This is a genomic window from Microbacterium sp. NPDC012755 (assembly GCF_042901325.1).
Classification (GTDB): domain Bacteria; phylum Actinomycetota; class Actinomycetes; order Actinomycetales; family Microbacteriaceae; genus Microbacterium; species Microbacterium natoriense.
The window spans coordinates 617,825-672,867 of record NZ_JBIBCT010000001.1; the positions used below are offsets into that span (position 1 = coordinate 617,825).

53 protein-coding genes and 1 riboswitch are annotated in these 55,043 nt (G+C 70.8%); of the genes, 24 read left to right on the plus strand and 29 right to left on the minus strand.

Annotated features, from left to right (window positions below; translation table 11 throughout):
- Nucleotides 1–202: 202 nt before the first annotated feature.
- Both ACFY5A_RS02930 and ACFY5A_RS02935 read left to right on the plus strand, forming a co-directional pair.
- Entirely contained in the window at nt 203–1,534 is a 1,332-nt protein-coding gene (locus tag ACFY5A_RS02930) for a DUF3892 domain-containing protein (RefSeq protein WP_387231684.1), read from the plus strand.
- A gap of 34 nt (nt 1,535–1,568) precedes the next feature.
- Nucleotides 1,569–2,504, plus strand: a complete 936-nt coding sequence (locus ACFY5A_RS02935; protein WP_341941164.1) for a phosphotransferase — start codon at nt 1,569–1,571, stop codon at nt 2,502–2,504.
- 10 nt (nt 2,505–2,514) lie between these two features.
- Here ACFY5A_RS02935 and ACFY5A_RS02940 read toward each other — a convergent pair whose 3' ends face one another.
- The gene (locus tag ACFY5A_RS02940) at nt 2,515–3,792 is read right to left on the minus strand and encodes an FAD-binding protein (protein WP_387231686.1); all 1,278 of its coding nucleotides are present in this window, start codon (nt 3,790–3,792) and stop codon (nt 2,515–2,517) included.
- Between the two features lie 78 nt (nt 3,793–3,870).
- Between ACFY5A_RS02940 and ACFY5A_RS02945 the strand changes: the two genes are divergently transcribed.
- Both ACFY5A_RS02945 and ACFY5A_RS02950 read left to right on the plus strand, forming a co-directional pair.
- The gene (locus tag ACFY5A_RS02945; protein WP_341941162.1) at nt 3,871–4,917 is read left to right on the plus strand and encodes a LacI family DNA-binding transcriptional regulator; all 1,047 of its coding nucleotides are present in this window, start codon (nt 3,871–3,873) and stop codon (nt 4,915–4,917) included.
- A gap of 108 nt (nt 4,918–5,025) precedes the next feature.
- Nucleotides 5,026–6,561, plus strand: a complete 1,536-nt coding sequence (locus ACFY5A_RS02950; RefSeq protein ID WP_387231688.1) for an alpha-N-arabinofuranosidase — start codon at nt 5,026–5,028, stop codon at nt 6,559–6,561.
- 168 nt (nt 6,562–6,729) lie between these two features.
- Here the strand turns inward: ACFY5A_RS02950 and ACFY5A_RS02955 are convergent, their stop codons facing one another.
- The 5 genes from ACFY5A_RS02955 to ACFY5A_RS02975 all read right to left on the minus strand — a co-directional run bounded on the left by ACFY5A_RS02955 (nt 6,730) and on the right by ACFY5A_RS02975 (nt 12,206).
- Nucleotides 6,730–7,920 carry a bifunctional 2-methylcitrate synthase/citrate synthase gene (locus tag ACFY5A_RS02955; protein WP_387231690.1) on the minus strand — a complete coding sequence of 397 codons (1,191 nt, stop codon included), beginning with the start codon at nt 7,918–7,920 and terminating at the stop codon, nt 6,730–6,732.
- A gap of 17 nt (nt 7,921–7,937) precedes the next feature.
- Nucleotides 7,938–8,837 carry a methylisocitrate lyase gene (gene prpB / locus ACFY5A_RS02960; RefSeq protein ID WP_223585781.1) on the minus strand — a complete coding sequence of 300 codons (900 nt, stop codon included), beginning with the start codon at nt 8,835–8,837 and terminating at the stop codon, nt 7,938–7,940.
- Entirely contained in the window at nt 8,837–10,363 is a 1,527-nt protein-coding gene (locus tag ACFY5A_RS02965; protein WP_341941158.1) for an MmgE/PrpD family protein, read from the minus strand. The genes prpB and ACFY5A_RS02965 overlap by 1 nt, the downstream gene beginning before the upstream one ends.
- Nucleotides 10,360–11,028 carry a GntR family transcriptional regulator gene (locus tag ACFY5A_RS02970; protein WP_223585779.1) on the minus strand — a complete coding sequence of 223 codons (669 nt, stop codon included), beginning with the start codon at nt 11,026–11,028 and terminating at the stop codon, nt 10,360–10,362. Before ACFY5A_RS02970 ends, ACFY5A_RS02965 begins: the two co-directional genes overlap by 4 nt.
- A 116-nt stretch (nt 11,029–11,144) precedes the next feature.
- Entirely contained in the window at nt 11,145–12,206 is a 1,062-nt protein-coding gene (locus tag ACFY5A_RS02975) for a DMT family transporter (protein ID WP_387231692.1), read from the minus strand.
- Nucleotides 12,207–12,245: 39 nt separating this feature from the next.
- Between ACFY5A_RS02975 and ACFY5A_RS02980 the strand changes: the two genes are divergently transcribed.
- The 4 genes from ACFY5A_RS02980 (at nt 12,246) to ACFY5A_RS02995 (ending at nt 16,112) form a co-directional block, all read left to right on the plus strand.
- Nucleotides 12,246–12,782: a CGNR zinc finger domain-containing protein gene (locus ACFY5A_RS02980; RefSeq protein WP_105677100.1), complete on the plus strand. Its 537-nt coding sequence runs from the start codon at nt 12,246–12,248 to the stop codon at nt 12,780–12,782.
- A gap of 283 nt (nt 12,783–13,065) precedes the next feature.
- Nucleotides 13,066–14,028 (plus strand): ATP-binding cassette domain-containing protein, encoded by a 963-nt coding sequence (locus ACFY5A_RS02985; protein ID WP_387231695.1) that lies wholly within the window; start codon nt 13,066–13,068, stop codon nt 14,026–14,028.
- Nucleotides 14,025–15,635 (plus strand): ABC transporter permease, encoded by a 1,611-nt coding sequence (locus ACFY5A_RS02990; RefSeq protein ID WP_387231697.1) that lies wholly within the window; start codon nt 14,025–14,027, stop codon nt 15,633–15,635. Before ACFY5A_RS02985 ends, ACFY5A_RS02990 begins: the two co-directional genes overlap by 4 nt.
- Nucleotides 15,636–15,647: 12 nt before the next feature.
- Nucleotides 15,648–16,112, plus strand: a complete 465-nt coding sequence (locus tag ACFY5A_RS02995) for a GbsR/MarR family transcriptional regulator (protein ID WP_105677102.1) — start codon at nt 15,648–15,650, stop codon at nt 16,110–16,112.
- A 19-nt stretch (nt 16,113–16,131) separates the two neighbouring features.
- On the opposite strand, the gene ACFY5A_RS03000 is transcribed toward ACFY5A_RS02995, so the two are convergent.
- The 4 genes from ACFY5A_RS03000 to ACFY5A_RS03015 all read right to left on the minus strand — a co-directional run bounded on the left by ACFY5A_RS03000 (nt 16,132) and on the right by ACFY5A_RS03015 (nt 19,269).
- Nucleotides 16,132–16,494: a VOC family protein gene (locus tag ACFY5A_RS03000; protein WP_341941154.1), complete on the minus strand. Its 363-nt coding sequence runs from the start codon at nt 16,492–16,494 to the stop codon at nt 16,132–16,134.
- Nucleotides 16,495–16,565: 71 nt separating this feature from the next.
- Nucleotides 16,566–16,985 (minus strand): RbsD/FucU family protein, encoded by a 420-nt coding sequence (locus tag ACFY5A_RS03005; RefSeq protein WP_105677105.1) that lies wholly within the window; start codon nt 16,983–16,985, stop codon nt 16,566–16,568.
- Nucleotides 16,986–17,018: 33 nt separating this feature from the next.
- On the minus strand, nt 17,019–17,987 hold the full coding sequence (locus ACFY5A_RS03010; protein ID WP_387231699.1) for an aldo/keto reductase: 969 nt from the start codon (nt 17,985–17,987) through the stop codon (nt 17,019–17,021).
- A complete protein-coding gene (locus ACFY5A_RS03015; protein WP_387231701.1) occupies nt 17,971–19,269 on the minus strand; it encodes an L-fuconate dehydratase in 1,299 nt (432 codons plus the stop codon). The genes ACFY5A_RS03010 and ACFY5A_RS03015 overlap by 17 nt, the downstream gene beginning before the upstream one ends.
- 131 nt (nt 19,270–19,400) lie before the next feature.
- On the opposite strand from ACFY5A_RS03015, the gene ACFY5A_RS03020 reads away from it, so the two are divergent.
- The gene (locus ACFY5A_RS03020) at nt 19,401–20,261 is read left to right on the plus strand and encodes a fumarylacetoacetate hydrolase family protein (protein ID WP_387231703.1); all 861 of its coding nucleotides are present in this window, start codon (nt 19,401–19,403) and stop codon (nt 20,259–20,261) included.
- 53 nt (nt 20,262–20,314) lie between these two features.
- Entirely contained in the window at nt 20,315–21,061 is a 747-nt protein-coding gene (locus tag ACFY5A_RS03025) for an SDR family NAD(P)-dependent oxidoreductase (RefSeq protein WP_223585772.1), read from the plus strand.
- A 95-nt stretch (nt 21,062–21,156) separates the two neighbouring features.
- Here the strand turns inward: ACFY5A_RS03025 and ACFY5A_RS03030 are convergent, their stop codons facing one another.
- The 5 genes from ACFY5A_RS03030 to ACFY5A_RS03050 are packed head-to-tail and all read right to left on the minus strand — an operon-like array spanning nt 21,157 to nt 26,871.
- On the minus strand, nt 21,157–22,017 hold the full coding sequence (locus ACFY5A_RS03030; RefSeq protein ID WP_387231705.1) for a carbohydrate ABC transporter permease: 861 nt from the start codon (nt 22,015–22,017) through the stop codon (nt 21,157–21,159).
- Nucleotides 22,007–22,954: a carbohydrate ABC transporter permease gene (locus tag ACFY5A_RS03035; protein ID WP_105674189.1), complete on the minus strand. Its 948-nt coding sequence runs from the start codon at nt 22,952–22,954 to the stop codon at nt 22,007–22,009. Before ACFY5A_RS03035 ends, ACFY5A_RS03030 begins: the two co-directional genes overlap by 11 nt.
- Complete coding sequence (locus ACFY5A_RS03040; protein ID WP_387231707.1) at nt 22,951–24,225, minus strand: ABC transporter substrate-binding protein; 1,275 nt, start codon at nt 24,223–24,225, stop codon at nt 22,951–22,953. Before ACFY5A_RS03040 ends, ACFY5A_RS03035 begins: the two co-directional genes overlap by 4 nt.
- A 13-nt stretch (nt 24,226–24,238) precedes the next feature.
- On the minus strand, nt 24,239–25,837 hold the full coding sequence (locus ACFY5A_RS03045) for an FAD-dependent oxidoreductase (RefSeq protein WP_341941151.1): 1,599 nt from the start codon (nt 25,835–25,837) through the stop codon (nt 24,239–24,241).
- Complete coding sequence (locus tag ACFY5A_RS03050; protein ID WP_105674193.1) at nt 25,834–26,871, minus strand: LacI family DNA-binding transcriptional regulator; 1,038 nt, start codon at nt 26,869–26,871, stop codon at nt 25,834–25,836. Before ACFY5A_RS03050 ends, ACFY5A_RS03045 begins: the two co-directional genes overlap by 4 nt.
- A 141-nt stretch (nt 26,872–27,012) precedes the next feature.
- Here ACFY5A_RS03050 and ACFY5A_RS03055 point away from each other — a divergent pair, with 141 nt between their 5' ends.
- Nucleotides 27,013–29,625, plus strand: coding sequence for a hypothetical protein (locus tag ACFY5A_RS03055; RefSeq protein WP_387231710.1), 2,613 nt, complete (start codon nt 27,013–27,015; stop codon nt 29,623–29,625).
- A 98-nt stretch (nt 29,626–29,723) separates the two neighbouring features.
- Here the strand turns inward: ACFY5A_RS03055 and ACFY5A_RS03060 are convergent, their stop codons facing one another.
- Nucleotides 29,724–30,584, minus strand: a complete 861-nt coding sequence (locus ACFY5A_RS03060) for an amidohydrolase family protein (RefSeq protein WP_387231712.1) — start codon at nt 30,582–30,584, stop codon at nt 29,724–29,726.
- A gap of 47 nt (nt 30,585–30,631) precedes the next feature.
- Here ACFY5A_RS03060 and ACFY5A_RS03065 point away from each other — a divergent pair, with 47 nt between their 5' ends.
- From ACFY5A_RS03065 to ACFY5A_RS03075, 3 genes are all read left to right on the plus strand, one after another.
- Complete coding sequence (locus ACFY5A_RS03065; protein WP_387231714.1) at nt 30,632–31,309, plus strand: FadR/GntR family transcriptional regulator; 678 nt, start codon at nt 30,632–30,634, stop codon at nt 31,307–31,309.
- Between the two features lie 31 nt (nt 31,310–31,340).
- The gene (locus ACFY5A_RS03070; RefSeq protein ID WP_387231716.1) at nt 31,341–32,399 is read left to right on the plus strand and encodes a PLP-dependent cysteine synthase family protein; all 1,059 of its coding nucleotides are present in this window, start codon (nt 31,341–31,343) and stop codon (nt 32,397–32,399) included.
- Between the two features lie 250 nt (nt 32,400–32,649).
- Nucleotides 32,650–33,156, plus strand: coding sequence for an ACT domain-containing protein (locus tag ACFY5A_RS03075; protein WP_341941148.1), 507 nt, complete (start codon nt 32,650–32,652; stop codon nt 33,154–33,156).
- 199 nt (nt 33,157–33,355) lie between these two features.
- Here ACFY5A_RS03075 and ACFY5A_RS03080 read toward each other — a convergent pair whose 3' ends face one another.
- Nucleotides 33,356–34,369, minus strand: coding sequence for an aldo/keto reductase family protein (locus tag ACFY5A_RS03080; protein ID WP_105674207.1), 1,014 nt, complete (start codon nt 34,367–34,369; stop codon nt 33,356–33,358).
- A gap of 67 nt (nt 34,370–34,436) precedes the next feature.
- Entirely contained in the window at nt 34,437–35,915 is a 1,479-nt protein-coding gene (locus tag ACFY5A_RS03085; protein ID WP_387231718.1) for a PLP-dependent aminotransferase family protein, read from the minus strand.
- Nucleotides 35,916–35,934: 19 nt separating this feature from the next.
- Between ACFY5A_RS03085 and ACFY5A_RS03090 the strand changes: the two genes are divergently transcribed.
- Nucleotides 35,935–36,222, plus strand: a complete 288-nt coding sequence (locus ACFY5A_RS03090; RefSeq protein WP_387231720.1) for a hypothetical protein — start codon at nt 35,935–35,937, stop codon at nt 36,220–36,222.
- Between the two features lie 45 nt (nt 36,223–36,267).
- Here ACFY5A_RS03090 and ACFY5A_RS03095 read toward each other — a convergent pair whose 3' ends face one another.
- A complete protein-coding gene (locus ACFY5A_RS03095) occupies nt 36,268–38,001 on the minus strand; it encodes a DUF4407 domain-containing protein (protein ID WP_341941146.1) in 1,734 nt (577 codons plus the stop codon).
- Between the two features lie 104 nt (nt 38,002–38,105).
- Between ACFY5A_RS03095 and ACFY5A_RS03100 the strand changes: the two genes are divergently transcribed.
- Complete coding sequence (locus ACFY5A_RS03100; RefSeq protein WP_387231722.1) at nt 38,106–38,588, plus strand: SixA phosphatase family protein; 483 nt, start codon at nt 38,106–38,108, stop codon at nt 38,586–38,588.
- Nucleotides 38,589–38,724: 136 nt separating this feature from the next.
- On the opposite strand, the gene ACFY5A_RS03105 is transcribed toward ACFY5A_RS03100, so the two are convergent.
- Genes ACFY5A_RS03105 through ACFY5A_RS03115 form a run of 3 tightly spaced genes read right to left on the minus strand, consistent with a single transcriptional unit; the run spans nt 38,725 to nt 41,409 of the window.
- Nucleotides 38,725–39,774 (minus strand): alpha/beta fold hydrolase, encoded by a 1,050-nt coding sequence (locus ACFY5A_RS03105; RefSeq protein ID WP_387231724.1) that lies wholly within the window; start codon nt 39,772–39,774, stop codon nt 38,725–38,727.
- Between the two features lie 28 nt (nt 39,775–39,802).
- Nucleotides 39,803–40,639 carry an alpha/beta hydrolase gene (locus ACFY5A_RS03110; protein WP_341941143.1) on the minus strand — a complete coding sequence of 279 codons (837 nt, stop codon included), beginning with the start codon at nt 40,637–40,639 and terminating at the stop codon, nt 39,803–39,805.
- Nucleotides 40,636–41,409 carry a 3-hydroxybutyrate dehydrogenase gene (locus ACFY5A_RS03115; protein WP_387231727.1) on the minus strand — a complete coding sequence of 258 codons (774 nt, stop codon included), beginning with the start codon at nt 41,407–41,409 and terminating at the stop codon, nt 40,636–40,638. The genes ACFY5A_RS03110 and ACFY5A_RS03115 overlap by 4 nt, the downstream gene beginning before the upstream one ends.
- Before the next feature lie 52 nt (nt 41,410–41,461).
- Here ACFY5A_RS03115 and ACFY5A_RS03120 point away from each other — a divergent pair, with 52 nt between their 5' ends.
- Nucleotides 41,462–42,373 (plus strand): LysR family transcriptional regulator, encoded by a 912-nt coding sequence (locus ACFY5A_RS03120; protein ID WP_223585757.1) that lies wholly within the window; start codon nt 41,462–41,464, stop codon nt 42,371–42,373.
- A 33-nt stretch (nt 42,374–42,406) separates the two neighbouring features.
- Here the strand turns inward: ACFY5A_RS03120 and ACFY5A_RS03125 are convergent, their stop codons facing one another.
- Complete coding sequence (locus ACFY5A_RS03125) at nt 42,407–42,985, minus strand: TetR/AcrR family transcriptional regulator (RefSeq protein WP_387231729.1); 579 nt, start codon at nt 42,983–42,985, stop codon at nt 42,407–42,409.
- 55 nt (nt 42,986–43,040) lie between these two features.
- Here ACFY5A_RS03125 and ACFY5A_RS03130 point away from each other — a divergent pair, with 55 nt between their 5' ends.
- Nucleotides 43,041–43,676, plus strand: coding sequence for an NAD(P)H-dependent oxidoreductase (locus ACFY5A_RS03130; protein WP_387231731.1), 636 nt, complete (start codon nt 43,041–43,043; stop codon nt 43,674–43,676).
- Nucleotides 43,677–43,917: 241 nt separating this feature from the next.
- Here the strand turns inward: ACFY5A_RS03130 and rlmN are convergent, their stop codons facing one another.
- Entirely contained in the window at nt 43,918–45,198 is a 1,281-nt protein-coding gene (rlmN, locus tag ACFY5A_RS03135) for a 23S rRNA (adenine(2503)-C(2))-methyltransferase RlmN (RefSeq protein WP_105674225.1), read from the minus strand.
- Between the two features lie 71 nt (nt 45,199–45,269).
- Between rlmN and ACFY5A_RS03140 the strand changes: the two genes are divergently transcribed.
- Genes ACFY5A_RS03140 through ACFY5A_RS03150 form a run of 3 tightly spaced genes read left to right on the plus strand, consistent with a single transcriptional unit; the run spans nt 45,270 to nt 47,288 of the window.
- Nucleotides 45,270–45,809 (plus strand): ribosomal protein L7/L12, encoded by a 540-nt coding sequence (locus ACFY5A_RS03140; protein WP_387231733.1) that lies wholly within the window; start codon nt 45,270–45,272, stop codon nt 45,807–45,809.
- 31 nt (nt 45,810–45,840) lie between these two features.
- Nucleotides 45,841–46,542, plus strand: a complete 702-nt coding sequence (locus ACFY5A_RS03145; protein ID WP_223585753.1) for an ankyrin repeat domain-containing protein — start codon at nt 45,841–45,843, stop codon at nt 46,540–46,542.
- Nucleotides 46,539–47,288 (plus strand): sulfite exporter TauE/SafE family protein, encoded by a 750-nt coding sequence (locus tag ACFY5A_RS03150; protein ID WP_387231735.1) that lies wholly within the window; start codon nt 46,539–46,541, stop codon nt 47,286–47,288. The genes ACFY5A_RS03145 and ACFY5A_RS03150 overlap by 4 nt, the downstream gene beginning before the upstream one ends.
- Nucleotides 47,289–47,475: 187 nt before the next feature.
- Here ACFY5A_RS03150 and ACFY5A_RS03155 read toward each other — a convergent pair whose 3' ends face one another.
- On the minus strand, nt 47,476–48,306 hold the full coding sequence (locus tag ACFY5A_RS03155; RefSeq protein WP_341941138.1) for an NAD(P)-dependent oxidoreductase: 831 nt from the start codon (nt 48,304–48,306) through the stop codon (nt 47,476–47,478).
- 96 nt (nt 48,307–48,402) lie between these two features.
- Nucleotides 48,403–49,164: an SDR family NAD(P)-dependent oxidoreductase gene (locus ACFY5A_RS03160; protein ID WP_386950397.1), complete on the minus strand. Its 762-nt coding sequence runs from the start codon at nt 49,162–49,164 to the stop codon at nt 48,403–48,405.
- Nucleotides 49,165–49,294: 130 nt separating this feature from the next.
- Here ACFY5A_RS03160 and ACFY5A_RS03165 point away from each other — a divergent pair, with 130 nt between their 5' ends.
- Complete coding sequence (locus ACFY5A_RS03165) at nt 49,295–49,666, plus strand: DUF488 domain-containing protein (protein ID WP_387231737.1); 372 nt, start codon at nt 49,295–49,297, stop codon at nt 49,664–49,666.
- Nucleotides 49,663–50,388, plus strand: coding sequence for a phosphotransferase (locus tag ACFY5A_RS03170; protein ID WP_387231739.1), 726 nt, complete (start codon nt 49,663–49,665; stop codon nt 50,386–50,388). Before ACFY5A_RS03165 ends, ACFY5A_RS03170 begins: the two co-directional genes overlap by 4 nt.
- Before the next feature lies 1 nt (nt 50,389).
- Here ACFY5A_RS03170 and ACFY5A_RS03175 read toward each other — a convergent pair whose 3' ends face one another.
- The 3 genes from ACFY5A_RS03175 to ACFY5A_RS03185 all read right to left on the minus strand — a co-directional run bounded on the left by ACFY5A_RS03175 (nt 50,390) and on the right by ACFY5A_RS03185 (nt 53,294).
- Nucleotides 50,390–51,193: an energy-coupling factor transporter transmembrane protein EcfT gene (locus ACFY5A_RS03175; RefSeq protein WP_105674237.1), complete on the minus strand. Its 804-nt coding sequence runs from the start codon at nt 51,191–51,193 to the stop codon at nt 50,390–50,392.
- The gene (locus ACFY5A_RS03180; RefSeq protein ID WP_387231741.1) at nt 51,190–52,650 is read right to left on the minus strand and encodes an ABC transporter ATP-binding protein; all 1,461 of its coding nucleotides are present in this window, start codon (nt 52,648–52,650) and stop codon (nt 51,190–51,192) included. The genes ACFY5A_RS03175 and ACFY5A_RS03180 overlap by 4 nt, the downstream gene beginning before the upstream one ends.
- The gene (locus tag ACFY5A_RS03185) at nt 52,647–53,294 is read right to left on the minus strand and encodes an ECF transporter S component (RefSeq protein ID WP_387231743.1); all 648 of its coding nucleotides are present in this window, start codon (nt 53,292–53,294) and stop codon (nt 52,647–52,649) included. Before ACFY5A_RS03185 ends, ACFY5A_RS03180 begins: the two co-directional genes overlap by 4 nt.
- Nucleotides 53,285–53,396: riboswitch (TPP riboswitch) on the minus strand. (Overlaps the previous gene by 10 nt.)
- A gap of 82 nt (nt 53,397–53,478) precedes the next feature.
- Here ACFY5A_RS03185 and ACFY5A_RS03190 point away from each other — a divergent pair.
- Complete coding sequence (locus ACFY5A_RS03190; protein ID WP_341941133.1) at nt 53,479–55,029, plus strand: D-alanyl-D-alanine carboxypeptidase; 1,551 nt, start codon at nt 53,479–53,481, stop codon at nt 55,027–55,029.
- Nucleotides 55,030–55,043 lie beyond the last annotated feature (14 nt).

Sequence of the window (55,043 nt, forward strand, 5' to 3'; positions counted from 1 at the left end):
CGGGGGGGGGGGGGGGGCGGGGGGGGGGGGGGGGGGCCCCCCGCGCCCCCGGGGGGGGGGGGGGGGCCCGGGGGGGGCGCGGGGGGCGGGGGGGGGGGGGGGCGGGGGGGGGGGGGGGGGGCGCGCCCCCCCCCCCCCCCGACGTGTATCAGATCAGCGCGTCGCGGCTCCTCCTCTACACAGTCTCTCGGAGGAGGTCATCATGTGCGTTCCCGTGCTCTGGGTCGGAAAGGACCGCGACGGTCACATCACCCACATCGGCGGTGCGACCGCGACGGGGATGCCGTGGGGGCTGACGGTCGGGGAGGCGGTGGCCGCGATCGACTCCCGCCTCTGGGACTTCTTCACCCACGTCGGAGACCGGTACGCGATGGTCGTCGTGCGCGGGAGCGGCGGTCAGCGGCACCTGACGACGATCCCCGACAGCTGGACGCCGAACAACCTCGACTCGCTGCCCGTGAACCCCGCCCCTCTGGCGGGTCTGATGCCCGGGTTCCCGTTGAGCCTGCCTGGCCCGTCTGCCATGTCGCAGACCCGCATCCGCTCGATCCAGGTGCTGCGCAACCGACGGTGGGAGACGCTGTTCACGGGCGATCACGCCGTGGGCTCCTCGCTCATGATCCCGGTGCCGCAGGGGTTCCACGACGGGAATCCGCCGACGTTCCGTCTGGACATGCTGGTGCCTTTCCCCGCCCAGATCGGCGCGGCGGATCCCGTGGTGCTCCCCGTGGTGACGACGGATGCGCCGGAGCCCCGGCGTTCGATCGAGGAGGCGGGCCGGGGGTGGTGCTCGATCGACTACGTGCTGACGCATCCGGACGGGACACCGGATCCGACCAAGCCGAGCCGCATGACGGAGGCGCGGATGCACGTGCGCCCCACCCGCTCCGAATGGCGCAAGCGCCGCTACGGGTGCGCGGTCACGGCGACGTCGATCAACGTGAACTGCCTGATGGGCGGGAGGACGCAGACGGGCGGTCAGGCGGTGGGGTTCACGCTCGTGGAGCCCACGTCTCCTCCTGTGCAGCCGCCGAGCGACCACGTGACGGTGCCCGGCGTGATCGGACAGCGCCTGGATGCCGCGCTCACCGCGCTGTGGGCTGTGCCCCTGCAGGTCACGCTGATCGGGCCGGTCGACGTGAACACGAATCTGCAGGTCGAGTCCCAGTCCCCGGCAGCGGGGAGCAAGGTCAGGCGCAACAGCGGGGTCGTGCTGACCACGCAGCGGATCACCGCGCCGACGGGGGTGAAGGAGCTGCGCATCGAGAACCGGTCCAACCGGCAGGCGGCCCTCGGCATCTGGCTGTTCGACCACTCCACCGGGGCGTGGTCGCACGAGACGACCGTCGACTACGAGGCGACGGAGACCGTCTCCTTCGAGGATGGCCATCTCTTCACCGTGGCGGCGATCGATCCGCAGATGCCGTACTGCTCCACGGGCGACCCGACCGATGTGGACTGCGTGTACGCCAGCCCGACCAGGCAGTTCGACGGAGATGACGACGGGGCGACCCTGGACTGGACGGTCACCTGAGCGACCGCGGGCGGGCATGCGACAGGATGGCCCCATGCCCCTGCACGACGACGAGCTGCTCATCGAGACCGAGACGGCAGCCGCGCTGATCCACGAGCAGTTCCCGCGGTGGCGTGACCAGTCGGTGCGCCGCATCGCCGTCGCCGGCACCGTGAACGCGATCTTCCGCATCGGAGACGGCGCCGCGGCGCGCTTCCCGCTCGTCGCCGCCGACCCCGAGGAGACGACGGCGGCCCTGGCCGCGGAGTCCGCCGCGATGCACGAGCTCGCCGCGCACGCCACCGTGCCGACCCCGGTCCCCCTCGCGATCGGCGCCCCCGGACGCGGCTACCCGCTGCCCTGGTCGATCCAGACCTGGATCCCCGGCGAGGTCGCGTCCCCGGATGCCGCGGCGCACTCCCCCGTGTTCGCCCGCGACCTCGCGGCGCTCGTCTCCGCCCTCCGCAGCGCCGACACGAGGGGCCGCGTCTTCTCCGGGAATGGACGCGGCGGCCACCTCCCCGACTCCGACGACTGGCTCGACCTCTGCTTCCGTGAGAGCGAGGGGCTCCTCGCGGTCGACGAACTGCGCGCGCTGTGGCGAGACCTGCGGGTGCTCCCCTCGTCCGGCCCCGATGTGATGTCGCACGGCGACCTGATCCCGGCGAACCTGCTCCTCGACGGCGAGCGGCTGGGCGGCGTGCTCGACGGAGGCGGCTTCGCCCCGGCCGACCCCGCGCTCGACCTCGTCTCCGGCTGGCATCTCCTGGACGCCGATGCCAGAGCGGTGTTCCGCGAGGCGCTGCGCAGCGCGGACCCGTCGGCGTCGAGGGACGAGGAGCTCGTGTGGCGGCGGGGAGCCGCCTGGGCGCTGCAGCAGGCGATGGGTCTGGTCTGGTACTACCGCGAGTCGCACCCGACGATGAGCGAGCTCGGCCGCCGCACGCTGTCGCGCATCCTCGCGGCGCCGGAGCTGCGGCGCGCGCTCTGAGACGCTCCGCTCACAGCCCGAGGCGCTCCAGGTACGGACCCACGAGACGGCGATCCGGGTCGTAGGCGGCGGCCAGGGCCGCGAAGTCGTCCCACCGCGGGTAACGAGCCCGCACCTCGGCCGCGTCGAGCGTGAAGACCTTGCCCCAGTGCGGGCGGGCGGAGGCGGGCAGCGCCGCCTCGATCACGGGGAGCAGAGCGCGCACGACCTCCTCCTCCGGCTTCCACGTGAAGTGGATGCCGACGGCATCCGTCCCGAACGACGAGCTCAGCCACAGCTCGTCGGCGCGTACCGTGCGGATCTCGGTGACCAGCAGCAGCGGGGCGATGCGGTCGGCGAGCGCGCGCACGGCGGAGATCGCGGCGACCGCATCCGCTCGCGCGACGAGGAACTCGCTCTGGATCTCCGCTCCGGCGGAGGGCGTGAACTCCAGCCGGAAGTGCGGCAGCCGCTGGAACCACGGACCGGCGACGCCCTCCTGCGCGGTGCAGGCCTCGGGGTCCACGCCGAGGATCGGATGCCGTTCGCCGTCGGCGGCCTCGGCGCCGAGCGCGGCGGCGAGACCCTCCCGCGACGACTGCTGACTGCGGGCCTCGGCCCTCGACGCCGGGACGCGCTGCTTGATCCAGATCTGGTCGGCGACGTCGGTGCGCTGCCAGGTCGTGAAGATGCTCACGCTGGTGCCCGCGCCGGTGACGGCGTCGAGATCGGCGAGGATCGCCTCCCACGACGGATGCTCGTACACGTGCTGGGCGACCTGATAGGTCGGCTCCACGTCGAGCGTCAGATCGATGACGGCGCCCAGCGCCCCGAGCGACACGACGGCCCCGTCGAAGCCCTCGTCGCCCCGAGTCAGCTCCACGATCTCCCCCGCCGGGGTCATGATCGTGAGCCCGCTGACGGCGCTCGCGAGGGAGCCGATCGCGTCGCCGGAGCCGTGGGTGCCCGTCGCGACCGCGCCGGCGACGGAGATGTGGGGCAGGGAGGCGAGGTTCGCGAGGGCGAGACCCTGCTCCTCCAGGACGGGAGCGAGGTCGCCGTAGCGGAGGGCCCCCGACACGCGCACGGTGTCGCGCTGCGGAGAGACCTCGATGCGGCGAGGCATCCGGTCGAGCGCGATCAGCACGCCGTCGGTGTCGGCGATGTCGGTGAAGCAGTGGCGGGAGCCGAGCATCCGCACGGGGCCGCCGCGCCCGAGCAGATCGCGCAGCTCGTCGACCGACTCCGGATGCTCGACGGACGACGCCCGGTACACGACGTTGCCCGCCCAGTTGCGCTCGGTGCTCATGGCGTCATCGTAGCCTCCACGCGGAGGATTACATCGATGCAGCTCGGCGGAGCAAGGACCGGAGGATAGGCTGACCGGATGACAGCGATGCTGCCGCCGCGCGCCACCATGAAGGACGTCGCCGCTCTCGCCGGCGTGTCGATCAAGACGGTGTCGAACGTCGTGACAGGCGCCGTCGCCGTCCGCGAGGAGACGCGCACGAGGGTCGAGTCGGCGATGGCGCAGCTCGACTTCGTGCCGAACCTCAGCGCCCGCGGACTGCGCAAGGGCCGCTCGGGGATCATCGCCGTCGCCCTCCCCGACCTCGCCAGCGCGTTCTCCGCCGAGCTCGTGCAGCACATCGTCGAGGCCGCCCACGAGAGGGGGCTCGCCGTGCAGATCGAGGAGACCGCGTCGGTGCCGGAGCGGGAGAAGGAGCTCGTCTCCCGGGCTCGCGCCCGCCTCGTCGACGGTCTGATCCTCAACCCCATCCGGCTGGAGGACAGCGTCCTGAAGTACGCCGATCGACTGCCGCCCCTCGTGGTGATCGGCGAGGTCGAGCAGAACAGGGCCGACCACGTCAGGATCGACAGCCGCCGTGCCGCGGCGGACGCGACCAGGCACGTGCTGTCCCGCGGGGCCACGCGGATCGCGGTGGTCGGCGCCGACGACGACCCGACCGCGGCCACCGCGACGAGCCGCCTCCGACTGGAGGGCGTGCACGACGCCCTCCGCGAGGCGGGCATCGCCCGCGACCCCGCCCTCGAGATCAACCCGCTCCACTGGGCCGCGACCGGAGGGGCCGACGCCGTGCGGACGCTCTATGAACGCCGCGTCGCGTTCGACGCGATCGTCGCGTTCACCGATGCCCTCGCGCTCGGCGCGCTGCACGCCCTGCACGAACGCGGCGTGAGCGTGCCGGGCGACGTGATCGTGACCGGCTTCGACGACATCGAGTTCTCGCGGTTCGCCTCCCCCGCCCTCACGACGATCGCGTTCGAGCGCCGAGCCGTCGCCGACGCCGCGCTCGGACTCCTCGAGTCCCGCATCGACGACCGCGGCGCCGCCCCTCGGGGGGTCACCCTGCCGCACCGGCTGGAAGAGCGCGCGAGTACGCAGGGCCGTCCTCGCGGCTACCGTCCCTGACGGGTGCGGACGGATGCCGACGGCATCCTTGCTCCTCGATTACATCGATGTAATGATGGAGATCCGCGCCGTTCCCGTTCGGCGTCGGACTCGGATCCAAGGAGAGCGATGACCCAGGCCCGCATCACCGTCGACCGCGACTTCACGATCGGCGACGTCCCCCGGAGACTCTTCGGGTCGTTCGTCGAGCACATGGGACGCTGCGTCTACACCGGCATCTACGAGCCCGGGCACCCGCTGGCCGACGAGCGCGGCTTCCGCACGGACGTGCTCGCCCTCGTGAAGGAGATGGGCCCCACCGTGGTGCGCTATCCCGGCGGCAACTTCGTCTCCGGCTACCGCTGGGAAGACGGGGTGGGCCCGGTGGCCGACCGCCCCGTGCGCATCGACGGCGCCTGGCACACGATCGAGACGAACGCCTTCGGTCTGCACGAGTTCATGGACTGGGCGAAGGAGGCGGGCGCCGAGGTCATGGAGGCCGTCAACCTCGGCACCCGCGGTGTCGAGGAGGCCCGCGCCCTCGTCGAGTACGCCAACCACCCCGGCGGCACGTACTGGTCGGACCTCCGTCGGAGGAACGGCGCCGAGCAGCCGTTCGACATCACGCTCTGGTGCCTGGGCAACGAGCTCGACGGACCGTGGCAGATCGGCGGCAAGACCGCGGCCGAGTACGGCCGGCTGGCGCAGGAGTCCGCGAAGGCCATGAAGCTGGTCGACCCGACGATCGAGCTCGTCGCCGTGGGCTCGTCCAGTCGCTCCATGCCGACGTTCGGCTCCTGGGAGCACACCGTGCTCACCCACGCGTACGACGAGGTCGACTACATCTCGATGCACGCCTACTACCAGGAGCACGACGAGGATGCCGCGTCCTTCCTCGCCGAGTCCGTCGACATGGACGCGTTCATCGAGGGCGTCATCGCCACGGTGGACGCGGTCAAGGCCGCCGGAAAGCACACGAAGCAGGTCGACATCTCGTTCGACGAGTGGAACGTGTGGGATCAGGTGCGGTACAACGAGGTCGAGGCGGCCGAGATCGCCGCGGCCGGGTGGCGGCAGCACCCGCGGATCATCGAGGACACCTACTCGGTGACGGATGCCGTCGTCGTCGGCACCCTGCTGAACAGCCTCCTGCGGCACGGCGATCGCGTGAAGATCGCCAACCAGGCCCAGCTCGTCAACGTGATCGCGCCGATCAGGGCGGAGGAGAACGGCCCGGCCTGGCGCCAGACCAGCTTCTGGCCCTTCGAGCGCATGGCGCGCCTCGCGAAGGGCCGCATCCTGCGCCTCGCCGTGACCGCCTCGCAGATCGAGACGAAGCGCTACGGCGGCGTGGACTCCATCGATGCCGCCGGCACCTGGGACGAGGAGTCCGGGAAGCTCGTGGTGTTCGTCGCCAACCGCTCGCTGGAGGAGCAGAACGACCTCACGATCGACCTGCACGGCCTGGGCGACGTGCGCCTGCGCCAGGCCGAGACACTGACGGTGCCGGAGGGCGGCGACCGCCGCACCGCGAACCTCGAGACCACCCCCGACGCCGTGCATATGGTGCCGCTCGCGGCCGCAGAGGTCGTCGGCGACGCCGTGCGCGCGACCCTCCCCCCGCTGTCGTGGTCGGTCATCGAGCTCGACGTGACGCGCGCCTGACGCCTGAGACGCCTCGGCCGGCTCAGGGACCCGCTGGTGCGCTGAGCCTGTCGAAGTGCCCTCGCCACGCCGGAACCGGGTCGCTGAGCCGGCCGAAAGGTCTGGCGTGGAGAAGGCCCCGATATCCATCGATATCGGGGCCTTCTCGCGGCCGGAGGGAGAGCCGCGTCAGCCGGCGGCCTCCTCCGGACGATCGAGCACGTCGATCGCCGCGGTGTCGGGCTCGTACTCGTCGATGTGGCGCTCGTCGTGACCGTCGTACAGCGACAGCGGTCGGATCAGCGCGTTCGACGACTGCTGCTCGATGATGTGCGCGGTCCATCCGGTGATGCGCGCCGCCACGAACAGCGGAGTGAAGGTGAGCGTGTCGAAGCCGATGAGGTTGTACGCCGGACCCGAGGGGTAGTCGAGGTTCGGGTAGATGCCCTTGCGTCCGACGAACTCGCTCTCGAGCCTGTCGTACAGCTCGCCGACGGCCGGCTTGTCGTAGTGCGCGACGAGCGAGTCCAGCGCGGCCTTCATGGTCGGCACGCGGGAGTCGCCCCGCTTGTACACGCGGTGCCCGAAGCCCATGATCTTGCGCTTCTCGGCGAGCGCGGCATCGAGCCAGCCCTCGACCTGGTCAGCCGTGCCGATCTCGTCGAAGATGTGCATGACGGCCTCGTTCGCCCCGCCGTGCAGCGGACCCTTGAGCGCGCCGATCGCCCCGACGACCGCCGAGTACAGGTCGCTGAGAGTCGACGTGATCACGCGGGCCGTGAACGTGGAGGCGTTGAAGGAGTGCTCCGCGTAGAGGATCATCGAGCGGTTGAACGCGTCGACGACCACCGGGTCGGGCTCCTCGCCGAACGTGAGCCAGAGGAAGTTCGCGGCGTAGTCGAGGTCGTCGCGGGACTCGACGGGGCCGAGTCCCCGGCGACGGCGCTGCCCGTACGACACGATCGCGGGGAGCGCGGCGAACAGCGTGAGGCTGCGTTCCTGGTTCTCCTCCGGCGTGCCGACGGCATCCAGCACGTTGGCGATGCCCGCGGTCTCGATCGCGCCGATCACGCTCACGGCGGTGCGCACCTCGTCCATCGGATGCGAGTCCAGCGGCAGCCGGTCGATCGCGTCCTTGACCTCGGGAGAGAGCGCGCGGTGCTGCCGCTCGGTCAGCCGGAACGCGGCCAGCTCCTCTGGCGTGGGCAGCTCGCCGTGCCACAGCAGGTACGCCACGGCCTCGAACGGTTGCGTCGCCGCCAGTTCCTGCACGGGGTAGCCGCGGTAGAGCAGGCTGTTCGTCTCGGGGTTGACCTTCGAGATCGCCGTCGTGTCGACGACGACGCCTGCGAGGCCCTTCTTGATGTCCGGCTCGGTCATGGTCACTCCTTCGTGGGTTACCGCTCGAGTGTGAAGTTGAAGACGCCGGAGTCGAAGTGGTTGTACGACTCGTAGTCGATCAGATCGTAGAGATCGGCGCGGTGCTGCATCTCTCCGAGCTTCGAGGTCAGGTGCCCCTCGTCGTTCAGCGTATCCAGTGCGCGCCCTGCAGCGCCCATCGCGATGCGCAGCAGCGACACCGGCCAGATGACGAGGTTCACCCCGGCATCCCGCAGCTGGTCCGTGGAAAACAGCTCGGACTTGCCGAACTCGGTCATGTTGGCGAGGATCGGCACGTCCACCGCGTTCGCGATCGCCTCGAACTCCTCCAGCGTGCGCATGGCCTCGGGGAAGATCGCATCGGCCCCGGCATCCACCAGCGCCTTCGCCCTGTCGATCGCGGCATCCAGCCCCTCGATGGCCCGAATGTCGGTGCGCGCCATGATGAGGAAGTTCTCGTCGCGACGCGCATCGGCCGCCGCGCGGATGCGCTTGATCGCGGTGTCCTCGTCGACGACGCTCTTGCCGTCGAGGTGGCCGCAGCGCTTGGGGTTGATCTGGTCTTCGATGTGGGTGCCCGCGAGCCCCGCATCCTCGAGCTCCTGGATCGTGCGGGCGACGTTCATCGGCTCGCCGAACCCGGTGTCGGCGTCGACGATCGCGGGCAGGTCGGTCATGCGGGCGATCTGCTTCGCCCGTCCCGCGACCTCGGTGAGGGTCGTGAGCCCGATGTCGGGCAGGCCGAGGTCGGCGGAGAGGACGGCGCCGGAGATGTAGACGCCGTCGAAGCCCTTCTGCTCGATGAGACGGGCGCTCAACGGGTTGAATGCCCCGGGGAAGCGCAGCAGCTCACCGCTCGCGAGCCGCTCCCGGAACAGCCGCCGCTTCTCGGCCGGGGTGACGGTGGAGTACAGCATCAGAACAGCCCCTTCGGGGCATCGGCGGCCTCGAGCAGGCCGGGCCTGGCGATGATCGAGAGCTCGCCGACCTCTGCGGCCGTGAGCTCGGGAAGACGCTGCACGAGCTCCAGGAAGCGCTCGATCTCGGCGGGCTCCAGCACCGGCTCCGCCAGCAGCCGGAACTTCGCGATGTAGTTCTCCCGCACGAACGGACGGGCGCCGAGCGGATGCGCGTCGGCGACGGCGATCTCGTCCACCACGGTCGAGCCGTCGGTCAGGCGGATCTCGACGCGACCGCCGAACGCCTTCTCGTCGGGGTCCTCGGAGTGGTAGCGGCGCGTCCACTCGGCATCCTCCGCCGTGGTGACCTTGTGCCACAGCGCGACCGTGTCGGCGCGGCCGGCGCGCTCGGGGGCGTAGGAGTCGACGTGGTGCCATCCGCCGTCCTGCAGCGCGACCGCGAAGATGTACGGGATCGAGTGGTCGAGCGTCTCGCGCGACGCCGTCGGGTCGTACTTCTGCGGGTCGTTCGCCCCGGAGCCGATCACGTTGTGCGTGTGGTGGCTGGTGTGGATGACGATCGACTCCACGTTCGCGGGGTCGGCCAGCTCCGGGCGGGCGTTGTGGAGCCGGCGCGCCAGGTCGATCAGCGCCTGCGCCTGGTACTCGGCCGAGTGCTCCTTCGTGTAGGAGTCGAGGATCGCCCGCTTGGGCTCGCCCGGTGCCGGCAGCGGCACCTCGTACGTGGCATCCTTGCCGTCGAGCATCCAGGCGATCACGCCGTCTTCACCCTCGTAGATCGGGGCGGGGCTGGTCTGTCCGCGCATCGCACGGTCGACCGCCTCGACGGCCATCTTGCCCGCGAAGGCCGGGGCGTGCGCCTTCCACGTGGAGATCTCGCCCTTGCGGCTCTGCCGGGTGGCGGTGGTCGTGTGCAGCGCCTGGCCGACGGCCTGGTAGATCGTCTCGGCGTCGAGGCCGAGCAGGGTGCCGATGCCGGCGGCGGCCGACGGGCCGAGGTGCGCGACGTGGTCGATCTTGTGCTTGTGCAGGCAAATCGCGCGCACGAGGTCCATCTGGATCTCGTAGCCCGTCGCGATGCCGCGCACGAGCGCTCGGCCATCTGCGCCGACGTGCTGTGCGACCGCGAGGATCGGCGGGATGTTGTCGCCGGGGTGCGAGTACTCCGCAGCCAGGAACGTGTCGTGGTAGTCGAGCTCGCGCACGGCCACGCCATTCGCCCACGCCGCCCACTCGGGGCTGGTGCGGTGGTCGAGAGCGGCGCCGAAGACCGTCGCTCCGACCCCGCCGGTCGAGACGGGGTGGGTGAACGCCTGCGCGCGGGCGGCGTTGATCGGAGGACGGGTGAGGGATGCCGCCGCCACGGAGGCGTTGTCGATGATGCGGTTGATGATCATGTCGACGACGGCGGGCTCGACCTCGACCCGGTCGGTGGCGACTTCGGCGATCTTCCAGGCGAGCTGGTCCTCGCGGGCGAGGTTCTCTTCGCTGCGGTGGACGCGGACGTGGTGGGTGACGGTCATTTCACACCTTCTGGGTTGGCTGTCAGGGAGTCGAGGATGCCGGTGAGCGCGTTGTGCAGGTGCACGTGCGTCGCGTGGGCGGCGAGGTCGCCGTCGCGGGCGGCGAGCGCCTGGGCGATCGTGCGGTGTTCAGACGCGGATGCCGCGAGCCGTTCCGGCTTGTCTCGCGCCATGCGCCGCACCCGGACGAGGTGGGTGCGCACGGTGCGCAGAGCCGAGGCGATGTAGTCGTTGGCCACGGCCTCGTCGAGGGCCGCATCGAAGCGCGCGATCAGGGCGTAGTACGCGTCGCGCCCCGCGTCAGCCGTCAGGTCGACGTGCGCGAACTCCTCGGCGAGCGCCGCGAACAGAGCGGCGTCGCCGCGGGAGGCGGCGAGGCGGGCGGAGGTCTCCTCCAGCGCGCGGCGGATCTCGAACAGGGCGCGGATGTCGTCGGCGTCGAGATCTGCGACGACCGTGACGCGCGGTGACTGCTGCACGACGAGCCCGTCGGCGGCGAGCCGGCGCAGCGCCTCGCGCATCGGGGTCCGACTGATGCCGAGACGTTCCGCCTGCTCGACCTCGCCCAGCACGACGCCCGCGGCGAGTGCGCCGGACTGGATGCCGTCGAGCAGATGCGCGTAGGCGCGGTCGCTCGCTGTGGTCCGTTCCGCGGCAAGGGTCATGCCCTCAGTGTATACATAAACCGGTACGGTTGGCCATGAGAGGTGGCCTCACCCGCAAGAGGTATACATAAGCTCCGCGCCGGCACCCACTCGCACGGAGTCGGCGCCTCGTGCCGCTACTCGCGCTCGGCAGCGACAACAGGCGCCACATCCGCAGGCGCCACAGAGGCAGGCACCGCAGACACAGGAGCCCCCTCCACGGGGACCGGCTCGACGAACTGTTCGGCGACGGCATCCGTCGCCGGCTCGCCGAGCTTGACGATGATGACCCCGGCGAGCACGAGCGCGCCTCCCATCGCCTGAACCGGGCCGGGGACCTGACCGAGCATCAGCGCACTGAAGACCATCGCGGCGACGACCTCGGACAGCGCGATGAACGACGCCAGGCGGGAGCCGAGCATCCGGGTCGAGACGATGCCGAGGATGTACGCGAGCGCGGTCGCGATGACACCCATCGCCAGCACGGGGACGAACCACGGCACCGTGATGACGCTGTACTCCACGTCGGCCGTGGTCCACGCGATGGGGAGCACCCCCACGGCACCAGCGACGGTGAGGCCGATCGCGCCGATGAGGAGCCCGAGTCCCGCCAGCGCGATCGGCGGCAGGCCGGTGTCGGCGCGCGCCGACAGCACGAAGTAGGTCGCGGCGCCGATCATCGCTCCGAGCGCGAACAGGATGCCGCCGAGGTTCACCTGCGCGCCGGTGAGGACGTCGAGCATGAGCACGAGTCCGATGAAGGCGATCGCGGCGCCGAGGAGGCTGCGGCGCGTGGGCTTCTCTCCCCTGCGGATCCAGAGCCAGAAGACGACGGCGATGGGGGCGGTGTACTCGATGAGCAGGGCGATGCCGACATCCATCACGGCGACCGCCTGGAAGTAGCAGAGCTGTGCGGCGGTCACGGCGAGGAGGCCGTAGACGAGGACCATTCCCGCGTGGCGGCGGACGAGGCCCCACTTGCCGCGCAGCGCCAGGAGCGTGGGCACCAGCAGCACCAGGGCGGCCACCCACATGCGCACGGTGACGGCGGCCCCCGGGGTCCAGCCCGCATCGATGAGGCCGCGGGCGAAGATGCCGGACATGCCGAACGAGACCGCGGCGCCGAGCGCGAAGAGCAGGCCGGCGTTCGACCTGCGGGGCGCGGTCACCCGCGCGATGTCATCAGCTACTGCGCTCATGACATGTGACGCTACTCCTGCGCGATGTAACATGTCAACATGATCTTCACCTATGACACGGAGGACGCCCTGCGCGCGGCCGTGTGGCTGGTCAACACGGCGGAGGATCCGGAGTCGATGGCTGATGCCGCCGACGAGGAGGCCTTCCTCGGCGCCTTCCCCTACACCGGCAGGATCGATCGCGACGACGCCGAGGCCGCGTCTCTCCGCGCCCTCCGCCCCGGCCTGCGCGAGATGCTGCTGGCTCCGCGCGACGAGATGGCCGAGCGGGTCAACGACGCCCTCGCGTCGGTCACCCTGGCCCCGCGCCTCACACGGCACGGGGAGCTGGACTGGCACCTGCACGCGATCGTCGACGACGCGCCTCTCTCCGACCGCGTGCTCGTGGAGACCGCGATGGCACTGATCGACGTCATCCGCGCCGACGAGGGCTCACGCATCTCGGTATGCGCCGACGACACGTGCGACGCTCTCGCCCTCGACCTCTCGCGCAACCGCTCGAAGCGCTACTGCTCGACCACGTGCGCCAACCGCAATGCGGTGGCCGCCTACCGCGCCCGCCGCTCGGAGCCCTGACCCCACCCCCACCCCGGTCGTTGAGCGAGCGCAGCGAGACGAAACGCCCCACCCCCACCCCGGTCGTTGAGCGAGCGCAGCGAGACGAAACGCCCCACCGACACGCACGACCAGAACCCCGTCGCCTACACCGCGTTTCGTCTCGTCGCTGCGCTCCTCGCTCAACGACCCGAGAGAGAAGCCGCTGCGCTCCTCGCTCAACGACCCGGTGGCGGAACCGATCGCCGACAACAAACGCTTCACACTCTTCACAAACTTCTGAAACCGGCGTAGCGTGCCGCTCATGGACACAGTGATCCGCACGAGCGGCCTCACCAAGCACTACGGCCGCGTGCACGCTCTCGACGGCCTCGACCTCTCCGTCACCGCGGGCCAGGTGCACGGCTTCCTCGGCCCGAACGGCGCGGGCAAGACGACCACCATCCGCATCCTCCTCGGCCTCGCGCGCAAGACCGGGGGCACGGCATCCGTCCTCGGAAGCGACCCCTGGCGGGACGCGACCGACCTGCACCGCCGCATCGCCTACGTGCCTGGTGACGTCAGCGTGTGGCCCAATCTCTCGGGCGGCGAGGCCATCGACCTGCTCAGCCGCCTGCGCGGCGCCGACACCCGCGGTGCCGTCTACCGGAGCGAGCGCGAGCGCCTCGAGACCGCGTTCCAGTTCGACCCGCGCAAGAAGGGTCGCGCATACTCCAAGGGCAACCGGCAGAAGGTGGCGCTGATCTCGGCGTTCACCGTGCCGGCCGACCTGTACATCCTCGACGAGCCGACGAGCGGCCTCGACCCCCTGATGGAGGTCGTGTTCCGCGAGGAGGTCGCCAGAGTGCGGGATACCGGTGCGACCGTGCTGTTGTCGAGCCACATCCTGTCGGAGGTCGAGCTGCTGTGCGACCGCGTCTCGATCATCCGCGCGGGGCGCGTGGTGGGGTCCGGAACGCTGGCGGAGCTGCGTCATCTCACCCGCACCGAGGTGTCGTTCACAGCGACGGATGCCGCGGCGGCCGACGGCATCCCCGCCGCCCATGACCCGTCGTTCGCCGACGGTCGCGCGAGGTTCACGGTCGACAGCGATGACGTCGCATCCGTCCTCCCCGTGCTCGCCCAGCGGGTGGTCACCGGTCTGCGCATCGAGCCGCCGTCTCTGGAGGAGCTGTTCCTCCGCCACTACGGAGACGACGTGACGGATGCCGCGGGCGACGCGGATGCCGCGGCCCCGGCCCGTACCCGGAGGAGCGCGCGATCATGATCCCCCTCCTCCGCCAGCGCCTGCGCCGGGACTGGCTGCAGCTGACGCTGTGGATCCTCGGCGCGGTCCTCCTCGCGTACGCCGGCTACGGCGGCGTCACGCAGTCGTACAGCACGGTCGCCGACCGGCAGGAGGTGCTCACGGCGGTGATGGCGAACCCGGTGATCCTGATGTTCCGGGGTCTCCCGTCTGGCACGTCCGTCGGTGCCTTCCTGGCCTTCGAGGACCTCCCCTGGCTGGCGATGCTCGCGGCGCTCATGAGCACGTTCCTCGCCGTGCGGCACACCCGCGGCGACGAGGAGGCGGGGCGCAGCGAGCTCGTCGCCGCCACGTCGGCGGGACGCACCCTGCCCACGGTCGCGACGATCGTGCACGGCCTCGCCGCGAACCTCGTGCTCGCGCTGCTCACGGCGCTCGCGCTGATCGCGGCGGGGATGGATACCGGTGGCTCCCTGCTCACGGGAGCGGCGGCCGGCGCCACCGGGGTCGCCTTCCTCGGCATCGGCCTCGTCGCCGCGCAGCTCATGCGCACATCGCGCGGCGCGAACTCGCTGACCGTGTGGGTGCTCGTGGCGACCTTCCTGCTCCGCGGGATCGGCAACGTCGCGGGGACCCCCAGCGACGACCTCACCCGCATCGAGAGCTCCTGGCTCGTGTGGCTCTCGCCGTTCGGCTGGGCCGAGCAAACCCGTCCCTACGATGCCGACCACCCCTGGCCCGCGGTGCTCGCGCTGGGGTTCGGACTCCTCCTCGCCGCCGCCGCGACGCTGCTGCAGTCGGCCCGCGACATGGGCGCGAGCTTCATCGCGGAGCGCAACGGCCGCGCGAACGCCACGGCGGCGCTGTCGTCTCCGCACGCGCTGGTCTGGCGGCTGTCGTGGGGGTCGGTGCTCGGCTGGACGATCGGCGGAGCGCTCACCGGCATCCTCGCCACCACCCTGTCGTCGCTCGCCGGTCAGGTCGCCGGCGAGAATCCGGCGGTCGCGCAGATCCTCGAGAAGATCGCCAGGGCGGGGAACCTCGACGAGGCCGTGATCACCGTCTTCTTCACCATGCTCGGCATCCTCGCCGCGTGCGCGGCCGTGCAGACGATCGTCCGCGCCCGTCAGGAGGAGGCCCACGGCACGGCCGAGTCGGTGCTCGCCGCCGCGGTCGGGCGCGTGCGGTGGTTCGCCGACTACGCGATCGTCGCCACGTGCGCCGTCGCGCTCGTCATCGCGGCCGCCATGGCCACGGCGTACCTCGGGATCGCCGCGAACGGCGGCGCGAGCGCGCTGTACCGCGTGGTCACCGTGACCGGGCTGGGGCAGTTCGTCGCGGCATCCGTGTTCACCGCGATCACGGCCCTGGTCTTCGTCGTGCTGCCGCGGGCCACGCTCGGCGTCGGATGGGCGCTCATCGGCGTCGCCAGCGTCCTCGGCATGTTCGGACCGCTGTTCGGGATGCCGGAGTGGGCCACCGACCTCTCGCCGATCGCCGTGACCCCCGTCGTCTCGAACGGTGACGTCGACCTCCGCGGGCTCTGGTGGCTCGTGGCTGCGGTCGCGGTCGCCGGCGGCGGGGCATTGACCCTCATGAGGCGCCGCGAGCTCGCGGCCGACGGATAACCTGGGGAGCACATGGAACACCGGGGACAGGACGCCGCAGAGCAGGCGGCCGCGATGATGACGGCGGCGGGGATGCCGCGCATGCCCGCGCGCGTCATGATGGCGCTCGTCGCAGCCCCGGACGGCGGGTACACGGCCGCCGACCTCGCCGATCGCCTCGGGGTGTCGGCCGCCGCCGTGTCGGGGGCCGTGCGCTACCTGCAGGACGCGCACTTCGTGCGTCGGCTGCCCACGGCCGGGCACCGCCGCGACCGCTACGACCTCGCACCCGACGGCTTCCACTCGGTCATCATCGGCAACATCCCCGTCTACCGCCGCCTCGCGGAGCACGTCGACCGGATCGGCGCCGAGCTCGGCGACGAGGAGGTCTCGGCCGAGCGCGCCGCGCAGATGTCGGGCTTCCTCCGGTTCATGGCCGAGCGGATGCCGCAGCTCGTCGCCGAGTGGGAGGCGCAGGACCCCGCCCCCGATCGCTGAGCGAGCGCCGCCGCGCCGGCTACATGCCGACGACGCCCTCGAAGAGGCCGATGTGGTTGCCGTCGGGGTCGACGACGACCGCCCACGCGCTGGTGTCGGTGATGGGCTGCTTCTCCATCGCGACCGATCCCCCGGCGGCGAGCGCGACGGCGACCGTGTCGTCGATCGAGTCGACCTCGACGTACGAGCGCGGCTGCGTGAAGCCCTCGCTGCGCGGGGCGAGCCCGCCACCCGAGATGCCGTTGGGAGCCTGCCACATGGGGTACCCCTCGAACCCGGGCGGCTCGGCGATCTGCCAGCCGAACAGCGCCGAGTAGAACCCGGACGCCGCCGTCAGGTCGGTGACCGGGATGTCGATGTGGGTGATGTCTCCGTGCGCCATGATGCTCCCCTTCGCCGTGCGGACGCAGACAGTCTTCTCGCCGCGACCGCCGACTTCAAGGGCCTGTGCGCTCAGGCGGACGGGTGCCCCACGACGCCCTTGCGCAGCAGCGCGTTGCCGTACTTGCGGGTCTCTCCGGTGCGGACCATGAGGTACGCGGCCTTCGCCACCCCGTAGTACGCGAAGCGCTCGACGAAGGCGGTGGAGCCGGCATCCGTCCCCGCCGCCGCCATGAGCTGATGCTGCACGTCGAGCACCTCGCCGTCGGCCGAGGCCATCAGGTCGATGCCGGGGGCGTCGTCGAGAGGGAGCACCGTGCGGATCGCGGCGACGACCTCGGGCGTGGTGGTGCCCGGCAGATCGATCACCCGCTCCCCCAGCGCCCACGCCGGGAAGTGCGCGTCGGCGACGACGACGGAGTCGGAGTGCCCCATCCGGTCGAGGTGCAGCAGCAGCTCGCCGGTGAGCAGGGGGTGGATGCCTTCGAGCACGGTGCGTCTCCTCGGGTCGGACGGGTGGGGTGGTCAGGCCGGGACGAGAGCCTCGGCGGCCAGAGTCTGCCAGAGCGAGGCGGGGATCTCCAGCGCCGCGTACTCGGCGTTCTGCACGAGCTGGGCCGGGCGGCTTCCGCCCACGACGACGGCGCGCACGACGTCCGACTGCAGGGGGAACTGCAGCGCCGCCGCCGGCAGCGGCACATCGTGGTCGGCGCAGATCGCGGCGATCCGCACGAGGCGCTCCCACAGCTCCTCGGGGAGCTGCCCGTACTCGTAGCGTCCGTCCCTGCGCGGCTCGCTCTGCGCGAGCAGGCCGGAGTTGAAGACGGATGCCGCGACGATGCCGGTGCCCCTCTCGCGGCACGCCGGCAGCACGTCGGCGGCGGCGGGCTGTTCGAGCAGCGTGTAGCGGCCGGCGACCATGATCAGGTCGAGGTCGGCTCCGCGCACGGCGGCGGCGAGCGCATCCGTCACCATGGATCCGATGCCGATCTGGGCGACCTCACCGTCGGCGCGCAGCTGCTCCAGCGCGGGCAGGGCCTCGGCGAGCGCGAGGTCGAGGTCGTTGCGCTCCGGATCGTGCAGGTACAGCAGGTCGATGCGCTCGATGCCCAGACGCTCGCGGGACTCGGCGAGCGAGGAGCGGATGCCGTCGGCCGAGAAGTCCCAGACGCGGCGCACGTCGTCGGGCACGTGGAAGTCGTTCGCCGTGTCGAGCCCGCCGTGCTCGTGGTCGGGGTTCGGGCGCAGCAGCCGGCCGACCTTCGTGGAGAGGAAGTACTCCTCCCGCGGCTTGGTGCGCAGGAACGCGCCGAGTCGACGCTCGGAGAGGCCGAGCCCGTAGTGCGGGGCGGTGTCGTAGTGGCGGATGCCGGCATCCCACGCCGCGTCGAGCACGGCCCAGGCCTCGTCATCCGTCAGCGGACGGAAGAGGTTGCCGACGTTGGCCGCACCATAGCCGAGCGTCGGCACGGTCTGCTCAGGCGACGACGACATGCTCACCCCTCCAGGTGTAGTCGATGATGCTGTCGGCCTTCATCTCCATGCCGGTGCCCGGCGCGATCGGGGGCATGTACGACCCGCCCCTGATGTCGGTCGGGGTGACGAAGTGCTCGTGCAGGTGGTCGACGAACTCGATCATGCGGCCCTCGCGCGTGCCGGTGACGGCGACGAAGTCGAACATCGAGAGGTGCTGCACGGCCTCGCACAGACCGACGCCGCCGGCGTGCGGGCACACCGGCACGCCGAACTTGGCGGCCAGCAGCAGGTTCGCGATGTTCTCGTTCACGCCGGCGACGCGCACGGCGTCGATCTGCATGACCTGGATCGCCTCCGCCTGCAGGAGCTGCTTGAACATCATGCGGTTCTGGGCGTGCTCGCCCGTCGCGACGCGGATCGGCGCGACCCCGCGGGCGATCTCCGCGTGGCCGAGGATGTCGTCGGGGCTCGTGGGCTCCTCGATCCAGGCGGGGCGGAACTCGGCGAGCGCGTTCACCCACTCGATCGCCTCCGACACCTCCCAGCGCTGGTTCGCATCGATCGCGATCGGGAAGTCCGGCCCGCACACCTCACGGGCCTTGCGGAAGCGGCGGATGTCGTCGTCGAGATCGGCGCCGACCTTGAGCTTGATCTGCGTGAAGCCGTCGGCCATGGCCTCGCGGGCGAGCCGTTCGAGCTTCTCGTCGGAGTAACCGAGCCAGCCGGGGCTCGTCGTGTAGCCGGGGTAGCCGGTGGCGAGCAGCTCCGCCTCGCGCGCGGCGCGGCCGGGCTCGGCGGCGCGGAGGATCTCCAGCGCATCGTCGCGGGTCAGCGCGTTCGTGAGGTAGCGGAAGTCGACCAGGTCGACGAGCTCCTCCGGCGTCATCCGGGCGAGGAGCTGCCACAGCGGGAGCCCCGCGCGCTTGGCCTTGATGTCCCACAGCGCGTTGACGACCGCGCCGATGGCCATGTGCATGACGCCCTTCTCGGGGCCGAGCCAGCGCAGCTGCGAGTCGCCGATGATCTCGCGGAAGGTGCCGCCCATGTCGTCGAGCAGCGGCTCGAGCTCCCGGCCGACGAGGTGTCCGGCCAGCGCGTCGATCGCCGCGACCTGCACGTCGTTGCCGCGGCCGATCGTGAAGACGAAGGCGTGCCCCTCGATGCCATCCTCGGCATCCGTCCGCACGATCACGTACGCGGCCGAGTAGTCGGGGTCGGGGTTCATCGCGTCCGAGCCGTCCAGGCTCAGGGACGTCGGGAAGCGGATGTCGGTGGTGTCGAGGGCGACGATACGGCTCACGGGGTTCCTCTCACGGGTCGGACTTCTCGCACCGACCTCTTGGAGTGTAAACATCCGATGTCTATACTGTCAACGAGACAGGCGGTCATCCGGTGGCCGCGACAGACGAACACCGACGACTCAGGAGAACCATGAAGTTCGCGCGGCTTGGCGCCCCAGGTGCAGAGATCCCCGTCCTCGTAGACGGCGACCGCTACCTCGACCTCCGCCCAGTGACATCCGATGTGAACGGGGATTTCCTCGCCTCCGACTTCCGCGACCGCGTCGCGACGGCCCTGGCCGCCGGTGAGCTCCCCGAGCTGGCGGACGCCGCGGAGCAGCGCATCGGCGCCCCGATCGCGCGCCCCAGCGCCGTGATCTGCATCGGCCAGAACTACGCCGCGCACGCACGCGAGTCCGGGTCGGAGCCGCCGACCATCCCGATCATGTTCCTGAAGACCCCCAACACCGTGGTCGGCCCGAACGACGCGGTGACGATCCCCCGCGGCAGCGAGAAGACCGACTGGGAGGTCGAGCTCGGCATCGTGATCGGCGCCCGCGCGTCCTACCTCGACTCCACCGAGGAGGCCGACGCGCACATCGCCGGCTACGTCACCGCCAACGACGTCTCCGAGCGGGCGTACCAGATGGAGGTCTCCGGCGGGCAGTGGTCGAAGGGCAAGATCGCCCCCGGCTTCAACCCCACGGGTCCGTGGCTGGTCACCCCCGACGAGGTCGAGGTCGATCGCCTGCGCCTGCGCAGCTGGGTCAACGGCGAGCCGCGTCAGGACTCGAACACCGACGACATGATCTTCGACGTGCGCGTCATCGTGCACCACCTGTCGCAGTACGTGACCCTGGAGCCGGGCGACCTCATCCTCACCGGCACCCCGCAGGGTGTGGCGTTCGGCGGGAAGTTCCCCTACCTGAGGGCCGGGGACGTCGTGGACATCGAGATCGAAGGACTCGGGCACCAGCGCCAGGAGTTCGTGGCATGGGAGGCACAGAAGTGAGCATCGACACGGTCGTTGAGCGAGCGGAGCGAGACGAAACGTACGGATCCGGCATGAGCGGACTCGTCGCGATCGTCACGGGCGGGGCGTCGGGCATCGGCGCGGCCATCGCCCGCCGCCTGCACGCCGAGGGCGCGCACATCGCCGTGCTCGACCGTGACACGTCGGGGGCGGATGCCGCGTTCGCCGCGTTCACGGCCGACGTCTCCGACCGCGCATCGGTGGATGCCGCCGTCGCCGCCGTCGCCGAGCGCTTCGGCCGCATCGACATCGTCGTGAACAACGCCGGCATCGGCGCACAGGGCGACATCACCGCGAACGACGATGACGAGTGGGCGCGCGTGCTGTCGATCAACGTCACCGGCATCGCCAGGGTGACGTCGGCGGCGCTGCCGTGGCTGCGGCAGTCGCCCGCCGCGGCGGTCTGCAACACGGCATCCATCGCCTCCACCACCGGCCTCCCGCAGCGCGCCCTCTACAGCGCCTCGAAGGGCGCCGTCTCGGCCCTCACCCGCGCCATGGCGGCCGATCACCTGCGCGAGGGCATCCGCGTGAACGCCGTCAACCCCGGTACCGCCGACACCCCGTGGGTCGGGCGGCTGCTGGACTCGGCATCCGACCCCGCCGCCGAACGCGCGGCCCTGGAAGCCCGGCAGCCGCACGGACGCCTGGTCAGCCCCGACGAGGTCGCCGCCGCCGTCGCGTACCTCGTCTCCCCCGCCGCGGGCTCGACCACCGGCACCTTCATCGAGGTCGACGGCGGAATGGCGCAGCTGCGCCTCCGCCCCGCCGGCAGCTGACCTCCGCCCCGCTCCCGGGTGCTCCCGTCGCGAAAGATCCCGGTATCCGCCCTGGATACCGGGATCGTCTGCGGCGGGAGCGCCTCAGACGGCGATCAGCCCTTGAGACCCGAGTGGGCGAGACCTTCGACGAAATGACGCTGCGCCACGACGAACACGATCAGCATCGGCGCCACGGTCATCGTCGCCGCCGCGAGCTGCGTGTTCCACATCTGCCCGCCGTAGGCGTCGGTGTACCGCGTCAACGCCTGCGGGAGCGTGAACAGCTCGGGAGAGGTCAGGTAGACGGTCGGCTCCAGATAGAGGTTCCACGACGCCAGGAAGGTGAGGATGGCGACGGCCGAGAGCGCGGGCTTGGAGAGCGGAAGGCAGATCCGCCACCAGATCGCGGGCCTGCCCAGTCCGTCGATCCGCGCGGCCTCCTCGAGCTCGACCGGCAGCGACAGGAAGAACTGCCGCATGATGAAGGTCGCGAGCACGCACGGCGCCGCGAGCGCCGTCACCAGGATCAGGGGCCAGTGGGTGTTGATCATCCCCCAGCTCTTGAACATCTGGAACAGCGGCACGATCGTCACCTCCCCCGGCACGAGGAGCCCCACGAGCACGACGAGGAACAGCGCGTTCGCCCCTCGGAAGCGAATGCGCGCGAAGGCGTAGCCGGCGAGGCTCGACACGACCATGACGACCGCCGTGACGATGACGGCGATGTACACGCTGTTGAAGTACTGCCGCGCGAAGGGCTGGAACGTGAACGCCTCGGCGTAGGCGGCGAAGGTCGGACTCTCCGCGAAGAGCGAGGGCGGAGAACGGAAGATCTCCGCCAGGGGCTTGAACGACGACGTGATCATCCAGATCGTCGGGATCGCGAAGGGGATGGCGAGGACGATCAGCGCCGCGAACAGGATCACCTGACGGATGCCGCGGCCCTCGCTGCGGGTTCGGGCCTCAGTCTTCATAGAACACCCACTTCCTCCGCAGCTGCCACTGCAGAAGCGTCAGCAGCATCACGAACGTCAGCAGCATGAGCGCGAGCGTCGACCCGTAGCCGATGTCGTTGAACTCGAAGGCCTGCTGGAACACGTAGTAGACGAGCACGGTCGTCGACAGCCCCGGGCCTCCCCCGGTGAGCACCGCGACGTTGGCGAACGCCTGCAGGGCGCCGACGATCGTGATTACCGCCGTGAGCATGAGGGTCGGCGAGATCAGGGGCAGGGTGATCCGGAAGAAGATGCGCCCCGGCCCTGCGCCGTCGATGCGGGCCGCTTCGTACAGCTCGGACGGCACCCCCTGGAGCGCGGCGAGGAAGAGCACCATGTTGACGCCGACGCTGCGGATGACCTGCGTGACGATCACCGAGATCATCGCCGTGTCTCCCGACAGCAGCCAGTTGGGACCGTCGATGCCGAAGACGGCCAGCAGCCCGTTGATACCGCCGTTGTCCTGCAGCAGGAAGCCCCAGACCAGGGTCCACGCGACCACCGACACCACGACGGGCGAGAAGAAGATCGTGCGGAAGAAGGTGACCCCGCGGAAGCGCCTGTTCAACAGGACGGCGAGACCGAGCCCGAGCGCGATGTTCAACACGACAATGCCGATCGAGAAGATCGCGGTCGCGCCGAGCACGGCCGGCAGCTGCGGGTCGCTCAACAGTGCTGCGTAGTTGTCCCCGCCGACGAAGGTGAGCTCGCCGCGGAAGATGTTCCACTCGTTCAGGCTGTACCAGATGCCGAGGCCGACGGGCACGAGCACGAAGAGCACGACCCCGGCCAGCTGAGGCGCGATGAAGAGGTAGCCCGTGAGCTGGTCGCGGCGCCTCGTCGTCCAGAACGGGCGGTGCAGGTCCCGGGGCGCGTGCGCTCCCCGGGACCCGGCCACGGTGTCGGCAGCGGTCACTTCGACAGCAGCGGCGCGAGTGCGTCGCAGGTCGCGCCGAGCACGGCCTTCACATCCGCGTCGGCTGTCCACATCGCGTCGAGTGCGGTCTTGCCTGCCGCTTTGATCTCGGCGGGACCGGTGTGGTTCGGCAGCGTCACCGCGTCGGGCAGCTGATCGACCACCACGGTCTGCAGCTGCTCGGCGGCGAGCTTCGGGTTGTTCGCGGCGAGCTTCTCGCCCGTGAGGAGGGACTCGCGGGGCGGCGGGAAGTACTGGGCGAGCTTCTCGGCGTTCTCGGGGTCGGTGAGGAAGGCGAGGAAGTCCGTCGCCTCCTGCACGTGCGCGCTCGAGGAGAGCACGCCCACACCGGCCTGGCCGATCACCGAGTAGTCCCCCTCGGGCCCGTTCGGCAGGGGAATCACGTCGTAGGCGAACGAGTCGTCGAGCAGAGCCGCGCGGGAGACCTGGGCGACGGTGAACGCCGCATCACCGGCGAAGAAGTCCGCGGTGGTGCCGGGGCCCGGCATCGACTGGTCGACGAAGGCGGCGTCGTGCAGGAAGGTGAATGCCTCCACCATCTCCGGGCTGTCGAACGTGCAGGTGGCGCCGTCTTCGCTCCACGCGCTCGCTCCCCACCCGGTCCACACCGTGGCGAGCTGCCCCCAGTTGGCGTAGTCGAAGTCGCGGATCACGAAGCCGGCTCTGCCCGTGGCCTTGTGCACGGCGGCGCCGAGTTCGCTGATGTCCGCCCAGGTGGGGTCGGCGTCGAGGGTGACTCCGGCCTGAGCCAGGAGGTCCTTGTTGACATAGAGAGCGAACGGGGAGTTCGAGAACGGGTAGGCATAGAGCTCGCCGTCAGCGCTGAACTCCGCCGTCACGCTGTCCAGGAGATCGTCGTATCCCCACCCCTTCGTGCCTTTCAGGACGTCGGTGAGGGGCACGAGCGCGTCGGCGTCGATCAGGTCGCGCGACAGGTCGCCCATCCACGCCAGGTCGGGTGCGTTGCCGCCCGCGATCTGGGTCGTGAGCGTGGTGTTGTAGTCCGCGAACGGCAGGGACTCGTAGGTGATCGTCCCGATCTCCGGGTGATCGGCCTTGTAGGCGTCGGCGATCTCGTCGAACAGCGCGAGCTGGTCCTCGTTCGACGTCCACACCGACATGCGCAGGTCCACGCTGCCCGGAGCCGCGGTGGTCTCGACGGGTTCGGGAGCGGATGCTCCGCACCCCGCCAGAGTCAGGCCCAGCGCGGCCACCGCAGCGGCCGCACCCAGCTTCTTTGCTGATGTCATGCTCTTCTCTTCTCTAGTAGCCGATGATCTCGGGCCAGTGGATCTCGATGCCCGCCTCGACGAGGCGGGACTGGAGCTCTGCGACGAGCTGACCGTCGCCGGCGACGTCGCTCGGGGCGAGTCCGCGCTCGGCGCAGAACGCCGCGAGCTCGCCGGCGGATTCGCCGATGTTCCACTCCACGGGATGCAGCCGGTAGGCGCCGTTCGTGATGTGGGTGGTGCCGATGTTCTTCGCAGCGGGGAGCAGGTTGCGCATCCGCACGGGTATCAGCGCGCCGAGGGGGATCTCGAAGGGCGCGCACTCGACGTCGATGTAGTTGTCCCCTCCGGTGGAGGGGTGGATGTCGATGCGGTACATGCCGACGCCGACGGTGTCGTCGAATCGGGCGGGGCCGCCGTGTCCGCGCAGTTGCACGGAGATGTCCTGCTCGACGATCGTCCTCTTCGCGACGATGCGCCGGGACTCGCGGATGTACGGCGCCTGCGCGAAGCCGTCGTCGGTTCCGGCGACGTCGGGGCGCAGCCGGAGGCCGGGGAACCCTGTGCCTCCGTCGGGGCGCGGGGCCTCCGTCTGGAGCCAGTAGACGTAGGAGCGGGCGAGCTCCTTGGCGCCTTCCCGGTGGATCTCCGCCTGCGGGTCGTCGATGACGGAGCCGTCGAGATAGTCGAGCATCGGCCAGTTCGCGACGACGACATCGCTGTCGAGGAAGCCGTCGGTGAAGTTCTCCCTGGCGAGGATGCGACGGAACTCCCAGAGGTCGCGGTCTCCGGCATCCGTGCGCTGATCCACTGCCGTCCGCTCGTCGAGCGGCGGGTTCACGCGCATGGTCCGGGTGATCGGTTCGAGGGTGCGCGGATCCGGCGCGGTGAAGGACAGCAGCGGTGCACCCCAGAAGTCCGGCTGCATCCGCCGGAAGCGCTCGTACCCGCCCGGTCGGGCGATGGTGTGGTCTGCGCCCTCCTCGTGATCGAAGGCGAAGCACCAGGTGATGGCCTGCACGTTCCGGGGGTCTGCGGTCTCTGCAGCGCTCGGCTCACCCGTGTCGGCACGCGCCTCTGCGCCGACCACGTACTCGGCGCCCGTGAGCGGGAGGAGGTCACCGGTCTCGGTGGCGTCGAGGACGTAGGATGCCGCGATCTCGTGCCGCGCACCGGCGTGGTCGACGGTCACCGACGTGACGACGGCTCCGTCGACCGACGCCGCGACCGGGATGGCGGGCTGCAGCACCGTGAGTCTCCCGCTGGCGCGGTACGGCGCCAGCATCGATTCGATGACGGCGAGGGCGACCCTCGGTTCGTGGCAGAGCCGGCTGACCCTGCCCAGACCGGGGTTGAGATCGCGTGCGGCCCGTGCCGTCTCGGTGAGCGGGTAGTGCCGGCGGTAGTGGTCGCGGATGCCGTCGCGCAGCGCGCGATATGAGGCGGTGATCCCGAACTGCTCGACCCAGTAGGACTCGTCGGGAGGGACGATCTGCGAGGTGAGCTGGCCCCCGAGCCAGGCGTACTGCTCGGTGAGCACGACGCGCTGGCCCCGGCGCAGCGAGGCGAGCGCCGCGGCCACGCCGCCGAGCCCTCCTCCGACGATGAGGACGTCGGTGTCCAGACGGGTCACCGGCGCACCTCTCGGAGCGTCGCCCCGTCGACGAGCTCGCCCGCGAGGAGCACCTGCTTCTGAAGGTCGGCCTGCTCGTCCGGTTCGGCGAGCACGATGTCCTGCAGCAGGGAGAGCGCCCGCGAGGCGACGGCTTCGCGGCGCAGATCGAATCCGCTGAGCGCGGCGCCGTCGATCGAGTGCCCGGCGACGTCGGCGAGCGCCACGTAGCTGTGCGCGGCATCCGGTGCGGCTTCTCGGAGCGCGTCCGCGGCCGCCTCGGCGAGGAACGCGTCCTCCGCGATCACCGCGGTGACGTCGGCCTCGATGACCCGGCGGGCGATCGTCTGGCGGTCGAGCCCGCTGACATCGACGGAGGTGACCGCGATGCGGAGCCCCGATGCGGCCTGGGCGATCCCCGATCGACGGTCTGCGGCCGCCGGCGCGATGGTTCCTCGGTGGAGGTAGACGGCGCGCTCATGGCCGCGCTCGTCGAGTCGGCGGATGATCCCGCCGGTGAGGGAGAGGTAGTCGATTCCCACGTAGGGAACGTCGGGCTCGTCCCTGCGCCCGATGGCGACGAACGGGAAGTCCTCGGCGACGAGACGGGCCAGTTCTGCGCTGTTCATCTGCTGTCCGAGCAGCAGGCAGCCGTCGGCGAGGCGGAACCGGGTGTTCTTGTGGAAGAGGCTGCGCGAGCCGTCGACGAGCGGAGAGGCGGTGAAGAAGAGCAGGTCGCAGCTCAGTCGTTCGGCCGCCCGCTCGATGCCGTTGAGCAGGGGACCGTAGAAGTCCATGCTCTCCGCCGACAGCGCGGGTTCGTAGGTGAAGATCCCGAGGATCTTGTTGTCGAGGCCTGCCAGCCGGCGCGCGGCGGGGTCCGCCACGTACGTGGTCTGCTCGATCGCCCGCATCACGCGCTCCCTCGTCGCCGCGGGGATGCGGACGTTGGAGTAGTCCTTGTCGTTGAGCACCATCGACACGGTCGCCTGGCTCACTCCGGCGATCTTCGCGATCTCTCGCTGCGTGACTCGCCCGTTCTTGTTCGTCGTCATCGACCTCTCCTGATAGTTCGGATTATCAGAATCCTGACACGACGATAACAGAACCCGGCGAATGCTTGTCAAGCTCTTGTGCAGGAAGTGACGTCCGGTGCATAGTGCTCTGATAATCCCTATCATCACGGAAGGACGATGATGTCCCCTGATCCTCTGCACCTCACCCTGTCCCGCCGCCACTTCCTCGGCGCCGGACTCCTCGCTGGCGCGCTCGTCGTGCTCCCGCCGAGCACCGTCTCCGCCACGGCCGCCGCCGGTGACGTGACGCTCACCGCCGACGGCATCCGCGTGGTCGCATCGGTGGGCGGCCGCATCGCGGTGCACGCTGCGAACGGCGCCCTCCTCATGGCGGGTTCCCGATTCCAGACGAAGGACACCGTCCACGGCATCCAGACCTCCACCGGCGGGACCCCGACGCTCATCACCTCGAACGGCCAGTCGGCGATCCGCATGGACTACACGATGCCGGCGAGTGCGGGGGGCGCGGTCGTCTCCGCTCTCATCACGGTGCAGACCGCCCAGGTCCACCTCGAGTGGACCGTCTCGGGCACCACGACCCTCAACCCGGCCGGATTCATGTTCAGCCGCGCCGTCAACGCGCCGACGGGCCCTGACGAGTACATCCCCACCTCGGAGTGGAGGCGCGACCCCGCCGGAGGCATCCCCTACGAGGAGCCGACCGGTGTCGTGTACCGGTCGTCCTGGGCATCGGGGCACGGTCTCCTCCTGCTGGACTCCTCGCGCAAGGCCTGGACCACGTCGACCTGGGTGCACGCCCCCGGCACTCAGATCGACGCGACGACCGCGGTGACCAGGGCGAGCCTGATCCTGACCGAGGCGCGCCCCGCTTCGGGGGCCGCGATCGGGCGAGGCGACGGCATCGCCGTGGAGCTCTCCACCGCGCGTCCGTACAACATCTGGGATGCCGCAGGGGACGCCGCGGTGAACGTGACCGTCACGAACGCCACGGAGACGGCTGACGTCGTCACGCTGTCCTGGTGGGCGCGGACCGACCAGGGGACGACCGTGTCGTCCGGCACGACGGACCTCACCGTCGCCGCGCTGTCCACCGCCGACGCGACGATCACGGTTCCGCTGGACGCCCAGGGCATGGTCCTGCTCGAGGCAGCGGTCGACTCCCCTTCGGGCGACACCGCATTCGCCAGGACCACGCTCGCCGCGCTCGCTCCGTTCTCGTACACGGCCGGGTCGGCGAGCATGTTCGGCATCGCCAACTACCCCTGGCTGCTGAACGCCGGAGAGCAGGCGACGCTCGACCTCTGGCAGAAGATCGGCATCCAGTGGGTGCGCATCGCCTACGACGGCGGTCCGGGACTGCCGCCCTCGGCATACGACGCCAGGGGCATGGACCACAACCTCGAACTGCAGCCCGACCTCACGGCATCCGATGCGGCCCTGGTCTCATGGGCATCGTCGAGCTGCACCACGGCGACCGCGGCGGGCGCGTCCTGGTTCGAGATCGGCAACGAGCTCAACCGGCCCTTCAACACCGGCGATGCCGCGCCCGGGTACGTGGAGCGGGTGCTCAAGCCAGTGCACGCGGCCCGCGCAGCGCAGGGCGGGACGTTCCAGCTCATGAACAACGGCCTCGCCGGCATGGACCGCCCGTGGCTCGAGGCTTTCCACGCCGCGGGCGGGTGGGACCTCGTCGACGGGATCGCGTTCCACCCCGGGCGGGGGAACTTCACGCCGGACTTCATCCCCACCGGCGACGGAGGCGAGTGGAGTCCTGGGGCGACGGGGACCTACTGGAACTTCCTGGGCGGGCTGCGCCAGCTCAAGGCGCTGATGGCGGAGTACGGGGAGAAGGAGATCTGGCTCACCGAGGCCTACGCGTGCACGCGGCCGAACGCATGGTGGAACGACACGTACCGGCACGCGGCGGAGAACGTGCTGCTGTCACTGGCGCTCGCGAAGGCAGAGGGGGTTCGCGCGGTGTGCTGGTATCAGTTCTTCGACTCGTACACGATCAGTCCGATGGGGGCCGATCCGGAGGACACCGAGTACCACTTCGGCCTCGTGAACCGCGACCTCGGCCCCAAGCCGTCTCTGCTCGCCTATGCGACGGCGGCCCGCGCACTGGACGAGGCGGAGTTCGTGCGCTGGGTGCATCTGGCCGACGGCACCACCCACGGACTCCTGTTCTCCACTCCGGACGGACCGCTCGCCGTGCTGTGGAACCGTGCCGACGGGTACGTCTTGAACACCGAGGGCGCCCGTGTCGACTGGCGCTTCCCTGAGCCCGAGATCTGGCAGGATCCGTGGGCGACGAAGACGTCGGTGTCCCTCCCGGCGACCGCCGCGGTCACGGAGACCGATTCCTTCGGACGCACCGCGCATATCCCCTCGACCGGCGGGCAGGTGCAGCTCACGCTCGACGGCGCTCCTCGGATCTACCGGGGCCTGCTCCTCGACGGGCCCGATGCGGGCCCTGCTCAGACATCGGACGGCGTGACCGTCCAGGCCCGACGCGAAGGCGAGGGAGCAGCGCTCGTGGTGAGCGTGCAGGGCGACGGCCGACGCGAGACCGACGTGCGAGTCACCACCCCGCTGGGCGCGGAGCGGATCGCGAAGCTGGCCGCGGGAGACACCGGCACGCTGACCTTCCGTGCAGAGGGCCTCGCCCTGGCATCCGGAACCGCCACCGTGAGGACCCACGTGCGCGGGTCGGGCGCACCGCAGACCAGGACCATCGCGTACCCGGCCTTCGACGCGCGCCCGATCGGCTGACCTCCGCCCCGCCCGGCTCGGGTGTTCCCGTCGCGAAAGATCCCGGTATCCGCCCTGGATACCGGGATCTTCTGCGACGGGAGCGCCTCAGACGGCGATCAGCGGATGCCGTAGAAGGCGAGAGGCGTCGACCAGAACAGCGCGTCCGACGAGATGCCGCGTGACGTCGCCCAGTCGGCGACCGTGTGGAACCAGCGAGCGCGGGAACCGGGCCGGTAGGCCGTGTCGACCGACGACACCGGCCAGTCGCTGCCCCACAGGAGCCGCTCCGCTCCGAACGCCTCGAGCGCGGCGTCGAGGAACGGGATGACCTGCGCATCCGTCCAGTCCCCGCCGGTCTCCGCGGGGAGGCCCGAGAGCTTGACGTGAGCGCGGGGCTGCCGTCCGAGTGCGTGCAGATCGCGCAGCCACTCGGCCGAGGGGCGCAGCGGCGACTCCGCCGTGCCGATCGCGGGCTTGCCCAGGTGGTCGAGCACGAGGAACAGCTCGGGGACGGCCGCGGCGAGCGCGGCCACGTCGGAGAGCTGGTGGGGTCGCACGCAGGCGTCGAAGGTCCAGCCGCGCTCGGCGACCTCGCGCGCGCCCGCCACGAAGTCGGGCGAGGCCGCGAGGCCGGTGCGCTCCCCCTGCAGGAGATGGCGCACGCCGACGACCCGCTCGTGCGCGGCCAGGCTCTCGAGGTGCGCCGTGGTCGCCGCTCCGCGATCGAGCCGCGCGCCGGCGACGATCGCGACGACTCCCGCGGCATCCGCGATCCGGTCGACCCACGCCACCTCGTCGAGGAAGCGCCGCTCGACGGTCTCCGCCTGCACGAAGATCGACACCTCCTCGGAGACGCCGGGCAGCTGCTCCTCGAAGATCTCCTCCTCGGCGAAGCGGCCGTGCAGGGCGCCGTCGAGCCACTCGTAGTCGAGTTCCCACGGATCCCACAGGTGCAGATGGCTGTCCACGACGCGCATACCACCATCCTGCCCCAGACATCCGATCAATGTGCAAGGATGGCGCCATGGCAGTGACAGACGAGGCGATCGAGAAGATCAAGGCGATGATCGTGTCGGGCGAGCTCGCCCCCGGCGACCGGCTCCCTCCCGAGAAAGAGCTCTCCGAACGGCTGGGACTCTCCCGCAACTCCATGCGCGAAGCGGTCAAGGCACTGGAGGTCATCCGTGTGCTCGACGTGCGTCGCGGCGACGGCACCTACGTGACGAGCCTCGAACCGCACCTGCTGATGGAGGCCATCTCGTTCGTCGTCGACATGCACGACGACGACTCGATGCTCGAGATCTTCGCCGTCAGACGGATGCTGGAGTCGCAGGCGACCGGTCTCGCCGCGACCCTCGGCACCGACGAGGAGATCGCCGCGCTCATCAGCGAGGTCGACGGCATCGACGCCTCGGTGAGCATCGAGGAGCTCGTCGAGCACGACATCCGCTTCCACCGCGACATCGTCCAGATGGCCGGCAACGCCTACCTCGCCAGCCTCATCGAGCACCTCAGCAGTCAGACCGTGCGCGCGCGGGTGTGGCGCGGGCTCACCGAGGGCGGCGCCGTGGAGCGGACCCTGTCCGAGCACCGCGCGATCGCCGACGCCATCGCCCAGCGCGACCCGTCGCTCGCGACCTCGCTGACCACCGCGCACATCGCCGGCGTCGAGCGGTGGCTGCGCCAGGCGGCATCCGCCTGACGCCGCGGACGCCGCCCGGTACCCTCGAAGCATGAGCGACTGGACCAGCACCGCGATCGCCCTGCTGGAAGCCGACGCCAACCGCAGCGCCGACACGCACCTGCACCTGTTCCCGCTGCCCGCCGAGTGGGGCATCGACCTGTACCTGAAAGACGAGTCGGTGCACCCGACCGGCTCGCTCAAGCACCGCCTCGCGCGCTCGCTGATCCTCTACGGACTGGTCAACGGCCGCATCCACGAGAACACCGTGCTCGTCGAGTCCTCCAGCGGTTCGACCGCCGTCTCTGAGGCGTACTTCGCCCGGATGCTGGGGCTGACGTTCATCACGGTCGTGCCGCGCTCGACGAGCCAGGAGAAGATCGACCTCATCGAGTTCTACGGCGGACGCTGCCACTTCGTCGACCGCGCGGAGGACATCTCCCCCGAGGCGCAGCGCCTGGCCTCCGACTGCCACGGCCACTACCTCGACCAGTTCACGTTCGCCGAGCGCGCGACCGACTGGCGCGGCAACAACAACATCGCCGAGAGCGTGTTCAGCCAGCTGTCGCAGGAACGGCATCCGATCCCCCACTGGATCGTCGTGGGAGCCGGCACGGGCGGCACCAGCGCGACGTTCGGCCGCTATGTGAAGTATCGCAGGCACAAGACCCGGATCGCGGTCGTCGACCCGGAGGGGTCCGCGTTCTACGACGGCTGGGCCGGAACCCCGGATGCACCGGCCGGACGGCCGAGTCGCATCGAGGGCATCGGACGCCCGCGGGTCGAACCGTCGTTCGTGCCGAGCGTCATCGACGAGATGCTGCGGATCCCGGATGCCGGGTCCGTCGCGGCCATCCGCCTCCTGAAGGAGCGCACACTGCACTGGGCCGGCGGATCGACCGGCACGAACCTCTACGGCGCCTTCCAGCTCATCGCCCGCATGCGGGCGGCGGGCGAGACCGGCAGCGTCGTGACGCTCATCTGCGACAGCGGCATCCGCTATGCCGGCACGTACTACTCCGATGCCTGGGTGGCGGAGCAGGGGTGGGACCTCGCCCCGCACCGCGCGCGGCTCGAACGGTTCCTGGAGACCGGCGACTGGGTGGAGTGACCGCCGTCGCACGTTCACAACTCCTCACGAATCGGCGCCGTGTGCCCGATTCGGCCGTTCTGGGCGGGGATCCGGGTGGTTTGTGAGGAGTTGTGCACCGCGCCTGCGTCAGAACTCCGGCGATCCGCGGGCTCCGAGGCCGGACAGCATCCGGTGGGTCCGAATCCGCCCCGCTCCTCCGGAGTTCTGAAGCCGCGGCGACCCCGCCTGAGCCGCTGACCCGCCGCCCCGCTCCGGCTACGCTGTGGCCATGACGATTCTGATCCTCACCGTCGCCGGCGCCGACCGCCCCGGCCTCGTCGCCGCCGTCGCCGATGTGGTCGACGCCCACGACGGCAACTGGGAGAACAGCCAGCTCGCCGAACTCGCCGGCACCTTCGCCGGTGTGATCGAGGTCTCGGTCGCGGCCGAGCGCTCCGCCGAGTTGGAGCAGGCGCTGCGCGGACTCGAGGGTCTGCTGACCGTGGCCGTGCACACCGGATCGGATGCCGCGCACGCGGACGGCCGCGTGCTCGAGCTCCAGGTTCTGGGCAACGACCGCCCGGGCATCGTGCGCGAGGTGTCGGCGGTCCTCAACGCTCACGCGCTGAGCATCGAAGAGCTCGCGACGGAGACCCGGGATGCCGCGATGGCCGGAGGGCGCCTGTTCGAGGCGTCAGTGCGGGCGCGGGTGCCGGCATCTGTCGACCTCGACGCTCTGCGCGCCGACCTCGAGCGCCTCGCCTCGGAGATCCAGGTCGACATCACCGTCGCCTGAAGCTCGCGACGGTCACCGCGATTTCCCTCATCGCTGCGCTTCTCGCTCAACCATCGAGATGACACACGACCCGAACGCCACCGCGTTTCGTCTGGTCGCCGCGCTGCTCGCCCAACGACCGGGAGACATACGTCCCGGTCGTTGAGCGAGCGCAGCGAGACGAAACGCAGAGACGAAGCGCCCCGCGCCGGACGCGCCCTCAGACCAGGCGGGTCTTCGGCGACACGGTGTACGTGTCTTCGGCATCCCGGTTCACGACGTCACCGAGGGCGACGTCGATCGCGGCCATGGTGTCGGCGTCGAGCTTCACGCCAGAGGCCTTGACGGTGTCGGCGAGCTGCTCCGGGCGGGATGCTCCGACCAGCGCCGCGGCGATGTTCGGGTTCTGCAGCACCCAGGCGATCGCGAGCTGCGGCATCGTGAGGCCGGCCTCGGCGGCGATCGGCTTCAGCCGCTGCACGCCCTCGAGGATGTCGTCGCGGAGCAGGTCCTTGATGAAGTGCGCGCCGCTGTGCGGGTCGGTCGCGCGCGAGCCCTCGGGCACCGGCTGACCGGGGAGGTACTTGCCGCTGAGCACGCCCTGCGCCATCGGCGACCAGACGATCTGCGAGATGCCGAGCTCTTCGGACGCCGGCACGACCTTGCCCTCGATGACGCGCCACAGCATCGAGTACTGCGGCTGGTTCGAGATGAGCTGCACGCCCAGCTGCTTCGCGAGCGCGTGGCCCTCGCGCAGCTGCTCTGCCGTCCACTCCGAGACGCCGATGTAGAGCGCCTTGCCCTGTCGGACGACGTCGGCGAAGGCCTGGAACGTTTCTTCCAGGGGCGTCTCGTGGTCGTAGCGGTGCGCCTGGTACAGGTCGACGTAGTCGGTGCCGAGTCGCTTCAGCGAGCCGTTGATCGACTCCATGATGTGCTTGCGCGAGAGTCCGGTGTCGTTGGGACCCTTGGGGCCGGTCGGGAAGTAGACCTTCGTGAAGATCTCCAGGCCCTCGCGACGCTGGCCCTTGAGCGCGTCGCCGAGCACGACCTCCGCGGCGGTGTTGGCGTACGTGTCTGCGGTGTCGAACGTGGTGATGCCGGCATCCAGAGCGGCGTGCACGGTCTTGACCGCGGCGTCGTCGCCCACCTGCGAAGCGTGCGTGACCCAGTTGCCGTAGGTGATCTCAGAGACCTTGAGACCGCTGTTGCCGAGATAGCGATAGTTGACCATGTCTCCACGCTACCGGCCACCGGGGACACGAGGGCGGGTCGCGACGATGCTCCCCGCCGCGCTCGGCTCACAGCGTCGCGCGGTACTCCCGCCACGCCGCCCCGAGCCGCGCGATGCCCTCGGCGAGCACCTCCTCCGGCGCCGTGAAGGGGATGCGGATGTGATCGTCAGGGGAGACGGATGCCGCGAACTCCGCGCTTCCCGCGACGGAGACGCCGTGCGTGGCCGCGACCCTCGCGAGCGCCGCCGCCGAGCCGACCGGCAGCCGCGCCCACAGCGAGAGGCCTCCCCTGGGCGGTGCGGCCGACCAGTCAGGCAACTGGGTCGCCATGAGGTCTTGCAGCAGCCGGAGGCGCTCCTGGTGGATCCTGCTGTTCTGCCGCTTCAGCTCGTCGGCATGGGCGAGCAGGTCCATCGCGAGCAGCTGCGCCGGCACGCTCGTCGACTGGTCGGCGAGCTGCCTGGCGCCCCGCAGCCGCCGCACGAGCACGGGGTCGGCCCGCAGCCATCCGATGCGCAGACCCGCCCACGCCCACTTCGACACCGACTCCACGACGATCACCGGGGCGTCCGGACGCTCGGCGGCCAGCGAGGGCGGCACGACGCCGTCGAAGGAGATCCCGGCGACCACGCGATCCTCGATCACGGGCACACCGTACTGGGCGGCGAGCTCGGCGACGCGGTGTCTGGCGGCCTGCGGCAGCCGGGTGCCCGTGGGGTTCTGATGGTGCGGGTTGACCGCCAGGAGCGCGGGACGCAGCCGCGCCATCGCCACCTCGAGCGCGTCGACGTCGAGACCGTCGGCGGTCATCGGGATGCCGTGCACCGTCCCGCCGCGCAGCCCGACGGAGTCGGTGACGCCCGGCCAGGTGATCTCCTCCGCGAGCACGACGTCGCCCGGTCCGACGAGCGCGTTGACGACGAGGCTGATGGCCTGCTGCGCCCCGTGCGTGACGAGGATCTGCTCCGGCGTCGTCGGTGTCCCCTCCGCGCGGAACAGGTCGGCGATCTGCTCGCGCAGCACGGCCAGCCCCGCCGGATCTGTCTCCGGCAGCAGGGCGAGCTCGAGCCGCGGCGTGTGCTCGGTGATGAGCTGCACGGCGAGCTCCGGGATCTGCGGCACCGTGCGCAGCAGGTCGATCGCGTTGGGCAGCGCCGAGAACAGCGCTTCACCGCGCCCCGGTCGGTGCGGAGGGACAGCGGATGCCGCGGCGCCCGCGACCCGCGTGCCGCTGCCCTGCCGGCGCTCGACGAGACCGCCCTCGGCGAGATCCGCGTAGGCCGCCACGACCGTGCCCCTCGACACGGACGTCGTGGCGGCGAGAGCGCGCTCGGCGGGGAGGCGGTCGCCCGGCCGCAGCTCACCGCCGTGGATCAGCGCGGCGACGGCCTGCGACAGCCGTGCGGCGAGAGTGCCCTCGCCGTGCGTCCAGCGCCCCAACCGCGCTGCCAGGCGCTCGGCGGAGACGTCGCCGGCGTGCACGAGGGGTCCATCTGCCGATCGGTGGTCCACCGGACGATCATTGGCCCTGCCGTCGATGCTCATGAGCCCCGATTCTGGACCAATGAGCACACCATTGACCACCGCATCCTCGGATCTTGCGCCAATCAGCCCTGATTGGACCATCGCCGAGCTCGTCGATTGGCTCGCCGACGACTCCCGCCAGCACGACCCCGGTCTGCAGCATCCGCTCTCCCTGATCGAGCGCGCCCTCACCGCGGAACCCTGGTCGGGAGTGCCGTCCACCGTCGCCCTGATCCGCTCGATCTCCGCCGCCGCACGCACGCGCGGCTCCGTCACGGTCACCCAGCTCCTGCTGCCGTCGCCGATGGAGCTGTCGCTCGTCGCCTAGGCGGTACGCCGCCGCGCCAGACCGATCACCCGACGCGGGAACAGATCACCCGACGCGAGCTGCAGCCTCTGCGGCAGGATCGGCTTCCGGATCGCCCGCCACGGCAGTCTCAGACTCGACCACCGGCGCGGTCGCAGCCCCGCGCGCCACCACCGGCGCGGTCACCGCCTCCGCAGCCGCCTCGGCCGCACGCGCGCCTTCGGATTCGGCCTGCGCGGCCCGGCGCTGCTCCGCCCGCGTCAGCGGCTGCTGAGCGGACTCGGCATCCGCCCTCGTCGCGATCTCCGCGGACTGCACGGCCACGATGTCCGCACGGTCGCGGAAGCCCTCAGCCGTCACCTTGTCGAGCGCGACCTGCTTGCGGATCGCCGCGGCCTTCTCGTACAGGGTCGGGTCGCCGTAGCTCGTGAGCACCTTCACCAGCACGGGCAGCAGCTCGATCATGAAGAACAGCGCCGCGATCAGCCAGTGCGCCCACAGGATCGTCGGCTCCTTCTCGCTGAGCCGGTTCAGTCCGCTGATCTGGCTCAGTAGGCCGATGGCGCCCGCGTTGCCCTGGGCCACGGCATCCGCCCGCGTGTTGTAGGCGGCGAGCGCGGCGTCGTAGCTCTTCTGCGCGGCGGGGAGCTGCGACTCGGCCTCCTCGCGGTTCTGCTTCTCGGAGGACGCGGTGTTCTCCTTGGCCGACGTGCCCGCGGTCGCGAGGTCGTCGTTCGCCGTGCGCAGCTGCGCGGCGAGCGCGTCGTAGGTCTGCTGGGCCTCGGCGAGCTGGGCCTTCGCGGCATCCGAGCTCGCGCCCTCCCCGTTCACGCCCGTGCAGCCGGGCACGGTGCCGGCGCCCTCGCCCGTGAGCTCGCACTGGTACAGCACGCGCGCCTGATCGATCACGGCCTGCTGCGCGGTCATCTTGGCGGTGAGGTCGTCGACGGTCGCCTGCGCGGCGGCCTCGCTCGCCGACGCGGAATCGGTGCCGGCGACGATGCCCGTCGCGGCCTGGTTCTGCAGCTCGGCGAGGCGGTCGGATGCCGCGTCGAGCGCCTTCTTCTCAGGCCCGGACTCCAGGGCGTCCTGATCGGACTGCGCCTGGGTGATGTTGGTCGACGCGACCTCGCGGGCGATGTCGTTGTGGAAGATCTGCAGCACGAGCGGCTCGGCGACGACGAAGCCGATGATCGCCGCCATGATCACTCGCGGGATCGCCAGACCGATGAGCCGCCAGACGTTCTTCGTCGACGCCATGGTCGAGGTGAGGAAGCGGTCGAGGTTGAAGATGATGAGCGCCCAGACGATCGCGAGCGGCACGGCCAGCCAGATCGCCGCCTGCACACCCGTGGTCAGCGCGAAGAGCATCGAGATCGCCGAGACCAGGGCGGTGCCGGCGAGCACGAAGAACATCTGCACGAACCGCGGGGTCTCACCGGGCACCCGGTCGAGGATCTCCCCCTCGGCGCCGCCGAGGATCGCGAGCGTGCGCATGCGCGATCCGGGCACGCGCGGCTTCTTCTCCCGCTTCGGCCGCGGGGCCCTCGGCGTCTTCTCCCGAGGAGCGGATGCCGCGGCATCCGGGTCGCGCTCAGGCTCCGCGTCTGCCGGATCGATGACGGCCGTCGGGTTCGTCGCCGTGTCTGCGGCGTCGCTCGACGCACCGCCGCCGGACGGCTCGAACGCCCGGAGGAAGTCGAGGTCCTCGTCGGTGACCGAGCCCCCTGGGGCGTCGGACTCGAACGAGATCCGCCCCTGGGAGTCCATCTGCCCGGGGCGATGCGCAGAGTAAGCCATCCTTCGAGGGTAGGAAACTCCGCCTGTGCATCGCCCGGACGATACCTGCGAGGCGCTCTCAGGTTGGGAGTGCGCCAGGGCCGCGACGGTGCCAGGCTGGACGCGTGAAGACGCTGCTGCTCGCCCGCCACGCGAAGTCCGACTGGGGCGTTCCCGGTCTGTCCGACCACGATCGTCCGCTGAACTCCCGCGGTCGCCGCGACGCGCCCGTCATGGCGCGGCGGCTGGTCGACGAGGGCATCCTGCTCGACCGCGTCGTGTCGAGCAGCGCCGTGCGCGCACGGAGCACCGCCGCCGAGTACGCCGCGGCCTTCGAACTCGGCATCATCGAGGAGCCGCTGCTGTACGCGGCATCCGTCCGCTCGATCCTCGCGATCGCGTCAGCGCTGCCCGAGGAGAGCAGCGTCGCGATGCTCGTCGGGCACAACCCCGGCATGAGCGACGCGGTCGCGGAGCTCACGGGCGACGGGGCGGAGCTTCCGACGTGCGCCATCGCGGAGTGCGCCGTCGACGTCGACACGTGGGCCGAGCTCGTCGAGGGCTCCGGTCGCCTGCTGCGCCTGCGCACCCCCCGCGACGGCGACTAGCCCCGCCGTCCCGCGTCCCGCGCCACGACGCCCCGCGAGTGCACGGGATCCCGCCGAACGCACGGGACGTTCACGACCACAGGCCGTGCACTCGTCGACATCACGGGAAGTCGACGCGCAAGAACGCCCGCGCCCGTCACGCGCCGATGTGGTGCACGAGCTCCGCGACGAAGACCTCGGGCTCGTCGAGATGCGGGGCGTGACCGGCATCCGCCAGCGCCACCTCGCGGTAGACGCCGCCCGCACTCGCGTACCGGTCGAGCACGGCCCTGGTCTGCGTGATCATGGGCTGCGGCGGGGCGATGTCGACGCCGGGCCAACCCGGGATCACCCCGAGCAGGCCGAGCTGGTTGAGGTCGAAGAACGAGGCGTCCGAGACGATCGCGTCCTTGTCGCCGTGGATCCACAGGATCGGCGGCTTCACCGCGAGGTCGACGATGCCCGACGCGTCGAAGTGCTGCGGCGCCATCGTGTTGAGCACGCCGCGGGTGCCGGCGGCGAAGCCGGGCCAGTTCTCGGATGCCGCGGCATCTCCGGGGTAGTTGTCGACGCCCGTCCTCGTGGTGAGCATCGAGGCGACCCAGGCGTCTTCGTGGGCCTCCTGCAGCTCGGGCTTCGCGACGTACGCGGTGCGGTAGACCGTGCGCGGCGAGGTCTGCTCGTCTGCGCTCGTATCGCCCGCCTCCAGCCGGGCCACGAAGTCGGGGTTGGCGCCCCCGCCGCCGGTGCCGGCGCCGTCGGCGTCGTTGCGGATGCCGTCACGACCGTGCGTGCCTCCGAAGCCGTAGGGCGACACCGGAGCCTCCAGGGTGAGCGACAGCACGCGCTCAGGGGCGTCCAGCGCGACCTGCATCACGACGCCGCCGCCCATGCTCCAGCCGACGAGATGCACGGCGTCGAGCCCGAGGGCGTCGAGCACCGAGAGCACGTCGTCGGAGAAGTCCCGCAGCCCACGGGTCGCATCGACCGGCTTCGTCTCGCTGTCGCCGAACCCGCGCAGGTCGATCGCCAGGGCGCGCACCCCGTCGGGGAGGGCGAGCATGGTCGGCTGGTAGAACGCGGCCGACGACACGTTGCCGTGCACGAAGACGACCGCCGGCCCCTCGCCCGGCCGCTCGAGAACGTTCGCGACGTAGCGCGGGGTCTTGACGCGGTGGGCCGTGATGCCCTCGAATGCAGTGCTCATGTCGACTCCTTCGTCGGTGGTCTTCGGCTCAGGCGGATCGCGTGGCCAGGGCGGATGCCGCGACGCGGGAGGCCCCGCGGTCGGCGAACAGGATCGTGTAGTGGTTCACGTCGTCGATCTCGACGACCTCCAGCTGGGGCACGAGAGAATGGAAGCCCTCGAGAGCGCCGGGGGCGTACAGCGGTTCGGCATCGGTCAGACCGCGCGGAGCCCGCAGCACCGTGACCGGCATCCGCAGCGATCGGAGCGCCTCGACGTACCACGTGGGTCCGTAGAGCTCCGCGCCGTCCTCGATCATGGCCGCGGCCACGGTCGATGCACGGGTGCCGTCGAGGTCGTAGCGCGCGTAGTCCTCCACGATGTCGGACCAGTCGCGCGAGAAGGCCGGATGCTGTCGCCAGAACCCGAGGTAGGCGTCGGCATCGGCGAAGTCCATCTCCAGCCGTCGCGCGGCAGGACCGAGGAGCGCGGCGATGTCGAGGTCGTCGGCGCTCTCCGCACCGGACGGGAGCGCGAGCGGGAACCCTCCGTCGACCAGCACGAGCCGCTCGACGAGGTCGGGGCGCTGCGCGGCGAGCATCACGACGACGAACGCCCCCATGGAATGCCCGAGGACGATCCGCTGCTCGCCGCCGTCGGCGTCGAGCAGGTCGGCGAGGTCCTCGGCGTGCCGGCGGAGGCCGTAGGGCCCTGGCAGTCGGTTGCTGCGTCCGCGCCCTCGCAGGTCGGGAGCGAGGAGGGTGTGCTCGTCGAGGTGCGCCGCGACGGCTCCCCAGGAGCGGCCGTTCGCGGTGATGCCGTGCACGGCCAGCATCGCCCGCTCGTCGGTCGTGCGCCCGTACGACGTGGTCGCGAGTCCGCTCATCGCGCGCTCCATCCGCCGTCCATCACGTACGACGAACCGGTGACCGACGTCGACGTCGCACCGCACAGCCACAGTGCGAGGTCGGCGACCTCGTCGGGCTCCAGCAGGCGCTTGATCGCGGACTCGACGAGCATCACCTTCTCGATGACCTCGGACTCGGGGATGCCGTGCGCCCTGGCCTGGTCGGCGATCTGCGTCTCGACGAGCGGGGTGCGCACGTAGCCGGGGTTGATGCAGTTGCTGGTCACCCCGTGCTCCGCCCCCTCGAGGGCGGTGACCTTGGACAGCCCCTCCAGCGCATGCTTCGCCGTGACGTACGCCGACTTGAACGCGGAGGCTCGGATGCCGTGCACCGAGCTGATGTTGACGATGCGGCCCCAGCCGCGCTCGTACATGCCGGGGAGCACAGCGCGGGTGAGGAGGAAGGGCGCGGTGACCATGATGTCGAGCATCCGGCGGAACGTCGCCGGATCGAAGTCCACGATCGGGGCGACGGTCTGGATGCCGGCGTTGTTGACGAGGATGTCGGCGTCGAACGACCGCGCTGCGAGTGCGTCGAGGTCGCCGAGGTCGAGCGCGAGCGGCTCTCCCCCGATCTCCGCGGCGACCGCTGCGGCGCCCTCGGCATCCCGGTCGACGACGATCACCCGGGCTCCCGCCGCCGCCAGGGCCGTCGCGCACGCGGCACCGATCCCGCTCGCAGCCCCCGTCACGAGCGCGGTCCTCCCGCCCAGATCGGTGCCGTGCGCGGTCCCCAGCTTCTTCGTCACATGTGCAGAGTAGTTCAGTTCCCTGGGTTAGCGAATGTGCAAAACTGCACAGATGATGGCGCATTTCCCTGCACCGCCGCTGAGCGCTGACGACCTCCTCGTGCTCCTCGCCGTCGCGCGCAGCGGGCGGTTCACCACCGCCGGCCAACGCCTCGGACTCAACCACACCACGATCGCCCGCCGCATCGCCGCACTCGAGGCGCAGCTGGGCGGCCGCGTGCTCTCGCGCGACGGCGGCAGCTGGGAGGTCACGCCGCTCGGGACCCGCGCGCTCGCTGCGGCCGAGGCCGTGGAGCAGGCGCTGGGCGGGCTCGACGACGGCGGCGGTGATCGCATCGAGGGCCTCATCCGTCTCTCGGCGACCGACGGCTTCAGCGGCTTCGTCGCAGCCCCGGCGATGGCGGCGCTGCAGCAGCGGCATCCGGGCATCGCCCTGGAGATCGTCACGGGCACCCGACAGGCCTCGCAGCAGCGCGGTGCCGCCGACCTGGAGGTCGTGGTCGGGCGACCCCAGGTACACAGAGCCAAGGCCGTGCACCTCGCCGACTACGCGCTCGGCCTCTACGCGAGCAGGGACTTCCTCCGCCGGCATCCGACGCCCGCCTCCCCCGACGACCTCGTCGGTCAGCCGCTCGTGTACTTCATCGAGTCGATGCTGCACGTCGACTCGCTCGACGACGCCCGCCGCGTGGTGCCCGGGATGACGGATGCCGTCGCCAGCACCAACGTGTACGTGCACGTCGATGCGACCAGGGGCGGTGCCGGGTTCGGGCTGCTGCCGGTCTTCCTGGCCGATCAGCACGACGATCTCGTGCGCGTGCTGCCGGAGCGGATCGAGCAGCGCCTGCCCTATTGGCTCGTCACACGGCCCGACGCCCTGCAGCAGCGCTCCGTCGCCGCCTTCCTGGAGGCCCTGCACGAGCGCCTCGACGACGTGAGGGGCGTGCTGGTCGGCGAGGCCTGACCCAGCTCCCGCGGCCCGGGGCCCGGGGGCCGGTCAGGCGGGGAGCATGCGGCGGATGCTGGCGGCGCAGGCGGCGAGCGCCGCGTCCAGGGGGAAGTGACCAGCGGCGCAGAGGGTGCCGAGTCCGTGCACGAGACCCCAGATGCCGAGGACGTCTTCGGCATCCGCGAGGCCGGCGGCGATGGATGCCGCCCCGAGGAGCTGTTCGAGCTCGACGATCAGCGGGCCCATCGTCGCGCTGGGCTCCCCCGGGATGCAGACGGTCGGATCGTAGACGACGTCGAAGCCGTGCGGATGCTCCACCGCGAAGCGCAGGTACGCAGAGCCCCCGGCGATCAGCGCCGCGACCGGATCCGGAGCGCCGGCGACGGCGGAGCGGACGGAGTCGACGAGCTCGGCCATGCTGCGCTCGGCGAGCACCTTCAGCAGCCCTCGCCGGTCGGCGAAGTGGTGGTACGGCGCGTTGTGGCTCACGTCCGCGGCACGGGCGACCTCGCGGAGGCTGATCTCCTGCGCCGGCTTCTCGGCGAGCAGCTGCATCGCGGCGCTCTCCAGCGCATGAGCGAGATCGCCGTGGTGATAGCCCGACCGAGAACTTGACACGAGCAACATCCTCTCGTATCTTGACACTGTCCAGCAAGTTGACACTGTCCAGATAGGAGACGCGATGTCCACCGCACTCGTCATCGACGGCCACCCCGACGCCCGATCCCTCACGGCCGAACTCGCCCGCCGCTACGCCGCCGCCCACGGAGACGCCCGCGTGCTCGCGCTGCGCGACCTCGACTTCGACCCGTCGCTGCGCTACGGATACCGGGAGCGCATGACCCTCGAGCCCGATCTCGTCGACGCCAAGCAGGCACTGCACGCGGCGGAGACGATCGTGGTGTTCACCCCGCTGTGGTGGGGGTCCGTCCCCGCGATCCTCAAGGGCTTCTTCGACCGCGCGCTGCTGCCCCAGCAGGAGTACCGCTACACGCGGCTCGGCCTGCCGGAGGGGCTGCTCGACGCCTCGTCCGGGCGACTGTTCCTCCTCGCGGACACCCCGTGGTACCTCGCACCGTTCACCGGGCTCCCCGCGCAGACCCACGTCGCCCGCGGCACGATGCGGTTCTGCGGCATCCGCTCGGTGCGGACGCACCGGATGCTCGGGGTCAAGGACGCGACACCCGCCCGCATCTCCGCCTGGCTCGAGCAGGCCTCAGCCCTCGGCCGCCGCGACGGCGCCCGCGCTGCGGCGCGGGCCCAGGGCACGATCCCGGCGATGACGCCACCCGAACTGGCCGAGAGCACGGCATCCTGACGTCGACACGACGCGCAGAGGGTCACAACTCCTCACGGTTCCGCCGTGCGAGCGCAGAACGGGCCGGATCCGCGAGGATCCGGCCCGTTCTTGAGGAGTTGTGAACCTCTCACCGGCGGGTCGACGAGGCCGGCGCCGAGTTCACGCGAACTCGCCGATCGCACGGCATCCTGACGCACACGACCCGTGCACTCGCCGACTGCATGCGAAGTCGGCACACCTGGGAGGGATGCCGCGTGGCTCAGGCCATCGCGGCCGACGCGGCCTCGTCCTCCGTGGTCGCGACGAGCTGACCGCAGGCGCCGTCGATCTCCTTGCCGCGGGTGTCGCGGAGGGTCGTCGGGATGCCGGCGTCGTTGAGTCGCCGCACGAACTCGTTCTGCACCGAGGGCTCGGACGACGTCCAGATCGAACCGGGCGTCGGGTTCAGCGGGATCGGGTTGACGTGCACCCAGCCGCGACCGCGCTCGTTGAGCTTGTCTGCGAGCAGGTCGGCACGCCACGCGTGGTCGTTCATGTCCTTGATGAGCGCGTACTCGATCGAGACGCGACGACCGGTCTTGGCGTAGTACTCGTACGCGGCGTCGAGCGCCTCGTCGACCTTCCAGCGGGAGTTCACCGGGATGAGCTCGTCGCGCAGGTGGTCGTCGGGCGCGTGCAGCGAGAGCGCGAACGTCACAGGGATGCCCTCGTCGGCGAGCTTCTTGATCGCCGGGACGAGGCCGACCGTCGAGACCGTGATGCCGCGGGCGCTCATGCCCAGGCCGTCGGGCTGCGGCGCGACCATGATGCGCACGGCGTCCATCACCCGCTTGTAGTTCGCGAGCGGCTCCCCCATGCCCATGAAGACGATGTTCGAGACGCGCTCCATCGAGTGGTCGTCGGCCTTCTTGCCGCCGAGGCCGCCCTCGGCGATCAGACGGTTGGCGCGCACGATCTGCTCGATGATCTCGGCGGTCGACATGTTGCGCGTGAGTCCGGCCTGACCGGTGGCGCAGAACGGGCAGTTCATGCCGCATCCGGCCTGGCTCGACACGCACAGCGTGATGCGGCCCGGGTAGCGCATGAGCACCGACTCGACGAGCGCGCCGTCGTGCAGGCGCCACAGGAACTTGATCGTGTCGCCGCGGTCGGTCTCCAGGCGGCGCACCTCGGTGAGCAGCGGCGGCAGCATGCCCGCGACGAGGTCGCCGCGGATACCGGCGGGCAGGTCGGTCATCTGCTCGGCATCCGAGGTGTAGTGGCGGAAGTAGTGGGTCGCCAGCTGCTTCGCGCGGAAGCCGGGGAGCCCCAGCTCCTTGACCTTCTCGACGCGCTCCTCGGGCGTGAGGTCGGCGAGGTGCACAGGCGGCTTGCCGCGCTTGGGGCTCGCGAACTGCAGCAGCGGACGCCCCTCGGCATCCTTCTGCTGGGTCCAGCCCTCGGTCGCGGGGCGCACCTGCGGAGCCTTCGTCTCTCGGATGCCTCCCTGCGGGGACGCGGATGCCGGTCGCGTCTGGCGCGTGCGGGGAGTATCGGTCATGGACTCAAGGGTACGCGGTGGCGGGTGGGAAGGCCCTGGGGCCGCGAGACTCGCCTGCATAGACTGAGCCCGTGGACTCCATCATCGTCGTCATCGTCGTCGCGGCCGTCGTCGTGGTGGGCATCGTCATCGTCGCCGCCGCCCTGCGCGGCATGCGCCCGAAGGAGCCGGAGGCGCAGGTGTACCGCCCCTCGCCGACCACGGCGCGCACGGCCCCCGCGACCTCGTCGATGAGTCCGACGTCGGGCCTCACTCCGCAGGTCGTGGCGGACATCGACCGGCTCGTCGCGTCCGACCAGAAGATCCAGGCGATCAAGCTCTACCGCCAGAGCACCGGCGTCGGCCTGAAGGAGGCGAAGGACCGCATCGACCACTGGTCGATCAGCACCACCGCGCCGCACGCCGCCGCCGTCTCGCACGCGAACGCGACCCGCACCTCGATCACGCCGTCGTCGATCCGCGCCTCTCTGCCCGCGTCGGTCGCGGCGGACATCGACAGGCTCCTCGCCGAGGGCGCGAAGATCACCGCGATCAAGGCTCTCCGCGAGCACACCGGGGTCGGCCTCAAGGAGGCCAAGGACGCGATCGAGGCGTGGACTCCCGGACGGTAACACCGTCAGCTTCATTTGGTATACCAGAAGCATGAGAACCGGACGGATGCTGCAGGCGTTCACGATCGCCGCGGTGACACTGCTCGGCGCGACGGCGTGCACGGCATCCGCTCCGCCGTCCACGACGCACGCCGAAGGATCCGCCATGACCGCCGCCACCCACGACCTCCTCGCCGCCGCCTCCGAGGGGGATGCCGACGCCGTGCAGGCCGCCCTCGATGCGGGAGCCGAGATCGAGGCCCGCGGCGACGGCGGCATGACCGCGCTCGTCGCGGCGACCAAGAAGAACCACGTGGAGGCCGCCCGTGCGCTCATCGACGCCGGCGCCGACGTGAACGCCGCAGACGACATCCAGGACTCGGCCTACCTCTACGCCGGCGCCCGCGGACACGACGAGATCCTGCAGCTGACCCTGGAGAACGGCGCCGACCTGGGGAGCACCAACCGCTTCGGCGGCACGGCGCTCATCCCCGCGTCCGAGCGCGGGCTGCTCCGCACCGTCGAGATCCTGCTCGACGCGGGGGTCGACCCGAACCACGTCAACGACCTGAACTGGACGGCACTGCACGAGGCGATCGTGCTCGGCGACGGCTCTGCGCGCTACGCCGAAGTCGTGCGGGCGCTCATCGACGGCGGCGCCGACGTGTCGATCCGCGACGGCGACGGCGTGCTCCCCCGCGACCTCGCCGCCTCCCGCGGCTACGACGCGATCGTCGCCGAGATCGACCGGTGACCGACCTCAGCGCGTGGGCCTGGGCCACGCTCGGCCTCGCCGCGGTGATCACCGGCCTCTCGAAGGCGGCGATCCCCGGCGGCTCCACCCTGGCCGTCGTGCTGTTCGCCGCCGTGCTGCCCGCACGCACCTCTACGGCGGCGATGCTGCTGCTCTTCATCGTCGGCGACGTCTTCGCGCTGATCGCCTACCGCCGGCACGCGCACTGGCCGACGCTGCTGCGCCTCGCCCCCGCGGTGATCGCCGGCCTCTTCGTCGGCTTCGCGTTCCTCGCGCTGGCCGGCGACGGCCTCGTGCGCAGGGCCGTCGGAGTGATCCTGCTGGTCATGATCGCGATCACGCTGTGGCGCCGTCGGCGGGAGGACCGCCGGGATGCCGTCGCCGCCCCGCGCAGCGGCATCCTGCTCTCATCGACCTACGGCGCGCTCGGCGGCTTCACGACGATGGTCGCGAACGCGGGCGGCCCGGTGATGTCGATGTACTTCCTGGCCACGCGCACCCAGGTGCAGGTGTTCCTCGGCACCTCCGCGTGGTTCTTCGCGATCGTGAACCTCGTGAAAGTGCCGTTCCTCGCGGGTCTCGGACTCTTCACGCCATCCGTGCTGCTGATGGACCTGATCCTCGCGCCGCTGGTCGTGGTCGGCGCGCTGGTCGGACTCCGCATCGCGCGGCGCATTCCGCAGGCGCTGTTCGACCGCCTCGTGATCCTCCTGACGGTCGTCGGCTCCGTGTACCTGCTGTTCTAGCGCGCCCGCTCGAGCACGCGCCTCGCACGCCCCCGCACGCCCGGCACGCGCCGCGCACTCGCACGCCCCGCACGCGCGAGCACTGAGGGGTCACATACGGTCGAGTTCAGCGGCCTGCATCCAACCTTTCCTGACCCCTCAGCACCAGAAACGCGCGTCCGCGCCCGCACGCACTCGCGCGCGAGGCTCAGAGGAAGATGTCGGGGAAGAGACGGTCGTCCGGGGTGCCCGGGACCGCGGCGTATCCCGAGAAGTCGGTGATGCCCTCCGCCTCCAGCACGTCTTCGACCACGAGCGTCTGTCCGGTGTACTCGGCCGCGGGCTTGAGCAGCACCGCGTACGCGGCATCCGCGTAGATGTCGGCCGTGCGGCTGGCGGCCATGACCTTGTCGCCGCCGAGCAGGTTCTGCACCGCGGCGGTGGCGATGGTCGTGCGCGGCCACAGCGTGTTCGCAGCGATGCCGTCGCGGGCGAACTCCGCGGCCAGTCCGAGCGTGACCATCGTCATGCCGAACTTCGCGAGCGTGTAGCCGGTGTGCGCGCCGAGCCACTTGGGCGTCGGGTTCAGGGGCGGCGAGAGGGAGAGGATGTGGGGGTTCGCGGCGTCCTTCAGGACGGGCACCGCCGCACGGGACAGCATGAACGTGCCGCGCACGTTGACGTCCTGCATGAGGTCGTACTTCTTGGCGCTCAGGTCGAGCGAGCGCGACAGGTCGATGACGCTGGCGTTGTTGATGACGATGTCGATGCCGCCGAACTCGCCCTGGGTCTTCAGCACCGCCTCGGTGATGTCGTCGTCGTCGCGCACGTCGCCGACGATCGGCAGCGCCTGGCCGCCCGCGGCGCGGATCTGCTCCGCCGCCGTGTGCACGGTGCCCTCGAGCTTCGGGTGCGGGGTGTCGGTCTTCGCGAGCATCGCGATGTTCGCGCCGTCCGCCGCGGCCTTCAGCGCGATGGCGAGCCCGATGCCGCGGCTGCCGCCCGACATCAGGATGGTCTTTCCTGCCAGTGTGCTCATGTCTCTCCTCGATTCCTGATTCCGGTCGCAGACCCGGTCGAGGTTCCGGAGGAACGTCGACCGGTTTGGCGACCGGCACAGCTCTTCTGGGGGTGTTTACTTCGGCGCCATCCGGATCGCGCCGTCGAGGCGGATCGTCTCGCCGTTGAGGTAGCCGTTCTCGATGATCTGCTGCGCGAGGGCGGCATACTCGTCGGGGCGGCCCAGCCGCGAGGGGAACGGCACCTGCTGGCCGAGCGAGTCCTGCGCGGCCTGCGGCAGGCCCATCAGCATGGGGGTCTCCATGATCCCGGGGGCGATGGTGCAGACGCGGATGCCGTAGCGGGCGAGCTCGCGGGCGACCGGGATGGTCATCGCGTGGACGCCGCCCTTCGACGCCGAGTAGGCGGGCTGGCCGATCTGGCCGTCGAACGCGGCGACGCTCGCGGTGTTGATGATCACGCCGCGGTCTCCGGACTCGGTGGGCTCGTTCTTCGCGATGACCGCGGATGCCTGCGACAGCACGTTGAACGTGCCGACGAGGTTGATGCGGACGACCCGTTCGAAGTCGGCGAGGACGGCGGGGTTACCCTCGCGGTCGAGCACCTTGGCCGGCGGAGCGATGCCCGCGCAGTTCACGACGATGCGCAGCGGCGCAGCGGCCTGCGCGGCGGCGACAGCGGCCTGCACCTCATCGGCGCTCGTGACGTCGGCCGCGACGAACAGCCCGCCGAGCTCCTCCGCCAGCTCCGCGCCCTTCGAGGAGGCGAGGTCGACGATGGTGACGTGGGCGCCGGCCGCGGCGAGACGCCGTGCCGTCGCGAGGCCGAGACCCGAGGCTCCGCCCGTGATGAGCGCGCCCTGTCCGGTGATCTGCATCTGGAGTTCTCCTTCGAACGTCGTTGCAACCGCTGGTGATACGCGGTCTCAGTGTACGTGACTCGTAGTGTCACGGCATCCGTCGTCGGCGTCCTTGCCGAAGCGACCGTGGGTGGTGTGTGCTGGACGCATGGAACTGCGTCGCAAGCGAGCCTACGACACCGCCTCGGCCGACGACGGCTTCCGCGTGCTCGTCGATCGGCTGTGGCCCCGAGGCGTCTCGAAGGAGCGCGCCGCCGTCGACCTGTGGGCGAAGGACGCCGCGCCGAGTCCCGACCTCCGCCGCGACTGGCACGCGGCTCCCGACGACGAGTGGGACGTCTACGCCGACCGGTACCGCGCGCAGCTCGCGCACGAGTCGGCGGAGGCGCTGCGCGATCTCGCCGCCGCTCTGCGCCCGCATCCGGTCGTCACCCTCGTGTACGCGGCGCACGACCCGGTGCACAACCACGCCGTCGTGCTGGAGGAGGCGCTGCGGGCGCAGGGCAGGATGGATGCGTGAGCATCCCCTCCCTCGATCTCCCCGTGCCCGCACGGGTCCGCGAGCTCGCGGGCGGCGCAGGTCTCGAACCGGTGTGGGTGAACGGCATCGGCGGGCTGACCTTCCGCACCGACGACGGCCGCTACATCAAGTGGGGACCGCACGACGCCGAGGCGAGCATGCGGGACGAGGCCGAGCGGATGCGCTGGGCACGCCGGTGGATCACCGTCCCCGAGGTGATCGAGCAGGGGCAGGATGCCGAGCACGAGTGGCTCGTCACGGTGGCGCTCGATGCACGCAGCGCCGTGGATCCCCGCTGGCATGACGATCCGGAACGGGCCGTGCGCGCGGTCGGCGAGGGCCTCCGGATGCTGCACGAGAGCCTTCCCGTCGACGAGTGCCCGTGGGAGTGGAGCGTCGCAGGTCGCATCAGCGGCGCCGCCGCGCGCGGTGTGATCGTGCCGGAGAAGCTGCGGACGCCCCCTCCGGTCGACAGGCTCGTGGTGTGCCACGGCGACGCCTGCATGCCCAACACGCTGCTGGACGATGCGGGCCGCCCCGTCGCGCACGTCGACCTCGCCGCGATCGGAGTCGCCGACCGGTGGGCGGACATCGCCGTCGCCGCGATGAGCACGAAGTGGAACGCCGGCCCGGGCTGGACCGACACCCTCGTTGAGGCGTACGGCGTGGAGCCCGACCGGGAACGGCTCGCCTACTACCGGCGGCTGTGGAACAGGACCTGAGTCACGACGCCCCGCCCGCGCCGATGACGAAGTTCCAGGACCCGGTCGCGACGGCGGCGGCGATCGCGACGAGCGGGATCACCGCACACGCGAGCAGGAGCGCGGTGTCGCGTCGAGTCCACACCGATTCCCGTGCCCACGACCGCGGACCCGTTCCCCCGAATCCCCTGGCCTCCATCGCCGTGGCGAGCGAGGAGCCGCGGCGGATCGCGAGCACGAACAGCGCGAACGCCATGCCGAGGGTGCGGCGGATACGACCCTGATCGGCGACGCCTCGCGCCCTCCTGGCGAGCGCGAGAGCCCGCCAGTCGTCGGCGAGGAGTCCGAGCATCCGCATTCCGGCGAGGGCTCCGACGACGAAGCGCGCGGGCAGCCGGAGCCGCTGCGCCAGATCGTCGGCGAGGTCGGTGGGATCGACCGTGACGAAGAGCACCACGGAGGGCAGGCCGATCGCCAGCACGCGCACCGCGGTGGCGGCGGCGAGCGCGAGCGATCCGTCGCTCACCCTCATCAGCAGCCACTCGAAGTGCACCTCGCCGCTCTGCGCTCCGTACAGGGCGATCGTGACCGCGCTCAGCGGCGCCGCGATCCAGAGCACCGCGGTGCGGGTCCAGAACTCGCGTGCGCCGAGGCCGGCGAGCAGCAGCAGCGGGATCTCCAGGACCAGGGCGACGGATGCCGACACCACGTCGATCGAGAGGATGAGCGGAACCGCGATGAGCAGCGCCGCGGCGAGCTTGGCGAGCGCCGAGCGCGGAGCGATGGGACCGCGGCGCTCGATGCGGGCGGTGAGCGGGTCGATCATGCGCCCACCTCGAGCCTGCGGGCGTGCAGAGCGCGCAGCACGGCCTCATCGTGGCTGATCGCGACGATCGCGGCGCCGTCGTCTCTCAGGCCCGCGATGATCGCGACGAGCTCGGCCCAGGTCGTGGCGTCCTGCCCGAACGTCGGCTCGTCGAGCACGATCATCTGCGGGCGAGTGGCGAGAGCGGCGGCCACCGTGAGACGACGCTTCTCCCCTCCGGACAGCGTGTACGGGTTCGCCTCGGCGAGCGCGGTCAGCCGCAGACGCTCCAGCAGCTCGTCGGCACGTCGGGCGATCTCCGCCTCGTCCAGCCGCAGAGCGCGGGGGCCGACGGCGAGCTCCTCCCGAACGGTCTTCGCGAGGAGCTGGTGCTCGGGGGTCTGCAGCACCGTCGCGATGCGGGTGAGCAGCGCGCGGGACGTCCAGCGGAAGGGGTCGTCTCCCGACCCCGACGACAGCGCCGCCGAGGCGACGACCCGCCCGCTCTCCGCTGGGATGAGACCCGCGAGCGTGAGCCCGAAGGTCGACTTGCCCGCCCCGTTGGGGCCGGTGATGCCGATCGCCTCCCCCGCGTGCACGTCGAGGTCGAAGGGACCGGCGACCGGGATGCCGCGGCTGCGCGCCACAGTCAGGGCGTGCGCCCGCAGCAGGAGCTCACCCGGTCCGTGCGCCGGCGGAGGGGGAACGGCCGGCGGATGACCGGGCACCCAGACCCCGGAGGCGGCGAGCTCGGCGCCGCGCGCGCCGAGCACCTCGTCGGGAGTCCCGTCTGCCAGGACGACGGTGCCTTCGGGCTCCGCGCCGAGCACGATGACCCGGTCGACCAGGGGCAGCCACACGTCGATGCGGTGCTCGATCACGACGAGGGTCGCCCCGGTCGCGTCGAGGGCGGCGGCGACCGCATCCCGCACATCCCGCACCCCCTCGGGGTCGAGGTTGGCGGTCGGCTCGTCGAGCAGGATCGCTCCGGGGCGCATGGCGATCACGCCCGCCAGCGCCAGCCGCTGCTTCTGCCCTCCCGAGAGTGCCGCTGTCGAGCGGTCGAGGGGCACGTCGAGCTCGACGGCATCCATCGCCTCGCGCACCCGCGGCCAGATCTCCTCGCGGGGCACGCCGAGGTTCTCGCATCCGAAGGCGATGTCGTCGCCGACCCTGGCGAGCATGGTCTGCGTGTCGGGGTCCTGCAGCACCATCCCGACGCGGCCCCGGCTCTCCGTCGCGGGAACGCCGTCGACGAGGAGCGCTCCGTGCGTCTCCCCCTCGTCGGCGCCGCCGAGCACGCCACCGAAGCCCTGCAGCAGCGTGGACTTGCCCGAGCCGGAGGCGCCGAGCAGAAGCACCCGCTCCCCCGGCTCGATTCGCAGTTCGACCTCGCGCACGGCCCAGCGCAGCCGGGTGGCGTAGCGCCATCCCCAGCCGCGCGCATCGAGCGCGGCGGGGTTCACCCGGGCGATCACACTCGTGCGGTGACCTCGCGGCCGGCCGCGAACCGGCTCAGGGCGCCGGTGGCGGCGAGTCCGCGGGCGATCAGCCAGGCGCCGAGCCCGGCGATCACCGCACCGGAGATGGTCGTCGAGGAGATGTAGACGGCGGTGAAGAGCGTGTCCGCCCCCGGGTACCAGAGGATGCGGTCGTTGATGCCGCACGCGAGCCCCGCGCCGGCGCCGGCCAGCATCGCGACGGGCAGACGCCAGACGCCGTACAGGAACACGAGGAAGATCAGCTCGGCGCCGATGCCCTGCACGAGTCCGGAGACGATGGTCAGCGGCCCCCACGCGTTGCCGATCAGCGCCGAGATGATCGCGGCGACCAGTTCGGTGTAGAGCGCGGCGCCGGGTTTGCGGACGATCAGCCCGCCGAGGACGCCGGCGATCAGCCACGGACCGGCGAGCAGTCCCTGGACGCCGGGGAGCAGCGCCTCGAGGGCCCCGCTCGGGGTCACGTATCCGACGTTCCAGAGCAGGAAGATCGCCGCGCAGGCGACGGCGACGACGCTGGCCACGACGATGTCGACGACGCGCCACCGCCAGAGCTGGGCGTTGCGCAGGCCTGTGGCCGTGGATGCCGCTTCGGTGCCGGACCGGTGCGTGGACGTACTCATCTGAACTCCTCCCTGCGCCGGCATGATCCGGATCAGGTTCGACGGTCGAAGCGCGATTCGCTCCCTCTCAGCCCGGCTCGCCGGACTCCCGTGGTTGTGCTCTCGATCATACCCAGTGCCGACACTCCGCGCTCCCCTGTTGCGGCACCGCGGTTCTCACGGGAGAGTTCGGTACCGTAAGCAGGTGACCGCTCCTGACTCCGCCGAGGCCACCGCTCCCCTGGGCGATGCCCCGATCGACGCCGCCGCAGACGCGGACACGTCGGCCATCGACGCGGAGCTCGACCGGGTCCCAGCGATCCCGGATGCCGCGGCTCACGACTCCGAACTGGAGCAGCTGGTCGCGGACGCAGAGGCCCCCGCCGCTCAGTGGGCGAGCGAGGGCGGAGCGGCGACCGCGCTCACCTGGGTGGATGCGGCATCCGTCGCCGACCACTCCCCGACGGCGACGCTCGACGGCGATCAGGTGCGCGAACCAGGGGCCGCGCTCTGGACGGGCGCCCGGCTGCGCCCCGCCGCGGCGGGTCCAGGCGTGCTCGTGCCGATCGGCATCCTCGCCGCACTGGCCGCCTCCTACGCGGGCACGACCCTGCTGTGGCCGCTGCACGAGGTCGCGCCGACCGTGAAGACGGCGGAGTTCCAGGCGACGGCCGCTCCGGCAGCGGCCATCACGTGGCCGACGCAGGGCAGCGCGGCGGTCGGCATCCAGGGCATCGGAACGGTCGCCTCGTCGCCGGATCCGGCCGTCATCGCCAGCATCACCAAGGTGGTCAGCGTGCTCATGGTGCTGGATCAGATGCCGCTCGCCGTCGGCGAGCAGGGCCCGTCCTTCTCGTTCACCAAGGCCGACAGTCAGTCGTATCTCGCGTACAAGCGCAGCGACCAGTCGGCGCTCGACGTGCCCGTCGGGGGTTCCCTGACGGAGTTCCAGATGCTGCAGGGCATCCTGCTCGGCTCGGCGAACAACTACATCGACCGCCTCGCGAAGGAGATCTGGGGCTCGGACAAGGCCTTCGCCGACGCCGCGGCGACCTGGCTCAGAGATCGCGGCATCCAGGGCATCACGATCCTCTCGCCCTCCGGATTCGACGAGCGCAACACGGCGACCCCCGAGGCGCTGATCGCCGTGGCGGAGCGGGCGATGCAGAACCCCGTGTTCGCGGGGATCGTCGGCACGCCCTCGGTCGAGTTGCCGGGCGCCGGACTCGTGAAGAACACGAACGGGATGCTGTCGGACTCCGGTGTGGTCGGCATCAAGACCGGCACCCTTCACGAGAGCTGGAATCTGCTCACCGCGAAGGACGTGGTCGTCGACGGCACGACCGTGCATCTCTACGCCTCGGTGCTCACGCAGGCCGATGACGACATGCGTCTCGCGTCGACGCGATCCCTGTTCTCGCAGGTCGAGGACGCGCTGCAGGCCGAGACCCCCGCGGTGGCGAAGGGAACCGTCGTCGGAGAGGTGGACACCCTGTGGGGTGCGTCCACCGAGATCGTGACGGATGCCGACGCCGAGGTCGTGCTGTGGGACGCCGCCGCGGCGGAGGCGACGCCCGAGTTCGACCTGGGCGAGAAGAGCAAGGCGGGCGCCGAGGTCGGCACGTTGACCGTCGCCGGCCCCCTCGACACGGCGACGACGACGCTCACTCTGAAGAAGAAGCTCGAGGGGCCCAGTGCCTGGTGGCGTCTCACCCACCCCCTGGAGCTCTTCGGTCTGACCTCCGACAAGCGCTAGTCGGAGCCAGGCAC

Bases quoted from the DNA above. Each gene is read 5' to 3' on its own strand.
- ACFY5A_RS02930 (WP_387231684.1), top strand. From the start codon at position 203: ATGTGCGTTCCCGTGCTCTGGGTCGGAAAGGACCGCGACGGTCACATC.
- ACFY5A_RS02935 (WP_341941164.1), top strand. From the start codon at position 1,569: ATGCCCCTGCACGACGACGAGCTGCTCATCGAGACCGAGACGGCAGCC.
- ACFY5A_RS02940 (WP_387231686.1), bottom strand. From the start codon at position 3,792: ATGAGCACCGAGCGCAACTGGGCGGGCAACGTCGTGTACCGGGCGTCG.
- ACFY5A_RS02945 (WP_341941162.1), top strand. From the start codon at position 3,871: ATGACAGCGATGCTGCCGCCGCGCGCCACCATGAAGGACGTCGCCGCT.
- ACFY5A_RS02950 (WP_387231688.1), top strand. From the start codon at position 5,026: ATGACCCAGGCCCGCATCACCGTCGACCGCGACTTCACGATCGGCGAC.
- ACFY5A_RS02955 (WP_387231690.1), bottom strand. From the start codon at position 7,920: ATGACCGAGCCGGACATCAAGAAGGGCCTCGCAGGCGTCGTCGTCGAC.
- prpB (WP_223585781.1), bottom strand. From the start codon at position 8,837: ATGCTGTACTCCACCGTCACCCCGGCCGAGAAGCGGCGGCTGTTCCGG.
- ACFY5A_RS02965 (WP_341941158.1), bottom strand. From the start codon at position 10,363: ATGACCGTCACCCACCACGTCCGCGTCCACCGCAGCGAAGAGAACCTC.
- ACFY5A_RS02970 (WP_223585779.1), bottom strand. From the start codon at position 11,028: ATGACCCTTGCCGCGGAACGGACCACAGCGAGCGACCGCGCCTACGCG.
- ACFY5A_RS02975 (WP_387231692.1), bottom strand. From the start codon at position 12,206: ATGAGCGCAGTAGCTGATGACATCGCGCGGGTGACCGCGCCCCGCAGG.
- ACFY5A_RS02980 (WP_105677100.1), top strand. From the start codon at position 12,246: ATGATCTTCACCTATGACACGGAGGACGCCCTGCGCGCGGCCGTGTGG.
- ACFY5A_RS02985 (WP_387231695.1), top strand. From the start codon at position 13,066: ATGGACACAGTGATCCGCACGAGCGGCCTCACCAAGCACTACGGCCGC.
- ACFY5A_RS02990 (WP_387231697.1), top strand. From the start codon at position 14,025: ATGATCCCCCTCCTCCGCCAGCGCCTGCGCCGGGACTGGCTGCAGCTG.
- ACFY5A_RS02995 (WP_105677102.1), top strand. From the start codon at position 15,648: ATGGAACACCGGGGACAGGACGCCGCAGAGCAGGCGGCCGCGATGATG.
- ACFY5A_RS03000 (WP_341941154.1), bottom strand. From the start codon at position 16,494: ATGGCGCACGGAGACATCACCCACATCGACATCCCGGTCACCGACCTG.
- ACFY5A_RS03010 (WP_387231699.1), bottom strand. From the start codon at position 17,987: ATGTCGTCGTCGCCTGAGCAGACCGTGCCGACGCTCGGCTATGGTGCG.
- ACFY5A_RS03020 (WP_387231703.1), top strand. From the start codon at position 19,401: ATGAAGTTCGCGCGGCTTGGCGCCCCAGGTGCAGAGATCCCCGTCCTC.
- ACFY5A_RS03025 (WP_223585772.1), top strand. From the start codon at position 20,315: ATGAGCGGACTCGTCGCGATCGTCACGGGCGGGGCGTCGGGCATCGGC.
- ACFY5A_RS03030 (WP_387231705.1), bottom strand. From the start codon at position 22,017: ATGAAGACTGAGGCCCGAACCCGCAGCGAGGGCCGCGGCATCCGTCAG.
- ACFY5A_RS03040 (WP_387231707.1), bottom strand. From the start codon at position 24,225: ATGACATCAGCAAAGAAGCTGGGTGCGGCCGCTGCGGTGGCCGCGCTG.
- ACFY5A_RS03050 (WP_105674193.1), bottom strand. From the start codon at position 26,871: ATGACGACGAACAAGAACGGGCGAGTCACGCAGCGAGAGATCGCGAAG.
- ACFY5A_RS03055 (WP_387231710.1), top strand. From the start codon at position 27,013: ATGTCCCCTGATCCTCTGCACCTCACCCTGTCCCGCCGCCACTTCCTC.
- ACFY5A_RS03060 (WP_387231712.1), bottom strand. From the start codon at position 30,584: ATGCGCGTCGTGGACAGCCATCTGCACCTGTGGGATCCGTGGGAACTC.
- ACFY5A_RS03065 (WP_387231714.1), top strand. From the start codon at position 30,632: ATGGCAGTGACAGACGAGGCGATCGAGAAGATCAAGGCGATGATCGTG.
- ACFY5A_RS03070 (WP_387231716.1), top strand. From the start codon at position 31,341: ATGAGCGACTGGACCAGCACCGCGATCGCCCTGCTGGAAGCCGACGCC.
- ACFY5A_RS03075 (WP_341941148.1), top strand. From the start codon at position 32,650: ATGACGATTCTGATCCTCACCGTCGCCGGCGCCGACCGCCCCGGCCTC.
- ACFY5A_RS03080 (WP_105674207.1), bottom strand. From the start codon at position 34,369: ATGGTCAACTATCGCTATCTCGGCAACAGCGGTCTCAAGGTCTCTGAG.
- ACFY5A_RS03085 (WP_387231718.1), bottom strand. From the start codon at position 35,915: ATGAGCATCGACGGCAGGGCCAATGATCGTCCGGTGGACCACCGATCG.
- ACFY5A_RS03090 (WP_387231720.1), top strand. From the start codon at position 35,935: ATGAGCACACCATTGACCACCGCATCCTCGGATCTTGCGCCAATCAGC.
- ACFY5A_RS03095 (WP_341941146.1), bottom strand. From the start codon at position 38,001: ATGGCTTACTCTGCGCATCGCCCCGGGCAGATGGACTCCCAGGGGCGG.
- ACFY5A_RS03105 (WP_387231724.1), bottom strand. From the start codon at position 39,774: ATGAGCACTGCATTCGAGGGCATCACGGCCCACCGCGTCAAGACCCCG.
- ACFY5A_RS03110 (WP_341941143.1), bottom strand. From the start codon at position 40,639: ATGAGCGGACTCGCGACCACGTCGTACGGGCGCACGACCGACGAGCGG.
- ACFY5A_RS03120 (WP_223585757.1), top strand. From the start codon at position 41,462: ATGATGGCGCATTTCCCTGCACCGCCGCTGAGCGCTGACGACCTCCTC.
- ACFY5A_RS03125 (WP_387231729.1), bottom strand. From the start codon at position 42,985: ATGTTGCTCGTGTCAAGTTCTCGGTCGGGCTATCACCACGGCGATCTC.
- ACFY5A_RS03130 (WP_387231731.1), top strand. From the start codon at position 43,041: ATGTCCACCGCACTCGTCATCGACGGCCACCCCGACGCCCGATCCCTC.
- rlmN (WP_105674225.1), bottom strand. From the start codon at position 45,198: ATGACCGATACTCCCCGCACGCGCCAGACGCGACCGGCATCCGCGTCC.
- ACFY5A_RS03145 (WP_223585753.1), top strand. From the start codon at position 45,841: ATGAGAACCGGACGGATGCTGCAGGCGTTCACGATCGCCGCGGTGACA.
- ACFY5A_RS03155 (WP_341941138.1), bottom strand. From the start codon at position 48,306: ATGAGCACACTGGCAGGAAAGACCATCCTGATGTCGGGCGGCAGCCGC.
- ACFY5A_RS03160 (WP_386950397.1), bottom strand. From the start codon at position 49,164: ATGCAGATCACCGGACAGGGCGCGCTCATCACGGGCGGAGCCTCGGGT.
- ACFY5A_RS03165 (WP_387231737.1), top strand. From the start codon at position 49,295: ATGGAACTGCGTCGCAAGCGAGCCTACGACACCGCCTCGGCCGACGAC.
- ACFY5A_RS03175 (WP_105674237.1), bottom strand. From the start codon at position 51,193: ATGATCGACCCGCTCACCGCCCGCATCGAGCGCCGCGGTCCCATCGCT.
- ACFY5A_RS03185 (WP_387231743.1), bottom strand. From the start codon at position 53,294: ATGAGTACGTCCACGCACCGGTCCGGCACCGAAGCGGCATCCACGGCC.